The following is a 57,671-nucleotide window of genomic DNA, read 5'->3' as shown; positions in this document are numbered from 1 at the left end:
AGAGCAGCGGGATCGCCAGCGCGTCCCGCCACTGTGCCTGGGTATCCGCCTCGGGGTGAGAAGGTTGAGTCGCTTTCCACGGCCATTTAATCATCAGGTTGCTCGTAAAGTCGTCACTTGAACGTTCAGCGGTATGCTAATGCTGTAAAAATGCCGTAAAAGCGGGCATGATAGCAAGCGTTGTCAGGAGAGATGCCGGAGCGGCTGAACGGACCAGTCTCGAAAACTGGAGTAGGGGCAACTCTACCGGGGGTTCAAATCCCCCTCTCTCCGCCATTATTCAATCACTTACGAAAAAATCTTTCAACGATCCCCATCACAGTTAAAGCGCCCCGGCCCTGCAGGCCGACACGCCTTCCCCTTTGTTCTCGATTATTTCCCGACGCAATCAAACATCATTCGAACGCGCATCCAGATAGGCGGCATATTGATGCTCTGTCGCTTGACGCGCCTGATGACGCCGCTTGGCGACGATCATCGCCACCGTCAGCAGGGCGGGCAGCGCCAGGACGGCGAAAATGGTGCTGAAGCTCCAACCGAGCGCTAGCATTTCAGCCCCGGCCAGCGCGCTTAAGATAGCGCCCAAACGGCCGATGCCGTGCATCCAGCTGGAGCCGGTGGCTCGCGCTTCGGTGGGGTAAAAGCTGGCCGACAACGCGTTCATGCCGGTGTTGGCGCCCCCGATGCAGAACCCGATGGCCATCGCGCAGCCGCCCATCAGGAGGGGGTAACCCATCGCCATCCCCATCAGCAGAGTGAACAGCGCCCCCAACCCATAAATCGACGCCAACGCGCGATGCGGTTCGGATCTGTCCATCAACCACCCGGAAAATAGCGACCCTAATGTCCCGCCCGCCTGAAACAGCGCGGTGATGACCGCCGCTTGCGCGATGTTGAAACCGCTGTCTTTAATCAGCAGCGGCAGCCAACTGCCTAAGGTGTAGTACAGAAACAGCGCGCTAAAATACGCGCCCCACAGCATTAAACTGCCGAAGCGGTACCGTGCGCTCACCACCAGTTTAACCGGATGAGTGCAGACCTGGCCCGGCGGGGGCAGAACGACGGTAGAATGTCGAAAATCGCGATCGGGCGCCAGTTTCGCCAGAATGCGCTGAATGCCGCCCTGATCTGCCCGTTTCGCCACCAGGAAACACACCGATTCGGGTAACGCCGCCATCAGCACGGGCGCGAACAGCAGGGGCAAGATCCCGCCGAGCAGCAGCACGGCATGCCAGCCGAAGCGCGGCATCAGCCAGGACGCGGCGAATCCGCCCAAGGCGGCGCCAAAGGTGAAGCCGCAGAAAACCACGGTAATCAAGAAAGCGCGGCGTCGGGCGGGCGCGAACTCCGCCACCAGGGTGCCGACATTCGGCATGGCGGCGCCGAGCCCCAATCCGGTGAGCAGGCGAAATAACATCATCTGCTCCATATTTTGAGAAAACGCCGTCACCAGCGTCCAAACGCCAAAAAAGAACACGCTGTTGATGATGACGACTTTGCGGCCGAATCTGTCTGACAATGGCCCGGATAGCATCGCGCCCAGCGACAGGCCAATCAGCGCCGCGCTGATCACCAGCCCCAGTTCGCGGTTAGTGATTTGCCAATCCGCCTTAAGCTCTGGCGCAATAAATCCCATGATAACGATATCGAATCCATCCAGAGCAATGATGCAAAAGCCGAGCAGCACGATCATCTTTTGCCATTTGCCTAACGGGCGGTCGTCGATCAGCGCCCGAACATTGATTGCGTTGTTTCCCGACATGGAGGTGCCCCCGGTGCAGTAGTTGAGTGTCATCACTATAAGCAGCCCCTGGGCGGACGTTAAACGGCGATAATCGAAAAAATGTGCGTTTATCGGACAATTGAGCCGGCGGTGAATGACGAGGCAGTGTTAACTTTATGTTATGAAAAGGGATTGCCGTGAGAATGGCGGCGCCGGAGGCCACTGAGAGTGTGAGCGCGATCATTAACCTTTTCAGTAAGATGGAAGAACAGGCGGGCCTTGATGGCCCGCGCGATTAACGCATGGCGGTGAGCCGAACCGGGGCGTTGGCGGCCCCAAAGCCGCGGTAGCCGCCTCGGCGCTCCAGAAGTTCGAAGAAGAAGCGGCCTTTTTCATAGGGCACGGTGTAGACATGCAGCAATTCTCCGCCCTGATCGTCTCGATCGTAGAGCACATTGCCCGCTTGCAGCTGTGAGAGGAAAGCGGGGTCCAGATCGAAACGCGCTCTGAGATCGTGATAGTAGTTATCGGGAATACGCAGCGTTTTTAATCCGCGCGCCTGCGCCGCTTTCACCATGCTGAACAGATCCTCGCAGCCAAAGGCGACGTGCTGCAAGCCTGCGCCCTGATAGGCGGTTAGCGCCTGGGCAATTTGCGTTTCCCGGCTCACCGACATATTCAGCGGCAGCCGGATGGCGTCGTTGGGGCTGCGCAGGACGCGGCTGCGAACCAAACCCAGCGGATCGGGCAATTCCCACTCGTTGTCCTGCACAAAACCCGGCACGCTGCGCAGGAACATGATCCAGTTGCCGCTCGATTCATCCGCCAGCGCAATCGCCAGGTGATCGATGCTCTGCAGCGCGGGCGGCGGCGCGCTGCGATGCGTCAGATGAAAATCGGCGTGATAAATATCGTTCTTGGGATCTTCGTCCGCTTCCACCAGATAAATCAGGCTGCCGTCCGGTGCGCACAGCGCGGGGATTTGCCGCTCGTTGGGGCCGGTTTCTCCTTGCCAGATGGCGTACCCGTAGTCTTGCGCCCGTTGCAGTAAACGCGCTACGCCGCGCACCCGCCACGCCACGGCGCACAGGGAAATGCCGTGCAGGTGATAATAGCCGCTGGCTTGGCTTTCCGGCTGGGCATTCAGAATGACATTCACTTTGCCGTTGCGATAGAGGGCGACGCTTTTGGAGCGGTGCTCGCCGGCGTGAACCAATCCCAGTTGCGTCAGCCATTGGCCCATCGCCAGCCCGTCGTTGTGCGAGACGGCAAATTCGATAAACTCCAGCGCCAGCAAGGGCGGATGCGGCTGCGAATGAAATAAGGAACGTTCCATGAGCGAGGCCATGGCGTTGGGCAGCAGAGGCTGTTTGGCCAACCAGTCATAGGTTTGCTCCTCCAGCCACAACAACGATCGGAAACCGTCCTGGGCCGTGGGGAGTACCGGCGAGGCGCGGAAACCATCGTTAAATATCTCCAGCGACCAGGTGCCGCGATAGCCATGCGCGGAAAGTTGGGTCATGAACTGGGTCAGATTCAGCTCCCCCTGGCCGGGGAAGCAGCGGAAATGGCGACTCCAGGCGAGCACATCCATCTTCAACAGCGGGGCGTCCGCCAGTTGGACAAACACGATTTTTTCGGGCGGCACGTCCTCGAGGCCATCGAGGTTATCGCCGCGCGACAGGATATGAAAACTATCGAGAATGATCCCCAACGCCGGATGATCTACGGCCTTCACGCGCGCCCAGGCGTCGCGCCACATATTCACGTGACGTCCCCAGGCCAGCGCTTCATAACCGACAGTAATATCATACTCGGCGGCCAACTTCGCCAACGCGCGCAAATCGCTCACTTGCGTGGCCATGTCTTCGCTGCTGTCGGGCGAGACATTGCTGCAGAGCAGCATGCGAGAACAGCCCAGTTGCTGCATGACTTCGAACTTGCGCGCCGCGCGTGAAAGGTTCTGCGCCAGCGTTTCGCGCGGGCCTCCTTCGAAGTCCCGAAACGGTTGGAACAGTAAAATTTCCAGGCCCAGTTCGGCGCACAATTCACGGATTTCCGCCGGTGAGCCGGGGTAGTAGACCAGATCGTTATCGAAAATTTCGACGCCATCAAAGCCTGCGGCGGCGATAGCCCGCAGTTTTTCCGGCAGCGAACCCGATACCGAGACCGTCGCGATAGAACGTTTCATCATTGCCTCCAGTTAAGCGGTCATGGATGACCTGAAAGCGACCATTCAGCAGCGAGGCGGACCACCGACGGGAATTGAATCATGTTATGGACCAAATGAAATGTTTCGTCAATTCAGAACATTCCATTACTTTTGGTTATATAAAGCGATCGGTTTTCTCACTTTACTTTTACATATTGCGCTTCCTACACTCTGTCGACATGTACCCTCAAATAATAAGGATACCGGGATGAAAAGTGATTGGATGGCGCGAGAACTGGTGCATCGCGATTACAGTCATCACCCGCCGGCGCTGGCGCCGCTGTATAAAACCAGCGTGCTGCGGTCGCCGCGCAATGCATTAATTTCATTGCAAAACTCGCTGTCTGAACTGACCGCCCCCGTCTTCACGCCAACGGATATCGGCCCGCTGGATCACGATCTGATTCTGAATTACGCCAAAGACGGCTTACCGCTCGGCGAGCGGATCATCGTGCATGGATTTGTGCGGGATGCCTTCGGGGCGCCGGTGCGCAACGCCCTGGTCGAGGTATGGCAGGCCAATGCGGGAGGGCGCTATCGCCACAAGAAAGATCAGTATCTGGCGCCTATCGATCCCAACTTTGGCGGCTGCGGCAGGATGCTGACCGACGACAACGGGTATTACTGTTTTCGTACGATCAAGCCGGGCCCGTATCCCTGGCGCAATCAGGTCAGCGACTGGCGTCCGGCGCATATTCACTTCTCGCTCTCCGGCGAGGCGTTCGCGCAGCGCTTGATCACGCAGATGTATTTCGAAGGCGATCCGTTGCTCGTTCGCTGCCCCATCTTGCAGTCGGTAGGCAGTGACGATGCGATGCGCACGCTGATTGCCGAGCTGGATATGCACGCCGCCGTGCCGCTGGACAGCCTTGCTTACCGCTTCGATCTGGTGCTGCGGGGCCATCGAGCCACGTGGTTTGAGAACCGTACACAGGGAGCCGCGTGATGAAAAAGTATTTGTCTGAAACGGCCTCGCAAACCGCCGGGCCTTATGTGCACATCGGTTTGGCGCCGCATGCCGCCGGCTTTGATATTTTCGAGCGTAATTTCACCCATGTGTTGACGCAACCGGAGACGCGCGGGGAGCGCATCGTGGTGGAAGGGCATGTCTATGACGGCTCCGGCACGCCGGTTCGAGACGCGCTGGTCGAAGTCTGGCAGGCCAATGCCGCCGGGCGATATCAGCACCCCGCCGACGGCCAGTTGGATAAACCCGACGATCCGGCGTTTCGCGGCTGGGGGCGAACCTGTTCGGATTTCACCAGCGGCCTGTGGCAATTCGAGACGATTAAACCGGGGCGCGTGACGGGGCGCGACGGCCGGTTGATGGCGCCCCATCTCAATCTGTGGATAGTGGCCCGCGGCATCAACATCGGGTTGAACACGCGTCTCTACTTTGCCGACGAACAGGCGGCCAATGCCGAAGATCCGGTGTTGAATCTCATCGAGTGGGAAAAACGGCGCAGCACGTTATTGGCGCAAAGGCGGCAGCGCGGGGATCAGACGGTGTACCATTTCGACATCTGGTTACAGGGCGAGAACGAAACCGTTTTTTTTGATATTTGATCCTCTGTTCGCCCTGACAATGAGCTTGCCGCGCCGGCGGCAAGTTAATACTATAAATCATGAACATGACTTCTCGCTTTAGCCAACGCATCCGCCTTCGTCATCTGCACGCCTTTGTCGCTACCGCGCAACAGGGGACGTTGGTGCGCGCCGCACAGCAATTGGGCATCACGCAGCCCGCGCTCTCTAAAACGCTCAACGAACTGGAAAGCCTGGCCGGCGAGCGCCTTTTTTCGCGCAATCGGCAGGGGGCGGAACTGACCGCCGCCGGGGCGCGTTTCCTGCAGGATGCCAGCCGCGTTTTGGATGCGCTGAATGTGTTGGGGCGCACGCTTGCCTCGGACAGCGAGGCGCTGCCGGCGCCGCTGCATATCGGCGCGCTGCCCACCACGCTGGTGAGCCTGGTCGCGCCGGTCGTGGTGGGGTTGCAGCAGCAATCCCCCGGCTGGCGCATGCAGGTTACGACGCTGGCCAACGATGCGCTGATGATGGCGGTGAGATCGGGGCAATTAACGTTAGGCATCGGGCGCATGTCAGACCCTTCCCGCATGGAAGGGCTCAACTTCGAGCTGCTGTATCATGAAACGCTGCGGCTGGTGGTTGCGCCTCATCATCCGCTGTTGCATTCGGATGTCTCGCTGGCGGAGGCGTTGAGCTGGCCATTGGTGCTCTCCCCGCGGGGTACGGTGCCGCGTCAGAATGCGGAGGCGCTCATTGTCAGCCACGGGCTGGCGGTGCCGGAAGGGTGCGTCGAGACGTTGTCGGTTACGCTGGCGCGCTGCCTGACGCTACAGTATGGCTATGTGTGGCTGGTGCCTTACGGCGCGGTGCGTGATGACTTGTTCAGCAATCACCTGCGTGCGCTGCCGTTGCCTACCCAGGGCATGGCCGAGCCGCTGGGCATCATTACCCGGCAAGAGGCGCTCTCGTCCCCTGAGCAGCAGCGCCTGATTGCTGCGCTGCGCCAAAGGGTGCTGGATGTGCCGGTATAACCGCGTCTTCTAGTCGTCCGATCGCCGCCCGGCGTCGTATTCGGCAAAGACGGACTGCGCCAGATGAAAAGCGGCGTTCGAGGCGGGTAAGCCGCAGTAAAGCGCCGCATGCATCAGAACTTCTTTGATCTCTTCACGCGTGACGCCGTTATTGAAGGCGGCCCGGATATGCATTTTCAGCTCAGCTTCGCGATTCAAGGCGATCAGCATCGCGATGGTGATCAGGCTGCGGGTATGGCGCGACAAGCCCGGACGCGTCCATATTTCTCCCCAGGCGTAGCGAGTGATGAAATGCTGAAACTCCTCGTTGAGCGGCGACAGCGCCGCGAGGGTATTATCGACATGCTCATCGCCCAACACCGCTCTGCGCACCGTCAGGCCTTGCTGATAACGTTGCCGCTGCGTGAGCTGCTCATCCAAAAAGGCCCGGAACGCGCGGTTAAATGCCCGCCAGGCTTCGATGCTGGACAGGTGGGCGGCGGGCAGGATGACGCATTGCGCGTCGGGAATGCCTGCCGCCAAGGCTTTTGCATCGTCGACGGTCGTTACCGCATCCTCATGTCCGGCGATAACCAGCGTCGGAACGCGGATGCCTGCCAGCTCGGCGCGTAAATCGGCGGTCGCCAGCGCGTCGCAGCAAGCGGCATAGCCCTCGGGATCGCAGGCGGTGAGCTGTTGCACGACGGTTTGCACCTTGACGGGGGCGGATTGGCAAAATGCCGGGGTGAACCAGCGCGCTGCCGCGCCATCGCTGACGGCGGACATGCCGCACTGGCGCACCCGCGCGGCGCGTTCTCGCCAATGCTCCGTCACCCCGATTTTCGCGGCGCTATTGGCGATCGTCAGCGTCAGCAAGCGATCGGCATGAAAGCGCGCCAGCCATAACCCCGTCAGCCCCCCCATGGAGATGCCGCAGAAATGAACCCGATCAATCGCCAGAGTGTCCAGCAGGGACAGCACCTGTTCACCCAGTCGCGCCAGCGAGCCGGGCCGTTCATCGGGCGCAGAGTCGCCGTGGCCGGCAACGTCGTAGCGCAGAATGCGATAGTGGGCGATGAACGCGTCGCGCTGCGGCTGCCACATTGCCAATGAGGTGCCCAGCGAGTTGCCAAACAGAATAACCGGGGCGTTTTCAGGCCCTTCAAGGACATAATTCAACATGATTGCTCCCTCTCGGCCATCGCCAGGACTTGTTGAATGAAACGCTGCGTGCTGCCGGTGGCATTGGCCGGATCGAGCAAGGTTTCCAGGGTTTCCCGGCTGAGTCGGGAAGAGACTTCCGCATCGGCGCACAGAAGGGTTAACAGGGGTTGCTGGGTGGCCAGGGCTTGCCGGCAGCACCGTTCTATATGATGGTGAGCCTGTTGACGGCCGAGGGTGGGGGCTAAGGCCAGGGTAACCGATTCAGCCATGATCAGCCCCTGCGTCAGCGCCAGATTGCGCCTCATCGCCGCTTCATGCACCTCCAGACCGTTAATGAGATCCAGGCTTTGCGCCAATGCCGCCCCGCTCAGCACCAGGAGCTGCGGCAGGCTTTGCCACTCGGCCTGCCAGCCGCCCAGCGCGCGTTCGTGCTCCTGCACCAGGCCAGCATACAATCCCGACATCAATGCAGGCAGACGGTTGGCCGCGCTGAGGATGGCGGCGCAGAGTACCGGATTGCGCTTATGCGGCATCGTGGAAGAGCCGCCGCGTCCGGGGGCCGACGGCTCGCTGATTTCAGCGACTTCGGTCTGCATCAACAAAGACATGTCGCGCGCCAGCTTGCCGAGCGAGCCCGTCAGGCCGGCATACCAACTCGCCAGCTCCAACAACCGATCGCGTTGGGTATGCCACGGCGTGGCGCTGCGCGGCAGGGCCAGCGCTTGCGCCAGCGCCCGCTCAACGCGCTCACCCTGTTCGCCGAGCGAGGCGAGCGTGCCGGCCGCGCCGCCGAATTGCAACGCGAGCACGCGTGGCCGCATTTCAGCCAGACGAGCCCGATAGCGCAGCAAGGCGTCCAGCGTGCCGGCCAGCTTCAGCCCTAGCGTCGTTGGCAAAGCGTGTTGCAGCCAGGTGCGGCCCACCATTAACGTTGCGCTATGGCGTCGGCATTGCGCCGTCAGCGCCGCAATCAGCTGATTGAGCAGCGCGTCGGTTTTATCGAGCGCGCTGCGCAGTTGCAGCATCAGCCCGCTGTCAATCGCATCCTGACTGGTCGCCCCCCAGTGAACGAAACGCGCCGCTTCCGGTGAGGTTTGCGCCACCAACGCCGTCAATTGTTTTACGAGGGGAATGGCTAAATTGCCCGCCAATCCGGCGGACTGCGTCAGCGCGGCGGCGTCGAGCTTTTCCGCCTGGCAGTGGCTGCGTATGATCCGCGCGGACGCGTCATCGATAATCCCTGCAGACGCCAGGGCCTGCGCCAGACCGGCTTCGAAATCAAGCATGCCCTGCAGCAGCGCCGTGTCGCTGAAGCAGGGCGTTAATGGCGAAGCCATAAACATTGCGCTATAGAGAGACATTCGTTATATCCGTTCCAGAATCAAGGCGACACCTTGCCCGACACCGACGCACATGGTGCACAGGGCAAAACGCCCGCCGGTGCGCCGCAGTTGATAAGCGGCGGTCATGGCCAACCTGCCGCCGGATGCCCCCAGGGGATGCCCCAGCGCGATAGCGCCGCCGTTAGGGTTGACCTGTTCCGCGTCATCCGGCAGTCCCAGGGCGCGCGTCACGGCCAGCGCCTGGGCGGCAAAGGCTTCATTCAACTCGATGACGTCCATTTGCGCCAGGCTCAAACCGGTTTGCGCCAGCACTTTGCGGACTGCGGGAACCGGCCCGTAACCCATGATGCGCGGCTCTACGCCGCAGGCGGACATGCCGACCACACGCGCCAGCGGGGCGAGTCCATACTGCACCGCCGCGCGTTCGCTGGCAATGAGCAGGGCGCTGGCCCCGTCGTTGATGCCCGAGGCGTTGCCGGCGGTGACGCTCCCCTCAGGGCGCACGACGCCTCTCAGGGCGGACAGCGCGGCCAAAGAGGTGCTGCGGGGATGTTCGTCGCGAACCAGGCTGAGCGGCTCGCCTTTGCGTTGCGGAATGCTGACGGCGATCAGTTCCTCATCAAACAGGCCCAGCTCCTGAGCGCGGGCGGTGCGCTGTTGGCTGCGCAATGCAAAGGCGTCTTGATCGGCGCGGCTGACGGCGAAATCGCGAGCCACATTTTCGGCGGTTTCAGGCATGGTTTCGACACCGAACTGCGCGCGCATTTGCGGGTTGATAAAGCGCCATCCCATCGTCGTATCTTCCATTTTCAGCGATCGGCTGAAGGCGCTGTCCGCTTTGCCGGTGACAAAGGGCGCGCGCGACATGCTTTCCACGCCGCCCGCGATGATGACCTCCGCTTCGCCGCATTTAATGGCGCGCGCCGCCATGCCTACCGCGTCCAATCCCGAACCGCACAGGCGATTGAGGGTGGTGCCCGGCACGGTGTGGGGCAATCCGGCCAACAGCAGCGCCATTCGCGCCACGTTGCGGTTGTCTTCACCGGCCTGGTTGGCGCACCCCAGAATAACGTCATCAATGGCGTGGGGATCCAACTGCGGCAGTCGGGCAAGCAGCGCCTTCAGGGGCAGAGCGGCCAAATCGTCGGCGCGCAGCGCGGATAATGCGCCGCCGTAACGGCCGAATGGCGTACGAACGGCATCGCAGATAAAAGCCTGTTGCATGGCGATTTCCTCAAGCGGGGATCAAGTCAGATTGCAGTAAACGTATCGGGGTTAACGCTTGCAGCGCGTCAAAGGTGAGCCCCGGACACAGCTCCAGCACCTGCGGGCCGTCCGGGGTGATATCAATGATTGCCATATCCGAATAAATGCGGCTGACGCAGGCCAATCCGGTCAGCGGGTAGCTGCACTGTTCCACCAGCTTGCATTCGCCGGTCTTGGTCAGATAGTCCATCATCACATAGACTTTGCGCGCGCCGATGGCCAGATCCATGGCGCCGCCCACCGCCGGGATCGCGTCTTCGGCGCCGGTGCTCCAGTTGGCCAGATCGCCGGCAGCCGAGACCTGATACGCCCCCATCACGCAGATATCGAGGTGGCCGCCGCGCATCATGGTAAAAGAGTCGGCGTGATGGAAATAACTGCCGCCGGGCAGCAAGGTCACCCGTTCTTTACCGGCGTTGATGAGTTCCGGATCTTCTTCGCCCGGCGCGGGTGACGGCCCCATGCCGAGCAGGCCGTTTTCGCTGTGCAGAATCACCTCTTTGTCGGCGGGCAGGTAGTTAGCGATGCGGGTCGGCAGCCCAATCCCGAGGTTGACGTAGGCGCCTTCCGGAATATCGCGCGCTACCCGTTGGGCTAATTGGTCGCGGGTTAATTTTTGCATGTTATGACTCCTCAGGCAGAGAGGGAAAAGGTTGCGGGGTGCGCCACCGCCACCAGGCGCTGGACGAAGATGCCCGGCGTTATCACGTTTTCCGGATCCAGTGCGCCAAGCGGCACCAATTCAGCGACCTGCGCTATCGTCGTGGCGGCGGCCATCGCCATCACCGGGCCAAAATTACGCGCCGCTTTGCGGTAAACCAGATTGCCCCAGCGGTCACCCCGATGGGCCTTTATCAAGGCGAAATCCGCCTTTAAGGGCGTTTCAAATACGTAATGCCGTCCGTCGATTTCACGCGTTTCTTTGCCTTGCGCCAGCGGCGTGCCAAAGGCGGTTGGGGTGAAAATGCCGCCCAACCCGCTGCCGGCGGCCTGCATGCGGGCGGCAAGGTTGCCCTGAGGCACCAGTTCCAGTTCGATCGCGCCGCGGCGATAAAGGTCGTCAAAGACCCACGAATCGGCCTGGCGCGGGAAGGAACAAATCATCTTTCGCACACAGCCGGTCTTGAGCAGCGCCGCGAGGCCGCTGTCGCCGTTGCCGGCGTTATTGCTGATTACCGTCAGCTCGCGGGCACCGTGTTCAATCAGCGCATCGATCAGTTCCAGCGGCTGTCCCGCGGGGCCAAAGCCGCCAATCATGATGCTCGCGCCGTCCGGAATGATGGACACGGCGTCTTCCAGGGTGGCCACACTTTTATCGATCATCTGTTGTTCCTTTCATTCGGCGCCCGCCGGGGGAGTGTTTATCGTCAATGGGAAAAGTAGATCGTCCCTTTCAGGCAAACAATACCGATTATCGAAAAAGTGTGCGATTATCGGCTATTCTTTGAGAGGCATTCGCAGGTTGTGATCGTCGGCACACCGATATTTCAGGCAGACAGCGGGGTAACGAGAATGGAAAAAGAACAGGAAATTACGCGCAGCAGCACCGATCCCTGGAAGGGGGATCCCGACTTTATGGCCTCTTTGGCGCGAGGATTGGAGGTCCTGCAGGCTTTTACGCCGCAGCGGCGGCTGATGTCGGTGTCGCAGATTAGCCAGCGTACCGGCATTCCGCGCGCGGCGGTGCGCCGCTGCCTTTACACCCTGAGTAAGCTGGGCTTTGTGTACGCGGAAGACGGCAAGAATTATGAGTTGCGCCCGCGCGTCTTGTCGCTGGGTCACAACTGGCTGGGGGCTTCGCCGTTGGCCAACGCCGCGCAGCCGGTGTTGAGGCAACTCAGCCAGACGCTCAATGAGTCCTGTTCCATGGCCATATTGGACGGCGATGACATTCTTTATATCGCCCGCGCATCAACTTCGCGGATCATGACCATCGATTTGCACGTCGGCAGTCGCTTACCCGCCAGCACGACGTCGATGGGGCGGGTGCTGCTCAGCGGGCTCGCCAGTGAGACGTTGAATGACTATTTGGCGCGATTGACTCAACTGCGTTACACCAGCCATACCCTGGTGAGCGTCAGCGCATTGCGGGAAGAGCTGGCGCGCGTGCGTCAGCAGGGATATGCCATCAACGATCAGGAACTGGAGATTGGTCTGCGTTCACTGGCGGTGCCGCTCACCACGCCGGACGGCCGCATCGCCGCGGCGTTGAACGTCGGCGTGCATGCCGGTCAGGTTTCCGCAGAGCGTTTGCACCAGCACCACCTGCCTTTGTTGCGCTCGGCCGCCGAAGAGATATCGCTGTTGTTGCACGACTCACCTTGAGCGAGCGCGCAGGGGGCGTATGCGCCCGATTTTTCCGCATCTTGCGGCGCGATGCGGTGTTGTATTGTGGGCCGCGGGTAAGGTAATTTGCTGAGGGCATGATGACTGACGCGGGGGCCAACGGACATGAACGAAAGAATCGACTACCACATCGAGAAATACCATTTCGCGCCGCTGGATGAAGCCCCGCGGCTTGCGCGCCAGTGGAGCGAGGTGTTGAACGAGTGTCGCCAGACGCAGGCGGGCGCGGAAGAGCGCCTGCGCATTGCGTTGCTCAACGTGGACTATGTGACCAGTTTCGAATTGCCGTTTCGCTTATTGCTGGTGCGGGCGCCGCAGCTGATTGCCGGCCTGCGTGATGAGCTGTCGATCAGTCAAAAAAATGTGGTGTTCAACGGCAAGCGCTTTGGCTGCGTTTACAGCCTGAAGAGCGATTTAAGCGACGTGCCCGAGGCCTTCCAATACGGTCTGTCGACCCGCATTCACCGAACATCGGCGTCGGGCGTGGACGCGCTGCCTTACCGGGAAATCGCCAAGGCGCTCAAGGCGCCGCGTGAGCGGCTTAAGCTGGCGCTGGAGCAGGGGCTGCGCGTCACGGCGCTGGACGGACTGTTCTGGTTCGGCATACAGCGCATCGCCGCCGAAGTGCGCAGGCTAAGAAAAACCGGCATGACGATCGTGACGGCGGAAACGGAGATTTTCGACACCCTGACCGGCACGACGCGCAAGGTACCGGTTTACCGGCTGGCCGACCGTTAATGGCCGTTATAGATAAAGAGGAGGCTCAGACCAGGAACCTCCTTATTGATAGTTGATAGCGTGGTTTATCGATAGGCTTCATTGCGCGCGATGGCATACTTCCCGCTGCCCAGCAGCAGTATGGCGACCCCACCCATAAAGAACACCAGTTCGTTTTCAATGCCCCAGGCGCCGACGTCGGTGACGGTGAAGACCTTGCCGGTGCCCACCATCAAAAACGCCACCACCAGCGTGAGGGCGTAAACCCCTGCGGCGGGGCGGGTGAACAGCCCCAAAACGATCAGTATCGGCGCCAGGATCTCCCCAACATATACGCCATAGGCGATGAAGGCGGGCAGCCCTTGTTGTTGTAACGCATCGGCGATCCAGCCGACGCCATGCTGAACTTTCGCGACGCCGTGAAACAGCATCAGCCCGCCGAAGGTTAGCCTGAGCGCCAATTTGCCTGCGTCCGGGTGGTCAAAAAAGCGAGTGAATGCCGCATTGAGTGACTTAACCATGGCTTTTTCTCCTGAATAGGAATGATTTTCAATCAATATATCAGTCGGATGAATGCGAAAGCTGTTCTGGATCAGGAAAACGGCGGGCTTGGCGCTAAATCGCCGGACGAGGCCAGCGATGCTGCCTGATTTTTAGGCGGAATAACCTGTGCGCACGGGCCGAACCGGGGATGAGAAAAGTCATCGGCAGGGTTGGCCCGCCGCGTAGCCCATCTCTTTTCTGTATGTGTTGGCTACCTGATTTGCGTTTTCATCAATGATTGTCAAAGGACAGGCAACGTAAAGATTCATAAGGTTTTTTTGCAGCAATGAAAAGGTGCGCGTTTTCGCTTTAATAACCCAATAGAGTTACCTTTATTTTTATTTTGAACCGCTAAATCATTAACGCTTTTTTTCGGCCTTTTTATTGGGAATTATCTTGCTTATTTTGCCTTGCGAAAGTTGATCCTGTGGGACGCACGGCCAGTGGCGGGTTTTATTTTTATAGATTTTCTTATTTTTTGATGACAATTCAATGCCGAAGAGAATGAGTGAGATTGACTGAGGGGGTTATGAGTGGGTGTAAATTTCCATGAACTATTTTTCCTGGCGTAAAAGTAATCGATTCAGCGCTGTTTTAAGTTATTGAATTGTTTGTTTTATGTATATTGATTTGTTATTTTTTTATTAAAAAAATAATATTTTTTCTTGATATTGGGTTTGCCTTTGCTAGTATCAAATTAGTGGTCTTATCAGTTAGGGAAACATTTCTTGTATATGGAACAGATCGCTGGTCTTAACACGGTTACTGTCGTTGCAGCGCTTACGTGGTTATTTCGCGGTTATAGTAAATGATATCTCTAATGCCACTTTAGTCTGCGAGACCCTTTACTGCAGTGGTGCTTTTGCCGCGGTAAGCCGTATGAGAACACACATGAAGGGGAATTGAATCTTAAATTATTCTGATCATTACCCTGAGTTAACTATAAAAGAACGATACTTTATCCACCAGGCTGTTTGTGTACCAATAGGTATTCGGTGCACCACGGCGGAATGTTAATCTGTGCTTTAGCTTTAAAATTAATAATCAAAACTCTCGCCAAATTGTTTATTTTCACACCAGGTTTCGCATGTGTAAGTACTGAGTGCTGGAAATGAAAGTCACACTGCCATCGTCTTCTATTGATCATTGCGTGCTACCCGCTTGCAAGAAACGACTGGCTGTCATGGTTTTATGAAAAAATTTCACTATTTACTGTAGTTATCATTTGCTAATTAAATTATTTGTATCCAGTGGTATTACTGGAATTATCCTACCAAGGATGAAACGTTGTTTTTAGGGCAGTTTTTGATTTTTTTCCTATTCTTAGCTTGCATAATTATCGTTTGCAATTTATTGATTTTAAAAGGAAAAAATAAATATGTAAATGTAAAATAGTTTAAACCGATCACTGCGATTCTATTGATAGGTTCAATCTATTATTATTGTTGTTAATATTAATACATCTAAACAATTTGCGAGCTTGGTGACGACTAACTTACGCTAAAAGGACTCTGGGAAAGACTGGCGAACGTAAAAGCCCGCTTTATTAGGCTTTATGTTTCTAGTGCTGATTGAAAAGGATATCAGGCCATGAATGAAGTCATCTCAACGGAAGTGAATGGCGTCGAATTTGATCCACGATACAGTGAAATTGAATTCACGCTTTCGGAATATGACAGCCAAACCGATCCGCTTAATGCCGTAGACAATGCGCGTGATATCAATTGGCACGCCATTCGCGAGCAGTCTGCCGCGTTGCTGGAACAGTGCTTCGATTTACATGTCGTGCTGTGGTTTATGCGTGCCAATCTTCATATCGACGGTTTTTCGGCCTTCTACCAGGGCATTAAGGATATTGACGCCAAATATGCCGAGGAGGGCGCCACCATTTTCCCTCAGGCGGATATGGAACCCTCATCGGACAGCTTTCATGCGGCCGCATTAGGGTGGCTCGCCACATCGTCCTGTCTGCACGAAATCAAGAACAGCAAGATTTTTCCCGACACGCCGTTAACCACCGACGAGCTGCTGAATATGCGGCTTGACGAGCAGGAAGGCAAAAGCCTGCATTTTTCGGAGGTGGTAAAGGTGCTGGGGCAAGCCGACAGTTATTTTGCCGGCAGAAATCTGCCTTCGCTGAAAGAGCAATTGGCGCTGGAAATCGATGCGCTGGAGCGCGTCGAGAATTACGCCAATCTGCAGGCCGAAGATTATCGTTTGGACTGCCGGCAGGTGCGCGACTATTTGAAACAGTTCAACCGCCAGCTGGCTTCACTGGAACAGCAGGAATTGCCGGCTGAACGGGATGACGCGGAGATTGACTCGCCGGATGCTGACGCGCCTGTCGCCATGCCCGGCAAATATATCCGTTCCCGGCAGGATGTCATCTTGCTGTTGGATCAGGTTTTGGACTATTTCCAAAACTATGAGCCCAGCCATCCGGCCCCCATTCTTATTCGACGTTCACAAAAAATGATCGGTATGGACTTCGCGACGATTGTTGAGGAGCTTTTGCCGGAATCTCTGGCCTCGTTAAATCAATTGTCCGGGAAGTAATTTTTATCACAAAGGAGTTTTCCAATGGCTAAGGACTCAAGCTCTCAGAAATTTATCGGTAAAAATAACGCGCCGCGCGTGCAAATTGAATATGACGTAGAGCTTTACGGTTCACAAAAGAAAGTGGAGTTGCCCTTTGTTACGGGGGTCATGTCCGATCTCTCTGGGCATCGGAAAAAGCCTTTGCTGCCGATCGAAGAGCGGAAATTCCTGACCTTTGATCAGGACAACTTCAACGATCGTATGCGCGCCATCAAGCCTCGTCTGCAATTTTACGTAGAGAACACCCTGAGCGAAGACGATGCGTTGCTGGACGTGGAATTGGAGTTTGAATCGATGGATGACTTCACGCCTGGCGCCATCGCCAAACGGGTTCCGCAGATGCAACGCCTGCTTGAAGCCCGGGAACATCTCACGGAGCTGATCACCTATATGGATGGTAAATCCAGCGCGGAAGAAGTGGTGAAGAATCTGCTGGAGAAACCCGATTTTCTGCATCGTTTGGTGACGGATGCGCGTAAAACGGTCGCGGATGCGGAACAGGATGTGCAGGATTCCGGCAATAAAGGAGATGAGGAATGAGAGCGAGGCAACGACGCTATTCGGCTAAGCAGCAGGCTACGGCAGTCGCTGAAGTTGAAACGCAGGAAACGGAAAATGAGCTTGACGGTTTGCTCAAGCGTTCATTCCGGCCCAGAACGAACGAGGCTTCGGAAGCGGTTCGTCGGGCTATCGGCACGCTGTCCGAATATGCCAATAAAGGCAAGGTCAAGGTCAGTCAGGATGTCGTATTGACCATTGAATCGTTGATTGCCCAGATCGACGAACAGCTTTCGCAACAGATGAACAATATCTTGCACCACAAGGAGTTCCAGAAGCTGGAGTCCGCCTGGCAAGGTCTGAGTTATCTGGTCGATAACACCAACGTCAGCGAAACGCTCAAGATCCGGGTGTTGAACATCAGTCAGGATGAGCTGACGCGCAATTTGCGCCGCTATCGGGGCTCCGCCTGGGATCAAAGCCCGGTGTTCAAACAGATTTACGAACAGGAATATGGTCAGTTCGGCGGCGAGCCGTTCGGTTGCATCATCGGCGATTTTGAATTCGATCACAGCCCGATGAGCGTTACGCTGCTGACCGAGTTGGCGAAAATTTCCGCGGCGTCGCACTGTCCGTTCATTTCCGCCGCGTCGCCGTCGCTGCTGCAGATGAGCAAGTGGAACGAACTGGGCAACCCGCGGGATATCGGCAAGATTTTCACCACGCCGGAATATGCGTCCTGGCGCCGCCTGCGCGAAAGCAACGACTCGCGTTACCTGGTGTTGACGATGCCGCGTTTCCTGTCGCGTTTGCCTTATGGGGCGAAAACCAACCCGATCGAAGAGTTCGCTTTCGAGGAGTCCGTCAGGCCGGATGTGGATGATGATTTTTCCTGGGCCAACTCGGCGTATGCGATGGGCGTCAACATCAACCGCGCGTTCCATGAGTACGGCTGGTGTTCGAAGATTCGCGGCATCGAATCCGGCGGCTCGGTGGAAGAACTGCCCGCCTACGCGTTTCCATCCGATGAGGGCGGATATGAACTGACGTGCCCGACGGAAGTGGCCATTTCCGATCGGCGCGAGCAAGAGCTTTCCGACGCCGGGTTCTTGCCCCTGGTCTATCGCAAGCATTCCGATTTCGCCGCTTTTATCGGTTCTTGCACCATGCACGCGCCGGCGAAATACGAGGATCCCGACGCGACGGCCAACGCCAAGCTGTCTTCGCGCTTGCCTTATATTTTCGCCACGTGCCGATTCGCGCACTATTTGAAATGCATCGTGCGCGACAAAATCGGTTCTTTTCGGTCCAGGGACGATATGCAGCTGTGGCTGAATGACTGGCTGATGAACTACGTCGATGGCGATCCTTCCGTATCGACCGAGGCGACCAAGGCGCGTCGTCCATTAGCCGCCGCCGAGGTGCGCGTTGAGGATGTGGAAGACGATCCGGGTTATTACCGCGCGCATTTCTATTTGCGCCCGCATTACCAGTTGGAAGGCATGACCGTGTCCTTGCGACTTGTATCAAAACTTCCGTCAGCCAAAAAAGATGGGAGCAGATAAGTTACGGCTGGTCATTGGTTTGGATATTGCCGACGTTAATTATTAAATGGCGTTGGTGGGAATTGATATTTCATTGAAATTTAGTGGCGCTGTTTTTTACGCTATTGCTATTTATTAATGGCTAATGGGTTCTCATTGTCGCTATTTCAATGATCGCGTAGGCAATATAACGACTTATCTGAATAGACTTTTCAATTAACGAAGTAGACCTATCAGTCAAGGAGACAAAAAATGAGCACGAAAGCTTTAGTAGACTATTTTTTGAAAATTGAGGGTGTTGATGGTGAATCACCCGACCAAACCTACCCTGGCTGGATTCAGCTGCAAGCCTGGCAATGGGCGGAAGAAAACGCCGGCCGTTGGGGGTTCGGGAGCGGCGGCGGTTCAGGCAAAGTCGAGATGAAAGACTTTGAGTTTCGCATGGTGAGCAATAAGGCTTCGCCGAAACTGTTCCTGATGTGCGCCACCGGCGAGCATATTCCTCAGGCAAAACTTGTTTGCCGTAAATCAGGCCAGGGTCAGCAAGACTTCATTGCCGTGACCTTCAGCAACTGCCTGGTTTCTTCATTCAAGACCGTGGGTAATATGCCGCTGAATTCCACCATCGGTACTGAAATCGATACCGTGCTGCCAACCGACGTTATCAAGCTGAATTTCGCACGTATCGAAGTTGAGTACAAAGAGCAAAACAATGATGGCTCCATGGGTGCGGTAATTAAGACGGGGTATGACCTCAAGCTTAATGCCCGTATCTGATCATTGATGTCACAACACTAATTGCAGGCTGTCTGCCCGCAGCGATTGCGGGCAGACATAAGCCTTATCGCGAGGTGTTAAATGAAAGCGTCATTGCCCATGCTATTCGATAAGCTCAGCGTGAGACATCAAAGCGCCAGCGCCGATAATTGGCGGCGTGTTTTGGTGCGTGATATCGAATTTTTACTGAATGACGCATCGCGCAGCGCTGATTTGAAACTTCATGATTATGCGCACAGCGAAAGTTCGGTATTGAATTATGGCCTGCCGTCGCTGAGCCAACGCATACCGATTAATACCGATCCGTTAACGCTGGCGAGACATATACAAAGAATCATTACTTCGTTTGAGCCGCGTCTGGATCCGAAAACGATTCGTGTGGTGCCTGTAGTGAATGAACGCCAATCGTATGTGCTGGCGATTTTATTCGATATTTATGGCACCTGCTCATTACCGGGTGACGAAATGCTGGTTAATTTGCGCATCGCTCTTGATTATTCCTGTGGCGCCGTACACGTATTTGATTAATAGGGGTGACTATGTTCAGTGAGCGCTTTCTCCAATTATATAATGATGAGCTGCGTTATTTTCGCGAGGCCGGTCGTCAGTTCGCCTCTTCTCATCCCCAGGTCGCCCAGCATTTAGGCATGCATATCGACGGCGTGCTGGATCCTTTCGTTGAGCGTCTGTTGGAGGGCTCCGCGTTCCTTTGCACCCGCATCCAGGAAAAGCTGAACAATGAGCAGCCGGAATTTGCCCTGCAAATGCTCTCACGCCTAGCGCCGCTGTGGTATACGCCGGTTCCCGCGATCGCCACCGTCGCGATTAAGCCCGATCTCTCTTTTCCCCAGTGGCACAGCCAGGTTGACCTGCCGCGCGGGAGCCGCATGACCCTCAACGATATCTCGCTGAACAACAAACCCGCCACGTTCACCACGGCGCGGCATATTAAAGTGCAGCCCGTTGAGATTTCACTGGCGGAATGCGAGATTTTGCCGCCGCACCATTTGCCTGACGGCGCCGCCAGACACATGCAGGATTGCTCGGCCTACGTCAGGATATGCCTGACGACGCACGGCGTGCTTCCCGTCTCGGAGCTGGATCTCGAGCCGCTGCACCTGACGCTGGCGGAAGATACGGTGCGGGCCAATCAACTGCTGGCCGCGTTGCTTAATCGCACCTTGCGCATCGTGTTATGGGCGAAAAGCGACGACCGGCCAATCGTCAAAGTCTTGCAGCCGGACAGCTTGCGCCTGGGCGGCGTCAGCGATGAAGAAGCCTTGTTGCCCACCGTGGTGGGAGAGTTGCCCGGCAACCGGCTGATGCGCGAATACTTCGCCGCGCCAAGCCGCTTCTTCAGCCTGGAGCTGCATGGCGTGCAGGATTTTCTGCGCCAATGTGAACGCGTTCACGAGTTCGAGATCTTGTTCGCGCTGGAGCAACGCCCACTCACTCTGATCGGTCGCGTCAACGCCAGGGATTTTCATCTTTTCGCGACCCCGGTCATCAACCTGTATCGCCGCCATTGCTCGCCGGTGTTGCTGACGGATGAGCGCACGGAGCACCAACTGGTGGTCGATCGTTTGAACACCTCGCTGTATGAGATACACAGCGTAAAACAAGTGAAAGGCATGCTGCCCGACGGCAACCCGGTGATTTTCTCTTCGCTGCAGGCCGACGTGCAGTACGACTGCGAGCGGGAGCCGGCCGGTTATACGCTGCACCGTCGCCGGGAGCCGTCGCCCTCCAAGTACAACAATCCGCACCTGCCCAACGAAGATACTTTCATCGCCATCTCGCCGGGCAAAAGCGGCATCGACATCGACGACATCACGTCGCTCAGCGTCGAGGCGCTGGTATGCGAACGGCATCTGGTGCCGGCGCACCTTCAGCAGCCGCATTTCCAGCTGGAAACGGCGATGCCGATCCACCAGGTGGAGATCGTCCGCTACCCGAGCAACCCGGTCGCGGTGCCGAACATCAGCCAGGCGTGGCAGGCGATCCAGATGCTGGCCTCCAATCCTTTGCGCCATGCGCGCCCCGACGTTCAGGATTGTTCGGCGCTGTTGCGCGACTGGCTGTCGTTGTTCTGCCATCAGGATGACTCCAGCCAGCGCAAGCGCATCGCCAGCATCAAAAACGCCTGGGTGGAGCACCACTTCGAACGCAATCAGGGGCCGGGGCCGCTGGCCTGGATCCGCGGAGCCGAGATCGCCGTCAACTTAAGCGCCAACCATCATGCCGACCACGGCGCCTATCTGTTCGGCAAAATATTGCACCACGCGTTGAGCCAATACGGCGACCTGAACCAAACGTTAAGCATGAAGCTGTTGCTGGATGGGGAAACCCACGCCGACTGGGGGGCGCTCTACTATGGCTGATATGTCGTTGATGCGTGAAACGGCGCTCTCGTTGGAGCCGGCGCCGACGCCGGGGGCGCAAAGCGAAAGCGCGGGCCAGGCCGAAATCCGCGGGCTGTCCAATCGACAGGATTTTTTCGAGCTGCTGCGGCGTATCGAACGCGCGCAGCCGGATGCGCCGCGGCTCGGCGTCTCCAACGATCGCAGCCGCGAAAGGCTCTGCATTACCCAGCCGGCGGATATGGCGTTCGCTTCGCGTGAAATCGCCTCTATCGTGCAGCGCCCTAAGCAAGTGCTGATTCAGGCGCGGCATTTCGGCATGTTCGCCCCCTACGGCCCGCTGCCGATCCATGTGACCGAGCACGCGCGCACCGAAGTCATCGCCAGACGCAACCAGGCGTTCCAACAGTTCGTCGGCATCGTCAGCCAGCGCTTCGCCGTATTGCACTACCGGGCCTGGGCGCAGCTGAAGGCGATGATCGGCCATGAGCATGACGATGACAAAAACCCGTTCTTGCGCCATTTGCGCCAGACGGTGGGCGTCGATACGGCGCTGACGGTGAACCCGCATATCCAGCGCCTGCGCGAGGCGTACCCCGGCACTTATCTGCCCGGTCGCCGCTCGCTGCGGCAGCTCAACAAGATGTTGGCGGCCTATTTCGCCGTTCCCATCACGATTACGCCGCGCTACGCCAAGTGGATCGACGACGGCAAGCAAAGCGGCAGCCAAAAGCTGGGCAAGTTGGGCAGCACGCGCATCGGCAGCCGCTTTTTCGATGCCCAGTACGGCGCGCATATTCAGATCGGCCCGCTGGGGGCCCCGCAGTATCAGCAGTATCAGCGCGGCAGCCGGCGGCTGCAGGCGCTGGTGAGCATCTGTCATGACTTTACGAGCCATCAGCTGATGCTGGATGTCAGCCTGCTGATTGCCACGGAGCCGGGCATGGCGGCGCAGCTGGGCGGCAAGTCGCTGAGTAAAGACAGCTGGCTGAAACCTAAGACAGGGACGTTTAGGCAGCTGGTTTATCAATCAACAACTTAATATAAGGAAATTTAAGGTGTATCAACGAGAACGTCTTTTTTCGCGATTGGGCCACTTTGCCTATCAGTCGTTCGTCGAGGCGACCAAGCTGTGCCGAACCTTCAGGCACGAATACGTGGAGCTGGAACACTGGCTGAAAGTCCTGGTGGACAAGGAGCGCGGCGACTTGCCGATGATCCTGGCGCACTACGCCATCAACAGTCAGCGCATCAGCGATGCGTTGGATCGCATTCTTCATACCTTGCCTAACCGGACGAATGCGGTGGTGGATCTGTCGACGCAACTGGAAACGGTGGTGGAAAGAGGGCTGCTGATGAGCCAGCTCGCCGAAACGCCGTCCGGCGGGGTGCGCACCATTCATATCCTGGTCGGCATTCTGCAGGATCCCACGTTGCAGCGCAGCCTGTACCGGCTGAGCGACGAGTTCAAAAAACTGCCGATCCCGCAGCTGTTCGACGATTATCCGGCGATTCTGGCGGAGTCCGTCGAGCATGAGGAAGAGGAAGAAGAGGTCTACAGCGCCCACGGCGATGCGCCGGAGGCGTCCGAGACGGTCGATATTCTCGATAAATGGTGCGCCGATCTGACCCGCCAGGCGCGCGACGGTGAAATCGACCCGGTGATTGGCCGCGAAGCGGAGCTGCGCCAGGTGATCGACATCTTGCTGCGTCGCCGGCAGAACAACCCGATTTTGGTGGGCGAAGCCGGGGTCGGCAAAACGGCGGTGGCGGAAGCGCTGGCCTGCAAGATAGCCCAGGGGCAGGTGCCGCCGCTGCTGCAGGGCGCCCGGTTGCTGTCTTTGGATCTGGGGCGCATGCAGGCCGGGGCGAGCATGAGGGGCGAATTCGAATCGCGCCTGAAAGCGCTGATCGACGCCATCGCGCATTCGGCGGTGCCGGTGATCCTGTTTTGCGACGAGGCGCATACGCTGGTGGGCGCCGGCGGGCAGGCCGGCACCGGCGACGCCGTCAACCTGTTGAAACCGATGTTGGCCAGGGGGGCGCTGCGCATGGTGGCGGCGACGACCTGGTCGGAATACAAACAGTTCATCGAGCCGGACGCCGCGCTGACGCGCCGTTTCCAGTACGTGTTGGTTTCTGAACCCGACGAAGAGAATGCGGTGAACATGATGCGCGCCATCGCCCCGCATTTTGCGCAGCACCACAGCGTCAAGATCCGTGAGTCGGCGCTGCAGGCGGCGGTGCATTTGTCGCTGCGCCATCTGCCGTCGCGGCAACTGCCGGATAAAGCCATCAGCTTGCTGGACACCGCCTGCGCGCGGGTGGCGCTGAGCCAGCATGCGCTGCCTGAAAAAATCGAGTCGCTCGAGGCCGGGTTGGCGGTGAAGCGCACCGAAATGAACGGCCTGCAGGAGGAAAGCAAATTCGACGATCTGGCGCTCACCCGCATCACTGAATTGCAGCAGACCCTCAGCGACATGGAAGGCGAACTGGATGCGCTGCGTCAGCGGCAGGCGCAGGAGCAACAGGCGGTCACCACCTTGCTCGACGCGGAGCGGCAGTCGCCGGAGCGCTTGCCGCAGCTGGCCTCCGAGCTGGGAGCCTTGCAAGACGGCGGCCTGCCGTTGGTGTATCCGTGGGTGGACGACCGCGTCGTGGCGGAGGTGTTGTCGGATTGGACCGGCATCCCCACCGGCCGCATGCTGCAAAGCGATCTGGACAATGCGCTCAATCTCAACCAACTGCTGAGCCGCCAGATATTCGGCCAGCAGACGGCGATCGATGAAATCGCGCAGGCAGTGCGCATCTCCCGCGCCGGCATTCAGGCGCACGATCGGCCATTGGGCGTTTTCATGCTGTCCGGCCCGAGCGGCGTCGGCAAAACGGAGACCGCGTTTGCGCTGGCGGAGGCGATGTACGGCGGCGCGCATAACCTGATCGTCTTCAATATGAGCGAGTTTCAGGAATCGCATACCGTTTCCACCCTGAAAGGGGCGCCGCCGGGCTATGTCGGCTACGGCAAGGGCGGCAAGTTGACGGAGGCGGTGCGCCGCAAACCTTATTCCATCGTCTTGCTCGACGAATTTGACAAGGCGCATCCCGATATCCACGAGGCGTTTTATCAAGTCTTCGACAAGGGCGTGATGGAAGACGGTGAGGGCCGCATGATCAGCTTCCGCCAGTGTTTCATTTTAATGACGAGCAATATCGGCGCCGGCGAAATAGAAGCGACGCTGGCGGAAACGCCGGATCTGAAAACCGAAGCGCTGCGGCCGATGCTGCACGACGTGCTGGCGCGCTTCTTCCCGGCGGCGCTGTTGGCGCGCATGAACGTCATTCCCTACGTGCCGCTTTCTACCGAAGCGATAACCCATATCGCCACCAAACAGATTTCGCGTTTACAACAGCGTTTGCACAAAGAAGTGGGCGTGTCGCTGGTGCTGGAAGGCGACATTCCAGGCTGGATAGCCAAACGCATCAGCGCCCATCCTTCGCGCGGCAGAGCGGTCGAGTCGCTGCTGCAGCAGGCGATTTTGCCGCCCATCAGCAATGAAGTGCTGCAGCGCAAACGGACGGGACAGGAACTGCAGAATATCCAACTCATGGTCGAGAACGATAGTTTAAGTGTTTATTTCGACTGATTTTTAATTTGCCGCCGGCCCGCAAACGCGGGGCGGGGTTCGATATCGGATCAGAGAGGTTGTTATGCCTTTAATCGAAATTGATAACCCGGTGTTAGCCGAATTAAATGCGTTTCCACTCAGCTTCACCACCAAAGAAGGGTTGTCGAGCAACTCGCAATATACGCTCGAATTCGAATGTGAACAGGCGGACGTTGATTATGAATCTCTGCTGGGTCAAGGGATCAGCATTCAAATAGAAAGGCCGGATTTCGGCGCGCGGCCGTTTTACGCTTACGTGATCGGCGCCTCCGATTCGGGGCAGCATCAGGATAAGTTCGTCTATAAGCTGGAGCTGAGCACCTGGCTGTGGTTTTTGATGCAGAACCGCAACAGCCGCATTTTCCAGGATTTGAACGTGCTCGACATCATCGAGCAAATCTTCTCGCGCTACGGTTTTGCCGACTACCGTCTGGATATTCAAGGCACTTATCCGACGCGTGAATATTGCGTGCAGTTTTCCGAAACGGATTTCGCGTTTATCAGCCGCCTGCTTGAAGACGAAGGCATCTGGTATTACTTCGATCACGCCGAGGATAAACACACGCTGGTGATCACCGACCGGCAGAATTTCGACGATCTGGATTTCGGTTACGCCGTGTTGCCGTTCATGCCGGACAGCGAAGAAAACCGCGCCATCCGCGAAGGGATCCAGCGCATTCAGCGCTCCCGCAAAGTGCGCCCGAATGAAATCGTGCTGCGCGACTTCGACTTCCAGAACCCGCGTAAAAACCTGCAAACCAAGGTGGAAGAGAGCCGCCTCGGCCTGCAGAACACCCCGTTGGAGTGGTACGACTACGCGGCGGGTTATGTGGATACCGAACGCGGTGAAAACCTGGCGCGGCTGCGCCTTGAAGAAATGCAAAGCGACGGCCATCTGCTGTTTGGCGAGAGCAACGCCGTCGGGCTGATGGCCGGCAAGGATTTCTCCTTGATTTTGCACCCGGACGCCAACCGCAACCGCCGCTTCAAGCTGACTCGCTGCGACTATGTGTTCGTGCAAGACGGCCCGGACAGCAGCAGCGACGGCCGCAACGTCACCTGCCGTTTCAATGCGTTGAACGACGACGTGCCGTTCCGCCCGCTGCGCGAAACGCCAAAGCCGCAGATGCCGGGCATCCAGAGCGCCACCGTGGTCGGCGCGCCCAACTCCGAAGTGCATACCGACAAATTTGCGCGCATCCGCGTGCATTTCCACTGGGATCGCTACAAAACCACCGAGGAAGACAGCTCTTGTTGGATCCGCGTGGTGCAGGCCTGGGCCGGGAAAGGCTGGGGCGTGATCGCCATGCCGCGCGTCGGTCAGGAAGTGCTGGTGACCTATGTCGACGGCGATCTCGATCGTCCGATGGTGACCGGGATTGTGTATAACGGCGACAACCCGCCGCCTTATCAGTTGCCTGAATACATCAACTACTCGGGCATGGTGTCGCGTTCGCTGCGCTTCGGCAAGCCGCAGCATGCCAGCCAGTTGACCTTCGATGACAACCGCAACAACGAACGCGTCATGCTGCATGCCGAACGCGATCTGCAAACCACGGTGGAGCGCAACCAGGCCACCGAGGTGGGAATGGACAAGTTCGACATCATCCGCCGCACCTTTACCGACTGGTTCACCAACCACGTCTCTTACAAGGATTACGTCTTCAGCATTACCGGGTTTGACGCCTCGATTAAAGGCGTCAGCGCGTCGATGACCGGCGTCAGCCTCACCGCCACCGGCGTGAGCACCTCGTTTACCGGCGTCAGCACCTCGTTCACCGGCGTGAGCACGTCATTTACCGGCGTGAGCACTTCGTTCACCGGGCTGAGCACCTCGTTCACCGGGCAGAGCACCAGCTGCACCGGCGTATCAAACTCGATGACCGGCGAAAGCAACTCCTTCACCAGCATCAGCAACAGCATGACCGGCGAAAGCAACAGCTACACCACGGTCAGCACCAGCCAGACCGGCAGCAGCATCAGCTTTACCGGCGTCAGCGTCAGCACCACCGGATCGTCGACCAGCACCACCGGCTGCAGCATCAGCACCACCGGATCGTCGACCAGCACCACTGGCTGCAGCATCAGCACCACCGGCAGCAGCGTGAGCACCACCGGCAGCAGCGTCGGCACCACCGGCAGCAGCGTCAGCAGCACCGGCAGCAGCGTCAGCAATACCGGCAGCAGCGTCAGCAATACCGGCAGCAGCACCAGCACGACAGGGGTGTCGATCAGCTATACCGGCGCGTCACTGTCCGAGACCGGCGTCGATTTGAAAAAAGTCGGGATGCAAAGCAAAAACTAACGAGGCGCGGCAATGAGAATCATACGGCCACAGCAATTGGTGGCGATTAAAGGAAGTTACCAGATCGGGACAGACAGCCGGCTCGGCATCAGCGTCGTGGCCGGATGCTACCTGTCCCGGCCTGAGCACTTCGTGAACGAAGCCGAAATCTGGGAGGCGTGGAAGCGCGTGCCGCTCAGCCTGCCGATATTGGATGTTGCCGAGCCGAAGCCGTTCGCCGAATACCTGATCGCCGGCCATGCCGGCATCGGTCAGCCGGTGAAAACGCTGAATGTCAGCGCCGACATCGGCGGGCTGAAGCGCCGTTGGCGGGTCGAGGGCGAGGGACGGCGCGGCGCGATGGAGGTGGAACCCTTCCTCAGCGTGCCGCTGGATCACACCTCCGCCTGGGGCGGCAAAGACAACAAGGAGAACCCGTTTGGCCGCGGCTGCAATGACGGGCTGCGGCCGCTGCTGATGACGCTGTCCGCCGAGGGGACCGCGCAGGAGCGCTCTCCGCTGGCGGCGCCGGCGCCGGTGCCGCACGAGTTTGCGCTGCGCAAGGCGCACATCGATAAGGTGGCGGGCCAGATCGCCGGCAAAGCCTATCTCGAGACGGCATTCCCCGGGCTGCCGGCCAATATCGATCGGCGTTATTTCCAGATGGCGCCGCCGGCGCAGTGGTTGCCGGAAGCGGCGTGGCCGGATCGGGTGCCCTTCGAGCTGCAGGGCGTCGGCGCGCAAAGCGAGGCGATTTGCGGCGAGCTGCCGGCGGTGCGCGGACGGGCGTTCATCCGCCGTCACGATAGCGACAGCCTCGAGGAAATCGAGCTGCAGCGCAAAACGCTGTGGTTCCTGCCCGACAGCGACATCGCTTTGCTCATCTTCACCGGCAATGCGCCGTTGACGCATCTGCTGGACGAGTCCATCGAGTCCGTCATGCTGGCGTTGGATCGCTGCGATGCGCCGCGCTCGTTCGACTATTTCCAACAGGTATTCCGCAAGCGCAGCGACGATGACGCCTCGCCCTTTGAGTTTCTGTTCGATCCGGATCTGATGCCGGCGGAGATGGGATTGAACGTCATCCAGGCGGTGTCGGATCACCCCAGCGATTTGCGTTACGATCCGTCGCCCACCTCTCTGGGCGATTCCGCCGTGTTCTATCAACGCATCCGCGAGGCGATCGCCTTGCACCAGCAACAAGCGGCGGCGGAGCCCGCTTCCGTGACGTTGCCCGATTTGCCGGATCTTCCCGCTGAAGACGGCAATGACGCGTTTTTCCCCGATAGCGCGACCGTGGAAGGGAAGACTTTCACCGGTTTGCGCTGCGAGGCGCTGTCGGGCCGGCATTTTCTGCAGTGCCGCTTTGAGCGCTGCGATTTCTCGCAGGCTTCCCTCGACGGCTGCACCTTCGAAAACTGCGTTTTTGATGCGGTCAATTTGACGCAGGCGGCGCTGCGCCAGATCCGCATGATCTCGTGCACGCTGCAAAAGCCGTTGCTGGCGGAAAGCGTGTGGCAAGAGGCGGTCTTCGAACGGGTGACGCTGGCGGAGCCTCAGGGGCAAGGGCTGCGCGCCGACCACGTGAAGCTGGATAACTGCGTTTTCGAACGGGGCGATTTCACCGCGAGCCGCTTTGAACACGCGGCGATCGGCAACGGCATGTTTAATGGCGCGACGCTGATCCGCGCGCAGTTTCTGCAAGGCGAGCTGGACGCGTGCGTGTTTAACCGCTGCCTCGCCGAAGAGGCGGTTGCGCTGGAGATGACGCTCACCAAAAACTCGTTCCTTGGCGGCAACTGGCGCGGCGTGCGCTTCGAACGCTGCCGCGTCGAGAGCCTGACGGCGGGCATGCAGGCGAACTTTTCCCACGCCGTGTTCAGCGATAGCTGTTTCACCAAAGTGGGATTGAAAGCGGCGCGCATGGAGAGGTGCCAACTGCTGTACAGCGTTTTCACTGAATGCAACTTTGACGAGGCCGATCTGACGGCCTGCGCGATCGCCGGCTGCGATCTGGCCGGCGTGCGGTTTAAAGACAGCCTGTTGACGCACTCACGTTGGCAAAACAGCAGCGCTCAGCAAGGCCTGTTTTATAACGCCGATCTGCGCGATGCGGAATTTGACCAGTGCAATCTGGCGGCGGCGCATCTGGCGATGACCTGGCAGGACGCCGGCACGCGGTTCAGCGGTTGTCTGCTGGAGCGCGCGTGTTGGGTGCCGCGCAGAATCATTCATGGGGACTATGCGCATGAAAACTGAAAGCCGCGTGATTCAACAGGCGCTGCCTGACCGAGAGGCGATCGAACTGGAGGTCGCCCAGGCGGTGGCGCAGACGCCGCCCATGCCGCGGATCTTCAAGAAACGCCGGTTCCACGATCGCGAGCTGAAAGGGTTGACGCTGAGCGACTGCTTTTTCATCGACTGTCATTTCGAACGCGTCACGTTTGAAGGCTGTGATTTGCGGGCGGTGCGCTTTGAGGGCTGCACCCTGCAGCAGGTCAACGTGGTCGGCGGCAGCCTGATGCGCCTGTCGTTCAACGAATGCCGGTTTGAGAACCTGACGCTGCAACAGGGGCTGCTGTGCAATTTGGCGTGCAACGACACCACGCTGCAGGGGTGTTACGTCGGCGATTGTCTGCTGGATGACTGCGGTTTGATCCGGTGCGAGGTCAACGGCGCGGAAATTGAACGCAGCAGCCTGGGGCATCTGGCCGTGCAGTCCAGCACCCTGACCAACCTGATGTTTCACCAGGACGTGATACAGGACGCCAACTGGTACGCCTGCCAGCTCACGCAGTGCCTGTGGCAGGCGTCGACCCTCGAGCGCCACATCATGGGGAGCTGCCGGCTGGAGACGTGCAGCTGGCAGACGATCGCGGGGCAGGCGCGCATCTGGTTCACCTGCCGCCTGTCGGGCTGCACTTTGGCTCAGCTACAGCTGCAGGGCGCCAGTTTTCACCGCAGCGAGCTGGAGGGGTGTTCGTTCGCCGACAGCGATCTGACCTCGGCGATCTTCGCTGAAGCGCAGGCGCTGCGCTGCGATTTCGAGCGCGCGACGCTGATCCTGGCGCAGGGGCAGAAGGCCCGGTTCAGCGAATGTGCGATGGGCGGCGCCAACTGGGGGCGCGCCATCTTGCCGCAAGCGGAATTCAGGGCGTGCGATCTGGCGTTAGCCAATCTTGAGCAGGCCGAACTGCGGGAAGCGAACCTGATCGAACAGCCGTTGACCGCCGCTCAGCAACAGAGCGCTCGCCTGCATGGCGCGCAGCGTCATCGCGCCGAAAACGTGCCGCTTACCGCCGATCCGTTCTTGAGCGCGATCGACGCCTGGTATGCGCATCAACAACCGGGGCCGCGGCAACCGTCGTATCAACGGCCAACAGGAGTAAGCAGATATGTATAAATCCAGAAGAGAGCATCAGAAGGTCTATGCCAACGCCAGGGTGACGCCTTTGCAGTTGGTGCGCAGCGCTCCGCTTCCCGAACAAGGGGGGCGCAAGGTGGTGACGCTGGCGGCCGACGCCAACGGCGGTCTGTATGTCGACGGCATGCGCGCGCATTGTCTGGCGGTCGCCACCAGCTGCCTGGTTCAGCCGCTGGCGGGCGATCGCGTTTGCGTCATCGCCGACGGCGACAAGTTGGTCATCACCGAGATCCTGTCGCGGCAACAGGCGAACGCCGTTATGACGCTGGACAGCCGCTGCGCCAACTTGCGCATCGTGGCGCCGGAGATCGAGCTGCAGGGCGGCAAGCGGCTGACGCTGCGCAGCCCGCACTTCACGCTGCTGACGCGCAGCAGCCGTTGGGTTGCCGAAACGCTGCACCAAATCTCTCAACGCCTGTTTGTGCGCAGCAAGCACGCGAGCCGGCGGGTGGAGGAAACCGACGAGGTGCTGGCCAAGCACATCATTCAGGATGCGCGGCAATCCCTCGTCATCAACAGTGAAATTGGTTCCCTGAAGTCTTCGGCGGTGCTGAAGATCGACGGTGGCCAGATACATATGGGGTAAACCACCATGACTGCAGCCAATACCAACATGGGCGGGATCGGCTTTGCCGGCTGCGACCCGATGATACCGGCGCCGGGCCCGAACACCTCGCCCAACAACACCGGCATACCGAACGTGCCTAACATTTTCATTTCCGGCGGCAATGAACAAAACCTCGGCACCACTCGTGTGGCCACCGCCGATTCGGGCGGAGTGATCGGCGCTGCCTCGGGGACGCATTCGGCCCAGGCGCAGCCGGTGCAGGGATCGGGTAAGTATTTCTCCGGCGGCATGCCGGTCACGCGGCTAGGTGATTCCAGCACGACGAACAACAACAACATGGTCTGCACTCAGGTCGCGCCGAGCCAGACCAAATGTTTCGTTAATGCATAGGAGTTCAGCATGGTGAAAACGCTCCGGGGGATTGCGACAGGGGGACTGTTGGCGGTGGGGATGCTCGGCGGATGCAGCTGGTTTTCTCACGATGAGGCTGCGGATGCGGGGCGTCGGTTGCGGTTTATCGACGTCGAGGTGACCGCCAACGACAACGTGAACCCGAATGCCGCCGGGGAGGCGCAGCCGGTCAAGGTGTGCGTGATAGAAACCAATCGCTCGGGGTGGATGCCTGAGGGAATTGGCGACGGCGCCCCTTGCCGCGAGACGGCGCCGTCGGAAGGGGCGCTGAGCCGGCACCAGAGCATTTTGCAACCGAGGGAGACGTTGCGTTATCGCTTCGAGGTGCCGGCGGGGCAAGAGCGATGGGTCGTCGTCGGGGCGGAGTTTCAGCAAATCAGCGGCGTGTTGCCGCTCGCCGAGCAAAAGTCCCCTGCGCAGGCTGATTCGCAAATGAAGGTGATGGTGGGGATGACGTCACTCAGCATAGTGACTAACGACAAAATGGATGAATGACATGTTACCTAAACAACGCGTCGCCTGGGTAGAAGGCATGTTGATGGAACCGCAGCATTTCCAGCAGCAGGAACGTTTTTTCGAGCACTTGATTGAAGCGCGCTTGCGCAGCGTCGAAACCTTCACCTGGGGGTTCCTGACGCTGGAGATCGACAACGGGCTATTGGAACAGGGCAAGTTTGCGCTGAAGAAAGCCAAGGGCGTTTTCCCCGACGGCACGGCGTTCAGCATGCCTGAGGATATTCCGCTGCCGCCGCCGCTGGTGCTGGGAGAAGGCTGCCAGGGGAAAGTGGTGTGCCTGTCCGTGCTGATGGATATCGCCGGCAACGCCCAGATCGATCTTATCCAGGATGCGCGAAAAAGCAGCCGTTTTCGCACCATGGACGCCGAGGTGCCGGATCGCAACCACGGCGTCAGCCTGGAAGGGACCCCGCGCGTGTGCACGATGCAACTGGGCAGCCTGGTGACGCGGCTAAGCCTGGAGGACGCGGTCAGCAGCGCGGAAAGCGTGCTGCCGGTCGGTTTCGTGCGCGAGCTGACCAGCGATCGTCGGGTGCTGCTGGATGAGCGCGCCTTGCCGCCGATGCTGGATTTCCGCGCCATCGGCTGGCTGCCCGCTTTCACCACCGAATTGCTTGGGCTGATCAGCCAGCGTCTGGAGTCGGTTTTCCGCCCGGACGTGCATATGACGATCGGCGGGCTTTCCGAGCTGCTGGAACTGCTGCTGCTGCAAACCTTGAGCGAGTTCAATTTGCGCATCAGCCAACTGCTGGCCAGCCCGCAGGTACATCCTGAAACCCTGTTCGACACGTTGCTGAGCCTGCTGGGGCGGCTCAGCATCATTCCCGGCGGCGAACGCCTCTGGGATCGGGCCGATTTGGTGTATCTGCACGATGAACCGCACAACTGCTACTTCCAGCTGTTCGCCTCGATTCGCCGCGCGCTGTCGCTGGTGATCGAAGCGCCGGCGGTGGCGTTGCCGTTTATCGATCGCGGCGACAGCATTTATCTGTGCCCGAACGACTCGCAGCTGCGCCTGGAAAAACTGGTGTTCGCCGTCAGCTGCGGTTTGTCCATCGAGCATCTGCGCTCGTATTTCCCCGCGCAGGTCAAACTGGGGCCGGTCGAGAAAATCATTCAGCTGATCGATCTGCAATTACCGGGCGCTCGCTTGCTGCCGATGGCTTCGCCGCCGCGGCACATACCGTATTACCCGAACAGCATCTATTTCGAGGTTGATCATGCCGACCCGATTTATAAGGAAATGATGGCCGGCTCGGCGATGGCGCTCAGCATCGTGGGTGATTTCCCCGACCTGCGTTTTGACGTCTGGGGATTAAGGCAAGGGAGGGTGGGATGAACGAATTCGAGAGAAAAATACGCGAGGCGATGGCGGTAACGCGCAACAACGCGACACCGCGCCTTCCCGCGTCCGGCTCGGTGGGCAAAACGACGGCGGAGATCGCCGCGCTGTCCTTCGGCGCGCGGGCGCTGGCCGCCAAGCTGCGGCCGGGAAGCGCCGGGGTGGCGACGCCCCCCGAACCCAAGCCTTATGAAGCGGAAAGCGTTGCGCCGGAAAGCAGCGAGCCCGCGCCGGGCGAGCGCCCGGCCGAGGCGGCGCCGACCTCGAGCGGGCTGTTCGGCCGCGCCGCGCTGAGCAAGCCCGGCGTGATGATGGGCCATTGGGACAACCCGCTGATCGCCGCCGCTATCCCGGTCCTGCTGCAGGTGGAGCGGGTGCGCGATCAGAAACAGCTGAATCCGGGCGCGGTGCGCGCGCAGATCGTGCGTGAGATCCAACAGTTTCAGCAGACGCTGCTGGCGGATCACATCGCGCCGAGCGATGTGGACAAGCTGGCCTATCTGCTGTGCTCCTACGTGGATGAGTGCTGCATGAGCACGCTCGAATCCGGCGAACTGAATCTCAGCCTGCTGGTGGAGTTTTATCGCGACGCCTGGGGCGGGGAAAAGTGCTTCGAGCACCTGCAGGCCTATCTGGCCGCCTCGCCGCGCAACAAGGAGATCCTGGCGTTTTACGATCTGATCCTGTCGCTGGGCTTCGAAGGGCAATACCACGTAATGGAACGCGGCGCGGTGCTGTTGGCCGACGTGCGCAACCGTCTTGACGGCTATCTGTACAGCCAGAACCCGACGCAGACGCTGGCCGATGCCGAGCCGAGCAACGTGGTGCGCAAGGCGACCCGCATCACGCCGCTGAAGCTGCTGTGCTACGGCCTGGCCATCGCGCTGCTGGCGTACGCCTCGGCCGCCTGGTATCTGCACGATCAGTCCCGCGCGCTGCGCAACGCCATTTTGGCCTGGACGCCGCCGCAGCCGCGCAAAATCAACATCATGGAGACGCTGCCGCAGCCGCTGCCGCAAATCCTCAGCGAAGGGTGGCTGGAGGTGCGCGCCGATCCGCGCGGCTGGCTGTTGATCTTCACCTCCGACGGCGCGTTCGCCACCGGGCAGTCGAAGCTGTCGGAAGAGTTTAAAAAGAAACGCAACATTGAGCGTTTGGGGGAAGCGCTGGCGCCGTGGCCGGGCGATCTGGAGGTCATCGGGCATACCGACAACAAACCGTATCGCAACACCTCCAACAACTCCAACCTGAAACTGTCCGAGGCTCGCGCGCAGACGGTCGCCGACAAGCTGCGCGAATCCTTGGCCAACAGTAAATACAACCGCACCGTGACATCGGTCGGCAAGGGCGATCAGGAGCCGCTGGACGACAACGCGACGGAAGAAGGGCGCCGCCGCAACCGCCGCGTGGACATCCTTTGGAAAATCGGCGAGAGGGAGATGGCTTCACCGTCTGCAACGTTAAATCAGGCAGGGGTAGCCGCCGAGGTCCCCGAGGATAACTAAGACATCCGCCGGCGTAGAGATAATAAGGAAATTATATGATACGTAGATCATTCATATTGGTGATTGCCTTGCTGCTGTGTGCGGTGGTGTGGTGGATTGGGCCGTTGATCGCCATCGGCACCTATCGGCCGCTGCTGTCGGTCTGGGTCAGGGGCATCATCATCGCGCTGATCCTGTGCTGGGCGCTGTGGCCGTTCGTGGCGACGTTCTTATCCTGGGTGTTCCGCCACGCGCGAGCGCCGGCCCCGGCCAAACGCAAGACCGCCCAGCGAGACCGCGTGACCTCGCGCTTTTACGACGCCTTGCGCACCTTGCAGTACGTCGGCACGGCGAAGCAGCGCACCCCTTGGCAGCGCTTCAAATACCGCCTGACGCGCCGTTATGTCAGCGAAAAGCCGTGGTTTCTGGTCGTCGGGCCGCCGGGCAGCGGCAAAACCTCGCTGATCGGCGAAAGCGGCGAACGCTTCTTGCTGGCCGAGCACTATGGCCTGCAGCAGACGGTGGACGTCGGGCCGACCCAGGATTGCAACTGGTGGCTGGCGGAGAATTCGGTGTATGTCGACACCTCCGGCGAATGGCTGCAGTTGAACGGCCTGGGGGAAGAGGGCGCCAGGGCGCGCGACACTCTGTTCAAACTGATCCGCCGCCATCGCCGCCATCCGGGCATCGACGGCATCATGCTGTGTCTGGATGCGCGTTGGTTGCTGCACGCCTCGCTGACGGAGAGAAAGTCGGTCGCCGACGCGCTGCGCGTGCGCCTGCTGGAGATGGCCTCGTGGTTCCGCAGCGAGCTGCCGGTCTATCTCACCATCAGCCACCTCGATCAACTGGTCGGCGGCGAGACCTTCCTGTCCATGCTGGGCGACGATCTGTTGCAAAAAGGCATGGGTTTCAGCCTGAACCGCGCCGAACAGGGAGAAACCCCCTTCGAGCAGTATGAAACCCTCTACCGGGAGATGGTGGCGCGCGTCAGCCATCACGTGCTCGAACTGTTGCACGATGCGCCGGACGGCCAAAACCGCCAACAGCTGCTGTTCTTCACTGAATCGCTGGGGTCGCTGGGCAACCCGCTGTATTCCCTGTTAGAGCAGATCTTCCCGCAAACGCCGGTGGGCTACGCCTGCCATCTGCAGCAGGTGTGGCTGGGCAGCACCATCGCCTTGCCGCCGCAGGGGGCGATCTACAACGCGGAAGCGGCGGATATCTATGAAGCTCGCCCGACCGGGCGCATTTATCACCCGGAGCTGGATTATGCCCGGCAAGAACGCGGGGTGATGCAGCAGTCTTCGCACGCCAGGCCGCTCGGCAGCCGCATGAGCTCCCTGGGCCGCTATGTGTTGGTGCTCATTCTGTTGGCGGTCTCGTTTAACCTGCTGGCGATGCGTTACCTGTGGGAGAGCGATTACATCTCCTACATTGCGGCGCGCTTCGATGAGACAAAGCGCATCGTGCGCGAAATTCCGGTGACTAACCGCGTCAGCGACGATGTCATTTCCGCCTATGAGCAGCTGGGGTACATGAACGCGCAATTGGGCGGCGAAGTGTCGCCGGTGCCGAATCCCTATTTCGAGCACAAGCTGATCAACAGCGCGGCGCAAAAAACCTACCAACGCCATTTGCTGCAGATCTTCTGGCCGGCGGTGGAAAACTATATCGCGGACGAACTCAAGAATGACGTCTCGGCGTCCAACAAGGACGTCTACGGCACCCTGAAAGTGTACCTGATGATGGGCGAACCTTCGCACCGCTCCGCCGAAGCCTTGGTCGACTGGTTCATGGCGCGCTGGGAAACCTTTATGCCGCAGGGTTACACCGACATGAACAAAGGCATCTTTGCTTACCATCTGCGGGAGATGTTCTCTTTGCCGGACGCGCCGGTCATGAAGATGAACGGCGATCTGCTGCGCCTGGCGCGGGTGAAAGCGATGAACATTCCGATGCAGGTGCGGGTGGTGCGCCGCATCGAAGAGAAACCGTTGCCGGCGGCGATCAACGATATTTCGTTAGCCGACGCCGCCGGGCCGAACGTCTCCTTGATGCTGCGCCGCAAGAGCCAGGCGACGGTCACCGATACCGCCGTGCCGGGGTTCTATACCCGCGCCAGCTATCGCGACGTTTTCCTGGCGCAGCTCGATGACGCCGCCAAGGACATGATCGAAGAAGAGTCCTGGGTGCTGCGCGACAGCGCGGAAGGGAAAAACGCGGTGAACTCGCTGGCCTCGGCGCAGAAGCTGGCCGACGAGGCGAGGAAGCTTTACCTCATCGAGTATGCCGACAAATGGGATGCTTTCATGCGCGACGTGCGCGCCCGGCCGGTCAACGGGCTTGAGGATGCGGCGATCCTGGCGCGTCAACTGTCCGACCCTTCTTCCCCGCTGGCTAATCTGGTGCGCTTCGCCGCGCGCGAAACCAGCATGACCGGCACCAACCAGGGCGATGCGGCAAGCTGGTTCGATCGCCAGCGCAATCGCATCGAGCAGCAGCGGCGCGACATCCTCGGCGAGATTTCCGGCGAGCGCGCGCGTTTTCGTCTCACGCCGGAACGCGCGGTGGAAGATCGCTTCGAGCTGCTGCGCCGTCTGGGCTATCAGCTGTTACAGACCACCAACGCCAGCAACGATCCGCTGAGCCGCAGTTTCGAAGCGCTGTACAGCCAGTTGACCACCTTGTCCACCTCGCTGCGCGGCGGCCAGGTGGTGCCCGCCGGAGGCACGCTGAAGCGTCTGCAGTTGGATGCGGCGCGCCAGCCGGAACCGGTGCGCAGCGTGATGATGGATCTGTTGCAGGTCGGGGACAGCCAGACTATTCAGCAGAGCCAAAAGAACCTGAGCAAAGGCGCTTCGTCGCTGGCCTCCGGCTTGTGCAAGAGCAGCATCAGCGGGCGTTATCCGTTCTCGCGCAACGCCAGAGCGGAGGTCGGCATCGAGGACTTCTCGCGCATGTTTGGCCAAAGCGGCGCGATGCAGCAGTTCTTCGATGAGAACCTGGCCCCTTATGTGGACGTCAACGCGCAGAAATGGAATGCCAAACCGGGTTCAGAGGGGATCGTCAATGCCAGCACGCTGGGCGCGTTTGAAAATGCCCGCCTGATCCGCGATACCTTCTTCACCGCCGGCGACAAGCTGTCCTTCTCCATGTTCATCAGGCCGTTGTCCCTGACGCCGACCATTACGGAGGCGACCCTGGATATCGATGGGCAGGTGATTAACTACAGCCATGGCTTCAGCCAGCCTACCCGTATCGATTGGCCGGGCCCGAAAGGCGGCAGCTATGTTCGACTCACCTTCCGCACTGGCACCGGCCAGATCCAGGTCGCCAGTTTCGACGGGCCCTGGGCCTTGTTCCGGATGTTCGACGCCAGCAATCCCGTGCCGCTCGCCAGCGACAGGCGAGAGCTGACGATGTCGATGTCGTCGGTGGTGGGCGTGCTCAAACTGGAATTGCGCTCGACGATGAAAGATTTCCCACTTTGGTCACGGGCGTTGCGAGGATTCTCGTGCCCGAAAGCGATGTAAACACAACCGTAAAGAGGTGATAAACATGTTAGATCCAGCCAAAATTTTAGAAACCATGAAGGCCGGCGGCAATTTGGGCACCAATTCCCAATCGTCGCTGAGTCAACCGTTTATGCAAGGCGTCAGCAATATTCAAATGTCGGGGCCGGATGCGGCCAAGTCGGTCATGAGTAATGTGACAAAATCTTGCGATGATATGTTCGGCAATATGAAGGGCATTTTTAATGGTCTGCAATCGAATGTGAACGCACACCAAAAAATGCAAACGAGCGAGCAGCCGAAAGATTTTAATGTTTCCATGGACGATCTTCGTCCGGCGATTGCGAAAGGGTTCCCGCACGAAATGGCGGACTTCTTTTCCAAAGTGCCGAAACTGTAATCAAAAACTCGATGGATAAAATACCGGGAGGCGGAAATGCCTCCTGGTATTCACAAGGAGTGTTGCGATGATCTATGACTGGATGCTCAAAAACGCCAATAAACGCATGGGTTTTTTTATCATGGTGATACCCAGCCTGTTTTTTTGGATATTGGTTTTTCTGACCTTATCTATTTTTTGATTCTTTGATGTAAAAAAAAGCACCCGCGAAGGTGCTTAAAATGAAGCGAATTAAAAAATAGGAAGGGATGATTATGAGTTGTTATTACAGTTTAGAGATGATCTGCAATCCGCTGGAAATCAGCGCATCGACGGCCAGACCAATACCTTTACCGATGGTGCCGACAACGGTTTTGGCATCCGGGTTAACACCGGCAATCGCGGAAATGGTATCAATACCTGTACCTACCGCACTGCCAATCAGTGTGCCTACGTCACCAAAAAAACCAGCACCGTTAACTTGTTCAATTTCTACTGCGGATAGTTCTTTCATGATTGAAACTCCTTTTTCAGTTAGCCCTTTACTTCAGGCAATTTCATTATTGCAAATCAGGTCATTTTTTCAATAAAACTCGTGCTGTTTTTTTATACTATTGTGTTTTTTGTTAGATTGATTTTGCATCGTTAGATTATATATTGCCGAAGCCTGGGTTTTTATATCTTACTCGCCTTGAACGGCGGCGGTTTTATGAGGTTATTATTTTAAATCGGAATGATATATACCAGAAGGGAGACCTTATGAAGGTATTGACGACGCCGGAAAGACCTTTCCGGTATGATGAGCTTGCGGATAAAATCATCCGGGAGGCCAGGAGCCGCTTGGGCTGCGCCGTTCTGCGGTTTTTAGACTGCATGATCCTGGGTTATGGCCCGCCGGTGATAGTCTTTGATATCTATAATAATCACGGTAAGTTGCAAACGTTCAAAGTCATTCTTCCTCTTGGGAGCGACAAGCAGCTAAAAAAAGATCACCTCGGGTTGGTTTCCTGCCTAGAGGCTAAAAAATTGATGAGGATAAAAAAAATATAAATCATCCCGCTCGTCAACGATGCCGCGTTATCTTTCTGCGCTGCGCATCACTCCTGAAAAATCTTTACTCCTACCAGGCATTTCTTGCGCGGGCGGCCGATGGGTTCGCCTTCTTCTTTTTTGTTGCCGTCGATATGAAAGGGCGGGAATCACTTACTGCCATAAAGTGTAGCTTTTTTTTATGCAATTTTTTTACAATAAAATGAATATGGTTATACTCTGTTTAATAGGGTCTGCGATGACCCCGCCGCCTCGTGCGAAAAAAGCATTATCCTGCCTTTATCATAAGTAAATTCCTAATGCATAAACGGATTCTCTTAACAATCAATGTCGCGCAATGTTATGTTCTATATTATGTGTTTTTTCGATATTTATCTGGATATATTGCGCTCTTGGAGTAAAATTAACGTATCAGAGAAAAATCTTAGCACCGTGATGCTGATGGCAATGATGCCTTATAAATATATCTTACGATAACAATTTCCCTTGCGAAGCGCGGCCGCTTACCGCGTCTTGCTTTTGTATGCTCTCCAGGGCAGATGATTTATATAACCCTATATATAAAATGCACTTTTGCGAGGCAAGGTCTTTTTTGCTTCGCCTATAACGCTTTTTTATTAAAAAGCACGTTAAAACAAAAAATAATCACAGCAATGATATTGCAGTAAGGAGAGTGAGCAAGCGTAGTCAAAAGGGAGGTTTGTTAATGGAGCGCGTCAATATCGCTATTGTGGATAAAAATCAATTCTTCAAGCTGGGGTTGAGTCTTGCCTTGCAAGAAGGTTTTCTCACGAATGGCATTAAGGCCAAGATCACGGGAGAAGAACGTGCCAACATCATATTCAGGGCGCCGGACAAGCGGGTGTCCATAAATTTTTGTCATACCCAGCTTTTGCAGGGCAACTTTTCTTCTATTCCGCTCTATTTTTCAATATTGGAGCATAAAAAGACATTCCCTAAAATTCATTGCAATTTGGAAGCCGGAAGTATTACGCGCAAAGACAGCGTGGCGGCGATCGTGGACAAGGTCATGTTCTGCTATCGCAAGAAAAATAGTTTGGTTTCAAGCTATTGCCCGCGTTGTCGTACCCAGTTGACCTTTAGCGAGGGGAAAGTGTGCCGTTTAATCCATCTGGGCTATTCACAAAACCAAACGGCGATGTTGCTCGGCATCAGCCCGAAAACGGTGAGTATTCATAAACGTTCGGCCATGAGAAAACTGAACATCGATAATAATATTGAATTCTTGCGCTGGTTAAAAATGCACAGCGACTCTTGTTAATCAGGGAAAGGAAGCGAACGGTCCGGCGCCGTATTATCAGCGGCGCTGAGCGGTCATCTTTTATTGATTTCCGCCCGGCATGGAATCGGTTTTATAGGGAGATAAAACATGGCTGTCTTTGTGAGAGAAGCGGTTTCTCATAATCATTTCAAATTATTGCAGGAGCTTTATGGCAGAGATTTGGGCGGGGAGCGTTTCCTGCACTGGAAGCATTTGCTCGATCCGCATTGTGGGGCGCCGATGGAAAAAACGGGCATATTTTACAAGGATCAAGAACGTTATCTCGGGATGTTTGTGTCCAGCTTTTATCCCTTTAAAATCAATGAGTTGTCTTTTGATGTCAATATGCTTGGCGATCTTGGGATCCACCGTCAGGTCAAATCTTCCACCGTCTTGAAAGATTTTTTCCTGCAGGCCAGGCGTTCGGATGTGGCGGCGGATATCTGCTTTTCCGATGACAGGAAGATCAGGGTTTATGAAAAGATTTTTAGAAAGTATTTAACGACCAATACGCAAATTTATCCCTTCGTCGAATTAACCTTAAAGCCTGATAAGTTTATGGCCTTTCGTTTTACCGAGGGCGACCAAGCGCGGCAGGCCAGCTTTATCAATAATCTGGGGCGAGAAAAAGATCATCGCGCATTTGAATATATTGAAAAACATCCTCTGTATCATAAAATTCATTATATTAATAAAGGCAATCTCTACGCTGTGATTGGCTGTTCCAGTGAGTGTGCCGAACTTTTGGATATTTCCAATCCTTCCAGGGAGTGTTTTTCCTGGGCCATCGGCGTTTGTCGGCACCTGCATAGCCGTTGCAAAGTGATGATCCCTATTGGTTTTTACAAGTCGATTTGCGCTCAGGCGGCGGAGGTCATTGCAGAAAAGCGCATCAACATGCTGATCGGTTATTACTCAGAAAAGATAAGCGAGCTGATGCCGAAAGAGGTTTGGGTATGCCGCATGGATCGCCGTTAAGCAGGGCACGTGTATTCTAAATGGAGTGTTTGTCATGGAAGAGATTCCTGTATCACCCTATTCAAAAGTTTTTATCGATGAATATGACCGCCATCCAGAGGGCTGTAATTACAACGTATTGGTGCTGCAGCGTATTGAGGGCGCGCTGGATCCCATCAGATTACAAGCTGCGCTGAATGCGCTGGTGCAAGATCATGTCCTGCTGAACAGCCATATTCATGAACGGAATGGCGAACTGTATTGGCGTCGCAATGACGCAATCCATCCTTTGCAGCATTACACGGACCGCACGCTGCTGACCCAAGTGATTCGCCAGCCCTTCGACATTTACCGCGGGCCGCTTTATCGTTGGGCGCTTTTCGCCGAGGGGCCGGGGCGCTATACCCTGGCGCTGGTGGGCCATCATCTGGTGATCGACGGCGCGTCTTCCGACGAGTTTTTCTCATTGGTGAGCCAGTACTATGGTCAACAGCGGCTATCGACCCGCCTCGAGGCGGCCGAGATTGCCGCCATCAACCGGCAGCTGCAGCGCGAGGTGGAACAACTGGCCGCCGATGGAGCGCTGGCCCACTGGCGGGCCGAAGCGGCAAATTTGGGCGCGATAGACGTGCCCTTTGAGAAAAGCGGCGCCGTGCGAAACGATGAGGCGGCCGAGCTGCGTTTCCAGGTGCCCAAAGCGCAATGGAAAGCGCTGAAGCAGAGCGCGGGAATACGGCGAATGAATGACTTTCTGGCGTTGCTGGTGCTGTGGGGCATCTTGATGGCGCGCAGCGGCAATCAGGAAACGGTCTATATCAGCTATCCGGTGTCGATAAAAAAGGGGCAAAGATTTGCGCTTGGCGGGCATGTCAACACCAGCGTGATGCCCCTCGCGCTGCGTGACGGCGAAGGCTTCGCCGCCGTTTATCAACGCGCGCTGGCGTTTATTACCGCCGCGGCGCCGCACTCGCGCCAACGGTTTAACCAACTGCCCACGCAACAGGTGGTGCAGGCGCTGGGTATCCGCGCGATGCCGATTTCCTTTGCCCAAACCAACCTGCGCGATGCGGCATTGGCGCTGGCCGATTGCGCCACTTCGCCGTTGTTTGAAGCCAACCACGATATGGCCAGCGCGTCGCTTTCCCTGGAATATGAGGATCGGGCCGACAGCGATGCCTTGCAGTTCCGGCTGCGTTTTCGTCAGGACATGTTTGACGAAGATGACATGCGCGACTGCGCGGAACATTTCATGCGTTTGATGCAAGCGGCGATGCGCGCGCCTGACGCGCCTTTACGCCACCTCGCCTTTTATCCCGCCGCCGACATGCCGCCAGATGACGACGCGGTCCCTGCGTTGCCGAGAGAAACCCTCAGCGCCCGGTTTGAGGCGATCGCGCTGCGTTATCCGGATAAGATTGCGCTGGAGTTTGAGGGGCTGCATGTCAGCTACCGTGAGCTGAACGGCATGGCGAATAGCCTGGCGCGCGAAATTACGTTCCGCTACCAAGCGCTGACCGGGGTCGCCCCTCAGGCGGACACGCTGATTGCGCTGTACAGCGAGAAAAGCCTGGAAATGGTGGTGGCGCTGCTGGCGGTGCTCAAAACCGGTGCGGCCTATGTGCCGCTCTCCTGCAATTATCCTCAGGCGCGCATTCGGCATATTCTCGAAGAAACGCGCGCGCCGGTGCTCATCGCCGGGGAAAGCCTGCAGTCGGCCGCCGAGGCGCTGGCGGCGATGATGCCGCACGCCGTGTCCGTCCTCACGCTGGGCGATCTGAACCGCCTGCCGCACGAGCGGCAGAATCTGCCGGCCATCACCGGCGCCGACCGGCTCGGCGCGGTGATCTATACCTCGGGATCGACGGGGATCCCGAAAGGCGTGATGCTCGAGCAACACGCGATGTGCGGGTTGGCGACCGCATCCGGCATCGCTGTCACGCCCGATGACGTGTTGCTCTTCCTCTCGAGCCCGGCGTTCGATGCGGCGACGTTCGAGGTGTGGGGCGCATTGCTCAACGGCGCCAAATTGGTCGTCGTGCGCGACACGGAGGATATCGCCGGCGATGTGCCGCAGCTGGAGGCCTTGCTGCGTCGGCAGCAGGTATCGATTCTGTGGGCGACGCGCAGCCTGTTCGATCATCTTTACCTCAGTCACCCCGACCTGTTCGCCGGGCTGCGCTGTCTGCTGGTGGGCGGGGAGGCGCTGACCGCCACGCTTATGCAGCGCCTGGTGCGGCAAGCCAACCGCCCGCAGCAGGTCATCAATGGCTATGGCCCGACGGAATGCACCACGTTCACCACGATGTACGCCATCGCGGCGGACGAAACCCGCAGCAGCATCCCGATTGGGCGAGCCATACCGGGGCGCGAACTTCATGTGCTGGATCGCTGGCTGCAGCCGTTGCCGCCAGGGCTGGCCGGCGAGCTGTATATCGGCGGAGACGCGCTGGCGCGCGGCTATCTCAACCAGCCGCAGCAGACGCAAGAGCGTTTCATTACGCTGAACGGGCGACGCTTGTATAAAAGCGGCGATCGGGTGCGAGAGTTGCGCGACGGCAATCTGGAGTATCTCGGCAGAAACGATTGCCAGGTAAAAATCCGCGGTTTCAGAATTGAACTCAGCGAAATAGAAAATACGATCAATGCGCTGGAGGGCGTCGAGAAATGCGTCGTGGTGGATGTCGTCCATCGCGATAGCAAGCGCCTTGCCGCGTATGTGCTGATGGCGCGGGGCGAGCCGCTGGATCCTGCCGATTTGCGCGCCCGGCTGGAGCGGATCCTGCCGGATTACATGGTGCCGTCCAGCTATGTTGCGCTCGACGAGATACCGCTGACGGTGAACGGCAAGCTGGATCGCACGGCGCTGCCCGCTCCGCAATTCGCGCAAAGCGAGCGATATGCCGCGCCGCAGAATGCGCTGGAGGCGTTGATTTGCGCCCTGTGGGCGGAGATCCTCGGCGTTGAACGGGTTGGGGTGGATGACGACTTCTTTCGTCTGGGCGGCGATTCGATCCAAAGCATCGTGTTCACCAGCGAATTGAGCAAGTCGGGCTATCACAGCAACTCGCGTGCGGTGTTCGAAACCCGGAATGCGCGGGCACTGGCCAAGCGCATCTTGCAGCAACGGGACGCGATTGCGCCGCTCAATGAACAGGGCGAGCTGCAGGGCGAATTCGAATTGTTGCCGATTCAGCGCTGGTACAACGAGCAGCCGCCGCAACATCGCGCCTTCTTCAACCAGACTTTTTTGGTGCGGGTGCCGCCGATGTCCGCCGAGCGCGTGGCCGATCTGGTGAACGGGCTGGCGTCGCGCCATGACATGCTGCGCGCGCGGTTTAGCGCCGACGATGCCGGCGCGCTGGTCGCGCAGCGCTATCTGTCGGTGGCCGACGGCGGCCCTTCATGGGGATACTATGACCTGGCGCTTTGTCGCCAAAGCCGCGCCGAACTTCTGCATCAATGGCAATCGGGGTTTGATCCGGTAGAAGGGCCGCTGTGCCGCTTCGTCTACATTTTCGACAGCAGCGCGCCCGGCTACGCGTTGATGTTCTGCGCATTCCATCATCTGATCATCGACGTGGTGTCCTGGCGCATCATCGTCAGAGACATGCGACGGTTGCATCAGGGCGAATCGCTGTCGGCGAAAGGCACCAGCTACCGGCAGTGGGGCGAGACGTTAAGGCACTACGCGGCGAGCCGGCATGACCAATGCGCTTACTGGTTGGCGATGATCGCCGGGCAACCCGATTACGCCACGCTCAGCGAGGGGGCGCAGAGTCCGGCGTTTTGCCGCTTAGAGTGCGACGCGGCGTTGACGACGCTGTTGATGGACACCTGTCATCAGGCCTACCGTACCTCGACCCGCGAGGTGTTGCTGGCGGCGCTGGCGCCGGTGCTGCAGGCCTGGCATGGCCGTGCGGACAGTTACCTGACGCTCGAACACCATGGCCGCGATATCAATGACGATAAGATCCAGCTCGACGACACTGTCGGCTGGTTCACCGCCTTACTGCCTTTGCGCCTCACCGCGCATCAGAGCCCAAAACACACGCTGCGCGCCATCAAGGACACATTAAGAAAGATGCCGGATCACGGCATCGGCTATTCGGCGCTGAAATACGGTTCAGCGTCGGACGACGAAGCGATAGCCTGTCTGCGGCGCCACCGCTTGCCGGCCATTTCATTCAACTATCTCGGCGTCTTTAACGAACAGACTGACGACGCCCTGTGGGCCTTGATCGACCAAACGGCGGATCTGGAAAACGGCGCGCTGCCGGCGAGCGACAATGTGCTGGATCTGGTGCTCTACGTGCACGGCGACCGGCTGAGCATCGTGATGTCGGGCTTATTGCCGCAGGCGACGCTGGCCCGGCTCGGTTCGCACTATAGGGCGAGCGTGTCGGCGCTGGTCGAACACTGTTGCCACGAGGCGAGCCAGGGCGTTCGCCTCGCCAGCCCGGGGGACTTCCCCCATGCCGACGTCAGCCTCGCCGAGTTGGACCACTGGCAGCAACGTCATCGCATCGCCGCCGTTTTCGAGGCTACGGTCACGCAGCGGGAACTGATGTATTTCAACCGGCTTAACCACGAGTATCAGATCGATCAGGCCGTTTATGAGGTGGCCGGCCCGCTGCAGCCGGAGGTGTTGAACCAGGCCTGGTCGCTGGCGCTGCAGCGCTTTGAAATGCTGCGCGCCGGGTTTGGCGATCAAACCCGCCGTGGGCGGCCCAACGTCTTCATCTGCGAGACGCTGCAGGCGCCGATCGCGATCGAGGATTGGACCGATGCGCCGCCGTCCTCGCTGGAAGAAAGGATGGAGGCGCTGTTGGCCCGGGAACGAGAAACCTCGTTTGAGCTGGATGCGCCGCCGTTGATCCGCTGGCGCCTGATCAAGTTGAACGCCGATGAGCACTATTTGGTGCAGACCTTTAACCATATCTTGTTCGACGGTTGGTCCCTCGGCGTTCTGTTCGAACACTGGTTCAACGACTACCTCACCTTGCTGGAAGGGGGCGCGCCGGCGCTGGAAATTAACCGATTTGAGCCGTTCGCCGCTTATGTGCGCGCGCACGGCGACGATCCCGAAGCGCAGGCGTTCTGGACGGACTATTTGCGCGGAGCGCCGGTCAACCAACGTTTGCCGTTGAGCGCTGCGCCGGATGCCGCGCCGCAGGGGCGACGCATGCGGCAATATGGCGCGGAATTCACCGCGGAACAGGTGGCAAGCCTCACCGCGTTTTGCCGGCGCCAGGGGATCACGGTCAATCAACTGACGCAGCTGGCCTGGATGCTGGCGCTGGCCGAAGCGCTGGCCTGTGACGATATCGCGATCGGTACGACCATGAGCGAGCGCCCGGCGGATATTGAGCAGGTGCAGACGCTGTTTGGCCTGTGTGTCGCCAGCCCGGTGCTGCGCCTGCAGGCGATTCGCCGCCGGCCCATTTATGCGTTGCTGGCCGATATCGCGGATTCCCAGACGCTGAGGCAGAAGTACGCCTTTTCCGAACTGAACCGCTACGACGAACAATGGGTGCCCACTTCGCCGTTCGGCAGCCTGTTTGTGTTTGAAAACATGCCGCAACCGCAGAAGGATCCGCGCTTGCCGTTTACGTTCCGGGTGACGGATATCGTCAGCGGCAGCAACCACCAGACGGTGCTGTGCTTGTTCCCCGAAGCGGAACGGCTCGCCATTTCACTGTTTTATGATTCTCACGAGATAGCTCAGGAGAGCATCGTTGCGGTAGGACGCCGTTTTCAGGCCATTGCGCTCGCGATCGCCCACCTTCCGCCCGACAGCGAAATCCGCGCCGAAGACGGGATTATCCTGGCGGAGGAGGCGTGATATGTGGCTTGCTATCGACGGCAAAATAAAATACCGGGCGATCGTGAGCGATCTTGACGGAACCTTGCTGGATCCTGCCGGGAATCTGTCTGATCTGACGGTGGAAACGCTCAATATCCTGCATGCCCGCGGGCTGGAAATCGTCATCGCGACAGGCCGTTGCGATGCGGATGCGCGCGGGATTGTGGATGGCTTGGGGTTCTCGCCGGCGATCGTCTCCTGCAATGGCGCGATGGTCAATATCGAGGGGCGGCCGGTGGCGGATAAACGCTATTTCCTGCCTCGCGACAGCCAAATGATGTTGATGGATTACCTCTTCGCCTGTCCGCTCCACGTGACGTTGTTCACCCAGGAAGGATGGATGATGGCCGAAGAGAATCCGCATTTTGCCGACTATATCAAAACCTCGGGCGTCGCTTGCCGCTATGTCGAGCCGGAGGCGATGAAACGGCAACCGATCCTGAAAGTGCTGCTGCAGGGTGAAGCGGCGCTGATCGAGCGGTTTTACGACGAGGTCAGTCAGGCTTTCGGAAAAACGCTGTCCATCTGTAAGTCCTCTGCGGAAACGATAGACATCATGGATAAGCATATTTCCAAGGCCAGAAGCGTGGCCGACTATCTGAGCGCCAAACAGATAGCGATGCGCGATTGCCTCTCTTTCGGCGATGCGATGAACGATTTGGACATGCTGCGCTGGGCCGGAACGGGGGTGGTGATGGGCAATGCCATGGGCGAATTGAAGCGCGCGCTGCCGTTTAACCCGATTGCGCTGCCCAACAGCCGCAATGGCGTCGCCGATTATCTCTGCCGTGAGTTCGGCCTGTTCTGACATTGTCACCGCCGCGCGGGTGAACGCATTGGCAACAGGGTCTTTCGTGGGCAGTTAACAAGGAGGTGAACAAACAGTGAGGGTTTCATTTTTTCATTACTAAACATGTCGATAAATACAAAGGAGACAGTATGAAAGAACTGACTGAAGCAGAAGTCATGGCGGTTTCCGGCGCAGGCATCGCTTCCGATGCCGGCAAAATCCTGGGCAATGGCATTGGCGCCATCGTAGATGCCGGTACCGGTCTATTCGGGATCCACGCGGATGCGGCGGGCGCCGGCGCCAAACTCGGTGAGGGTATTGGCGCCGTCATCGATGCCGGGATTAGCGCCTTCTCGCAGCTGTTTGGCCGTAAATCGTCATAAGCCCGGCCCTTAATGAAAAGTGCCCGCAAGGGCACTTTTACCTCGCTCATGTCGGGAGCCGGAAGAACGGCAAAGGGAGAGTTCATGGCGAATAAAATCATCTTGATCATGGTCATCAATCTGTTCGTGGCGGTGGCGTTGGCGGTGTTTAACTTTATTTATATCCAAAAGAAGGTGGATATACGCGCCCCCAATGACGCCACGCCCTTTCAGGTGACCGAGAAAGCGCAGGGCAGGATCGTCTCCATGCAGCAGACCTCGGTATTTCTGAACAACAATCCTGTGGTGGCGTTTACCTTGGAAATCAACGCCAGGCGCAGACAGTTTACGATCGCTGACCATCGGGAGGTCGTGCTGTATATCGCCATGAGCCGTTATGAGGAAAACGGCGTTTACAGCCTATTGCTGGGCGAGAACGACAGAGACGTGGCGTTCGAAAAGGACAGCTTTGGCTATCCGATACGCTGTCATCAGGTGCTCTAGGCGCGCGGAAGGTTTCCTGCCGCCAGGCGGCGTAAAAGGGATTTGCCACGGACAAAGGGGGGAGGAAAAAATGCTGAAACGCATCGGATACATCGCGCTGATTTGCCTGGCCTTAATCGGCGGGCGGCAGGCCATGGCGGCAGAGGAAGATCGCTGCTTTGCGGACGAACATCCCGCCTTGCACACCGTTATTCCTTGTTATAACAATCAGTTGGCCATATTGCCTCTGTCATATTCGTTAAAGGGCGTGGATAACGGCCATGACGTGTCGATACGCCATTATCGGTTGATGTCGCAATCCTGGTCGCCGCAAGACGCCATCCGGCCGACGCAATGGTGGCACGATGTGGATATTTATATCCCCAACGGGGCGCTTGCCCGTAAAGCGTTGGTGCTGATGAGCGATGACTGCGCTTGCGCCGCCGCCGGGGCGAGCGGGCCAGGCAAGCAAAATGCGGCATTTTCCGTCGCTACGCCGGCGGCCTTGGCGGCGGAAAGTCACACCATCGTGATTGTCGTCAACCGGCTGCCTTATCCGTACCTGGAATATCAAAATGAGGGGCGGCGTCGTGCGGGGGAGGACAGCCAGGCCCGAGGCTGGCGATTGTTCCTGGACGATGCGGATGAATACTTGATGATGCCGCTGGCGATCCCCATGACGGCGGCCTTGTCGCAAACCATGACGCTGGCGCAGCGCGAATTGAGCCGATGGGGGATAGATCAATTCATCGTGGCGGGCGCGGCGAGCGGCGCAACCGCGGCGTGGCTGGCGTCATTGTCGGATGAGCGCATCGATGCCGTCGTCGCCATGTTCCCGGATGGGGTCGCGGCGCGGCAGGTCTTGAAGCATACCTATCGTACGTATGGCGGCCGTTGGCCGTTGGCGTTTCATCCTTATTACCAACTCGGCATCGATCGGCGCATAGAGACGCCGGCGTTCGACAAACTGATGCAAATAGCGGATCCCACCGCTTATCCGCCGCCGACGGCGGGAGAGCGGCCAGCGGCGGCGAAATATGTCATCATCGCCAGCGGCGACGAACGTTATCCGCCGGACAGCACGCGATTCTATTTCAGCGCCTCACCGGGAGAGGCTTCGCTGCGCGTGATTGCCGACGGGGATCGCGCGGCAAGCCGGCCGGCCGCCGAACGCGCCATACTGGCGATGATCAAGCGCCGCCAGCGCGATATCGCGTTGCCGACGATCGAGGTGCAAGGCAGCGCCGCGGATGCTGCGGTGCGCACGCTGCGTTTTTCCGAACCGCCGGCCACCGTGCGGCGTTGGAGCGCGCACAACCGCACGGCCCGAGATTTTCGTTATTCGTGCGGCGTACGCTTTACCCCGGAGCCGTTGGCCGCAGCGGAGGCCGATCGCGGCGAGTTTCGTCTGGCCGCCCCGGCGCAAGGCTGGGAGGCCACCTTTATCGAGGCGGTGTTCAACGATGGGTTTATCGCGACCACGCCGGTCTTTATCACGCCTGACGATAACTATCCGTCCGCCGTTCCCGCGGGCGATGGCCTGGCGTGTGAAACCCTACCCGGCAGAGGGCTGGGGGAAGATTATCGCCATGACGATTAATTAGCGGCGCCGAAAAACAATAAGGCGGCAATGCGTTATTCTGCGCGACAGAGCGCATTGTTGCCTTGTTTTCGAAATAGTGAACGGCGTCAGACAGAATATTTCTGCGTAACGCCATTTTCTCGTTGTCACATGACCGCGCCGGTTTCACGAACGGCGAATGTTTTATTCTCCCTCCTGTTCGATAAACCGTTATCGCCATGCTTTTCCTATTCCTCTGCTCCTCTCGCTGCCGCCGCGTCGTGATGCCTTTCGTAATATAACTGTCATTTATTTCAGGGCGAGTTTTATCGCCCGGCTTTCATTTTACGGCGATGTCGCCCGATTTTCCGGCTGAGGGGGAAATGAGGAGGATCTGGCGAAAGCGCCTTCGAATAGCGCGAGAATAAATTCCCTGGCGGCCAGATGATTGAATCAAGAAACGCCGATTTGGCGGTTTTTTCAAAATAAAATTAAGAATGATGCTAATTCTATTTGGGGTAATTATCTTTTCTCATCTTTACATTGATTTTATGTATTGCTAAAGGGGGAAAGCTAAGCATAATTAACTGTGAAAGGAGCGGAGCTCCTATTCTCCCTGTCCGGGTTCTCCGTGGCGGGGATATTTTGAAGTCTGTCTAATCAAAAGGAGAAGTACCCATGATGGAAAAAAAAGTGATTATGTTGGCATTTGTCGCGGCAGCGTGTTCAAGCGCTTTACCTGCTCTGGCAGCAGATGGTCAGGTTAATTTTACCGGGAATATTGTCGATGCTGCGTGCAAGGTCACGAATGACTTGAGTAATCCATTAAATGTTGTTTTGGGTGATGTGGCCCGAACGGCATTTGCGGGTGGCAAGGGATCAACGTCCAGCGCGACAAAATTCACGCTGGAAGTCACCGATTGTCCGGATACGGTAAAAAGCGCCACCGTTAAGTTCGACGGCGCGGCCGATAACGGCGACAGCAACGTATTGCAGCTGACCCAGGAAACGGATGTCGCTACCGGCGTCGGTATCCAACTGTCTGATATTTCTAACAGTGTTCTGCCGCTTTACACGGCGTCGACGGCTTATCCGTTGGCTTCCGGCAGCGGCGTGAAAAATAACCTCGATTTTACCGCCCGCTATATTTCCACGCAGGCAGATGTTACCGCCGGTAAAGCTAATAGCGTCGCCACCTTTACGCTGAATTATAACTGATAATATTTTCTTGCCCGCTGGTTCACAGCGGGCTGTATTGCCTCGGAGATAATATTATGCGTTTTAATCGCTACGGCGCCTTAGCGGCTTTCATTATTTTATTGTTTGCGTCTACGGTTCACGCCGGCGTGGTGATTGGCGGGACGCGGGTGATATTCAACGGCGAAAAAAAAGAAGCGTCAATCAGCGTGGAGAATCCGGATAAAGAACCGTATTTGATTCAGTCCTGGCTGGAGAATCAACAAAGCGGGGTGGATAAAATCGCGTTTATCGTTACGCCGCCTTTATTTCGGCTGGACGGCAACCAGGAAAATATGCTGCGCATCGTGAAAGTGGGCGATGGCTTACCGAAAGATAAAGAAAGCTTGTATTGGATGAATATTAAATCCATTCCTTCAACAACCCAGGCGGGTAAATCGAATACGCTGCAAATAGCGGTCAAGACCCGCATTAAATTGATTTATCGGCCGGCGCCGCTGCTCCGCCAGGTGCCCGAAGAAGTGACGCAGCAGCTGAAATGGCAGCGTGTCGGTTCAGAATTAAAACTCACCAACCCAACGCCTTATTATATGAACTTTCATTATGTTCGCATCGGGGGGCGGGAAATGAAAGAGGTGGCGTATATCGCGCCGATGAGCAGCGAAATGTTTGCATTGCCCGTGGCGGGCGCAACGTCGGTAAGCTGGAAATTAATTAATGATTATGGCGGCACAGGGAAAGAACATCAGTCAGGTATTTAATCTGTAAGGGAAGGCAGACAGAGGGATAAAACATTTCAATAATGGAGCTAATGAATGATAACTCAAAAGCGTATATTAGCGAAGCGGGATGCTTGGCTGAAACGCATAGCCTTATTCACGGCAACAACGGCGGTATGCGGCAACATGGCTAATCCCGCCTTCTCTCGTGACTATTTTAATCCGGCGTTGCTGGAAACCGGGCGCTCAGGTCAGCAGCACGTCGATCTGTCGATTTTTGAAAATGGCCAGCAGGTTCCCGGCACGTATCGGGTCGATATTTGGGTGAACGACATGCTGCTGGAAACGCGCGAGGTGTCGTTCGCTCTGCGGGCCGGCAGCGACGAGAAGGCCGATCTGCAGCCTTGTCTGACGCGGGAAGATCTGAAACGGCTTGGGGTGAAAGTTGAGCTGTTTCCCGGTTTGGCCGGTGCCGATCGCTGCGCGAATTTGGCCGCGATCCCGCAGGCCTCGGCGCAATTTCAATTTAACCGCCAACGCCTGATGCTGAGTATCCCCCAGGCGGCGTTGGAAAATAAGGTGCGCGGATACGTTCCGCCGGAACAATGGGATGAAGGCCTGCCGGCGATGCTGCTGAACTATGGCTTCACCGGCAGCAACAGCAAGGGGCGCGATCGATTCACCCAGAGCGCAAGCAGTTATTACCTTAACCTGCGGCCGGGCTTCAACCTGGGCGCCTGGCGAGTGCGGAACTACACCACCTGGAGCTACAACAGCGCCGGCGGCGGGCGAGCGTCGGAGGATCGTTGGGACTCCGTCTATACCTACGCCCAGCGCAATATCATCCGCCTGAAAAGCTTGCTGACGCTCGGCGAAAGCAGCAGCCCGTCCGATGTGTTTGACAGCGTATCGTTTCGCGGCGCGCAGCTGGCTTCCGATGACGACATGTTGCCGGAAAGCCTGCGCGGTTATGCGCCGGTGGTGCGCGGCATCGCGCGCAGCAATGCGCAAGTGGTCATTCGCCAAAACGGCTATGTCATCTACCAGAGTTACGTTGCGCCGGGCGCGTTTGAAATTTCGGACATGTACCCGACCGGCGGCAGCGGCGATTTGGAGGTGACTATCAAGGAGGCGGACGGCAGCGAACAGCACCTGACCGTTCCCTTCGCCAGCCTGCCGGTGCTGCAACGCGAAGGGCGGCTGAAATATGCGCTGACCTCGGGGCAATACCGCACTTACGATCACAGCGTGGATAAAAAGATCTTCTCGCAGGCCAGCCTGATTTATGGCTTGCCCGCCGGTTTCACCCTGTATGGCGGCGGCCAATTCGCCGGGCCGTATCAATCGCTGGCATTGGGTCTGGGCAAGAACCTGGGCGAGTTCGGCGCTCTGTCGGCCGACGTCACCCAGGCGTGGGCAAAGCAGGAGCATCAACCGAAAAGCGATGGTCAGTCATGGCGCGTGCGGTACAGCAAAAATATCGTCGAGACGGGGACGAACTTCGCCATCGCCGGCTACCGCTATTCGACCAGCGGCTACTATGGGCTGCAGGAAGTGCTGGACACCTATCGCAGCGGCAACCGTTACGCCCCGATAGACCGCCGCAAAAATCGCGGCGAAATCACGCTGAACCAGAATTTATGGGAAGGGGCGGGGTCGCTTTCACTCAGCGCGGTCTCCGAAGACTATTGGGGCTCCGAGCGCAATATGCAGTCGCTGAGCGCGGGTTACAACAATAGCTGGAATGGCATCAGCTACGGTTTTAACTACAGCTACAGCCGGAATTCACAGGCTATTTACGGCGATTCGAACCGCGGGCGCATTTACGATCGCGATCAGATCTTCGCTTTCAACATCAGCGTGCCATTAGAGAAATGGCTGAGCAACACCTACGCCACCTACAACCTCAACACCAGCAAAAAAGGCAATACCAGCCATACGGCGGGCCTCAACGGCACGGCGCTGGCCGGCGGCAACCTCAGCTGGAGCGTACAGGAAGGGTATGGCAGCCAGGGCCAGGGCAACAGCGGCAACGCCAACGCCGACTGGCGCGCGACGTACGGCGAACTCACGGCGGGCTATGCCTACGATCGCAGTCAACAGCGCGTCAACTACGGGGTGAAGGGCGGGGTGATCGCCCATGAAGACGGTGTGACCTTCGGTCAACCGTTCGGCGAAACCGTCGCCCTGGTACAGGCGGCCGGCGCGAGCGATGTGGCGGTCGGCAATCAGGTCGGGGTGAAAACCGACTGGCGCGGCTACGCGATCGTTCCTTACGCCACGCCTTATCGCAACAATTCGATTCGCCTCGATGTCGACAGCTTGCCGGATGATGTCGATCTCGAGTTGACGAACCAGTCGGTCACGCCGACTCGCGGCGCGGTGAGCCGGGCGAATTTCAAAGCCAACGTCGGCAGACGGATTTTGATGAAGGTGACGGACTCGCAGGGGGCACCTCTGCCGCTGGGCGCCAGCCTGCGTCTTGCCGAGGGGGCGACTCAGCCGTTCCTGGTCGGCGGCGACGGCGTGGTTTATCTGACCGGCATGGCGGAAAAGGGTCTGCTCATCGCGCAGTGGGGCCGGAATGGCGAGAACCAATGCCGCATCCGTTACCAGTTGCCGGCGGAGCCGCCGTCAGCGGGTCTCCAAACCCTAAACGGCGTTTGCCAATAGATCTCGCTCTATTTCCATCATGACTTTTAAGTGAGAGTGAAAATGAACGTTTTTCTCAGGATATTCGGTTACGGCGCCCTGGTGTGGCTGGCGACGCTCACGACGGCGGTTTATGCCGGCACCTGTACCACCAACGCGAAAACCGCCCGTATGGGGTTGCTGACGCTGGCCGTGGATCCGCGCATTGAAGTCGGCGAGCAGTTGGCTGTTCGAACCGAGAACAGCATTAACGGCACGACGTTTTCTTTTCTTTGTTCCGGTTCGGTCGCCTATCGCTCCATGTCGCCGCTGACGCCGAGCGCGCTGCCCGGCGTATTTGAAACGGGCATCGAGGGCGTGGGGGTGACGATTTCAGACTTATGGCAGAGCAATAAGAACGTGCCCGTCAACACGGCGATTTCGCCCAACTTGCTGACGCCGTGGATCAATCGAAACGATGTTCGGCTGACGTTTATTAAAACCGGCCCGATCAAAACCGGCGGCGATATGGGCGGGAAAATTATCGCCAGATATTATCTGGATTCGACCTCCATTTTGGATATCAGTATTTCCGGCATGAAGGTCATTCAGAAAAGTTGCCTGGTTGATTTGAACTATAAAAATCAAACGGTAAATCTGGGCAGCCCTAAACGCAGCGAGTTTAACGGCGTCGGCAGCACGGCGGCGTCTTCCGAACGCAATTTTTCCGTGGTTCTGCAATGTCAGGAGGACAATATTCCGGTTCAGGTCACGTTCGAGGCGGCCGGAAATTCGCCAGGCGTGGGAATGATTGATATCGCCGACGGCGCCGATGCGGCGAAGGGCGTCGCCGTGGAAGTGTTGGATGAGAACCGTAATCCATTAACGTTTTCCAGACCGATCAATTACCACACCGCGGCTGAAAAAGAGATCAGGATCCCCTTGATGGCGCGCTATAAGCAAACGGGAGCCATTAGCCCCGGACAGGCCGACGCGGTGATGACATTCACCATTACGCAGAATTAAAGAGACCCCTATTAAAAATATAATGTCGTCTGTTCGCGCGACATTATTGGTGGCATCAGGCGCTGCAGGCCGATGCCAATGCAATGACAACACGCATGTATGGCAGTGTTTGTCCGTTTAAATATGGAGATTAACCAATGAAAGAACTGTCTGTTATCGAAATGAATGAAGTGTCAGGCGCTTATTCCTGGGATATGAGCAATGGACTGTCGGGGCTGATTGGCAGCGCCGTCTCCAATGCCGCGGAAGCCGTTTCATCCATCGCTCTGGGCGCCTCCGTGGGCAGTATGGCGGGCGCCGTCATCGGCGGTAAGCACGGTGGCGACGGCGGCGGCCTGCTGGGCGTCGGCTCGATTGGCCAGGGCGTCGGTATGGTCGCCGGCGGCATCCTGGGCGGCGTAGCCAGCGGCGTGGCCGCAGCCGTTATTGGCTGGGACACCACGCTGGAATACTCCAAAAAAGGCCTCGATGGGCTGATTAACGGCACCATCAGCTAAATCCATACGCGGTCCAAAGCCGCAGCGTTCTCGCTGC

General features: G+C 57.9%; 46 protein-coding genes and 1 tRNA gene (1 of these 47 running past the window's edge). 37 read left to right on the top strand and 10 right to left on the bottom strand.

Translation table 11 applies throughout. The annotated features are described in order from the left end of the window. Positions 1 to 94, bottom strand: partial view of a DgsA anti-repressor MtfA gene (gene mtfA / locus ACUTQY_RS03400; RefSeq protein WP_046687397.1) — the start only. Its footprint begins 707 nt before the window's first position; only the first 94 of its 801 coding nucleotides appear in the window; its start codon is at positions 92 to 94; the stop codon falls past the left edge of the window. A 92-nt stretch (positions 95 to 186) separates the two neighbouring features. Between mtfA and ACUTQY_RS03395 the strand changes: the two genes are divergently transcribed. Further along, a tRNA-Ser gene (locus tag ACUTQY_RS03395) sits at positions 187 to 276 on the top strand. A 112-nt stretch (positions 277 to 388) separates the two neighbouring features. On the opposite strand, the gene ACUTQY_RS03390 is transcribed toward ACUTQY_RS03395, so the two are convergent. Together ACUTQY_RS03390 and ACUTQY_RS03385 are read right to left on the bottom strand one after the other, a co-directional pair. Beyond that, on the bottom strand, positions 389 to 1,762 hold the full coding sequence (locus ACUTQY_RS03390) for an MFS transporter (RefSeq protein ID WP_046687396.1): 1,374 nt from the start codon (positions 1,760 to 1,762) through the stop codon (positions 389 to 391). Between the two features lie 256 nt (positions 1,763 to 2,018). After that, positions 2,019 to 3,914, bottom strand: coding sequence for a bifunctional sugar phosphate isomerase/epimerase/4-hydroxyphenylpyruvate dioxygenase family protein (locus ACUTQY_RS03385; RefSeq protein WP_046687395.1), 1,896 nt, complete (start codon positions 3,912 to 3,914; stop codon positions 2,019 to 2,021). Positions 3,915 to 4,143: 229 nt separating this feature from the next. Between ACUTQY_RS03385 and pcaH the strand changes: the two genes are divergently transcribed. The 3 genes from pcaH to ACUTQY_RS03370 are packed head-to-tail and all read left to right on the top strand — an operon-like array spanning position 4,144 to position 6,493. Further along, entirely contained in the window at positions 4,144 to 4,881 is a 738-nt protein-coding gene (pcaH, locus tag ACUTQY_RS03380) for a protocatechuate 3,4-dioxygenase subunit beta (protein WP_046687394.1), read from the top strand. Next, entirely contained in the window at positions 4,881 to 5,501 is a 621-nt protein-coding gene (pcaG, locus tag ACUTQY_RS03375) for a protocatechuate 3,4-dioxygenase subunit alpha (protein ID WP_016927159.1), read from the top strand. The genes pcaH and pcaG overlap by 1 nt, the downstream gene beginning before the upstream one ends. Before the next feature lie 59 nt (positions 5,502 to 5,560). Beyond that, entirely contained in the window at positions 5,561 to 6,493 is a 933-nt protein-coding gene (locus ACUTQY_RS03370) for a LysR substrate-binding domain-containing protein (RefSeq protein WP_046687393.1), read from the top strand. Between the two features lie 9 nt (positions 6,494 to 6,502). Here the strand turns inward: ACUTQY_RS03370 and pcaDC are convergent, their stop codons facing one another. From pcaDC to ACUTQY_RS03345, 5 genes are read right to left on the bottom strand one after another with little or no spacing between them, the layout of a single operon-like run. After that, entirely contained in the window at positions 6,503 to 7,657 is a 1,155-nt protein-coding gene (gene pcaDC, locus ACUTQY_RS03365) for a bifunctional 3-oxoadipate enol-lactonase/4-carboxymuconolactone decarboxylase PcaDC (protein ID WP_046688510.1), read from the bottom strand. Then, positions 7,648 to 8,997, bottom strand: a complete 1,350-nt coding sequence (locus ACUTQY_RS03360; RefSeq protein WP_033651812.1) for a 3-carboxy-cis,cis-muconate cycloisomerase — start codon at positions 8,995 to 8,997, stop codon at positions 7,648 to 7,650. Before ACUTQY_RS03360 ends, pcaDC begins: the two co-directional genes overlap by 10 nt. 3 nt (positions 8,998 to 9,000) lie before the next feature. Further along, entirely contained in the window at positions 9,001 to 10,203 is a 1,203-nt protein-coding gene (gene pcaF, locus ACUTQY_RS03355; protein WP_046687391.1) for a 3-oxoadipyl-CoA thiolase, read from the bottom strand. 10 nt (positions 10,204 to 10,213) lie between these two features. Then, positions 10,214 to 10,867 carry a 3-oxoacid CoA-transferase subunit B gene (locus ACUTQY_RS03350; protein ID WP_046687390.1) on the bottom strand — a complete coding sequence of 218 codons (654 nt, stop codon included), beginning with the start codon at positions 10,865 to 10,867 and terminating at the stop codon, positions 10,214 to 10,216. A gap of 11 nt (positions 10,868 to 10,878) precedes the next feature. Continuing rightward, a complete protein-coding gene (locus tag ACUTQY_RS03345) occupies positions 10,879 to 11,568 on the bottom strand; it encodes a 3-oxoacid CoA-transferase subunit A (protein WP_033651809.1) in 690 nt (229 codons plus the stop codon). A 189-nt stretch (positions 11,569 to 11,757) separates the two neighbouring features. On the opposite strand from ACUTQY_RS03345, the gene ACUTQY_RS03340 reads away from it, so the two are divergent. Then, complete coding sequence (locus ACUTQY_RS03340) at positions 11,758 to 12,570, top strand: IclR family transcriptional regulator domain-containing protein (RefSeq protein WP_033643667.1); 813 nt, start codon at positions 11,758 to 11,760, stop codon at positions 12,568 to 12,570. Positions 12,571 to 12,696: 126 nt separating this feature from the next. Then, positions 12,697 to 13,329, top strand: a complete 633-nt coding sequence (locus tag ACUTQY_RS03335) for a helix-turn-helix domain-containing protein (protein WP_033643666.1) — start codon at positions 12,697 to 12,699, stop codon at positions 13,327 to 13,329. A gap of 65 nt (positions 13,330 to 13,394) precedes the next feature. On the opposite strand, the gene ACUTQY_RS03330 is transcribed toward ACUTQY_RS03335, so the two are convergent. After that, complete coding sequence (locus ACUTQY_RS03330) at positions 13,395 to 13,829, bottom strand: DoxX family protein (protein WP_033643665.1); 435 nt, start codon at positions 13,827 to 13,829, stop codon at positions 13,395 to 13,397. Positions 13,830 to 15,441: 1,612 nt separating this feature from the next. On the opposite strand from ACUTQY_RS03330, the gene ACUTQY_RS03325 reads away from it, so the two are divergent. The 18 genes from ACUTQY_RS03325 to ACUTQY_RS03240 all read left to right on the top strand — a co-directional run bounded on the left by ACUTQY_RS03325 (position 15,442) and on the right by ACUTQY_RS03240 (position 39,237). After that, a complete protein-coding gene (locus tag ACUTQY_RS03325; protein ID WP_033643664.1) occupies positions 15,442 to 16,407 on the top strand; it encodes a type VI secretion system protein TssA in 966 nt (321 codons plus the stop codon). Between the two features lie 24 nt (positions 16,408 to 16,431). Next, positions 16,432 to 16,989: a type VI secretion system contractile sheath small subunit gene (gene tssB, locus ACUTQY_RS03320; RefSeq protein ID WP_033643663.1), complete on the top strand. Its 558-nt coding sequence runs from the start codon at positions 16,432 to 16,434 to the stop codon at positions 16,987 to 16,989. Continuing rightward, the gene (gene tssC, locus ACUTQY_RS03315) at positions 16,986 to 18,512 is read left to right on the top strand and encodes a type VI secretion system contractile sheath large subunit (protein ID WP_033643662.1); all 1,527 of its coding nucleotides are present in this window, start codon (positions 16,986 to 16,988) and stop codon (positions 18,510 to 18,512) included. The genes tssB and tssC overlap by 4 nt, the downstream gene beginning before the upstream one ends. 231 nt (positions 18,513 to 18,743) lie before the next feature. Next, positions 18,744 to 19,268: an Hcp family type VI secretion system effector gene (locus tag ACUTQY_RS03310; protein ID WP_004935369.1), complete on the top strand. Its 525-nt coding sequence runs from the start codon at positions 18,744 to 18,746 to the stop codon at positions 19,266 to 19,268. Between the two features lie 81 nt (positions 19,269 to 19,349). Then, positions 19,350 to 19,796, top strand: coding sequence for a type VI secretion system baseplate subunit TssE (locus tag ACUTQY_RS03305; RefSeq protein WP_015378391.1), 447 nt, complete (start codon positions 19,350 to 19,352; stop codon positions 19,794 to 19,796). Positions 19,797 to 19,807: 11 nt separating this feature from the next. Continuing rightward, positions 19,808 to 21,649: a type VI secretion system baseplate subunit TssF gene (gene tssF, locus ACUTQY_RS03300; protein WP_033643661.1), complete on the top strand. Its 1,842-nt coding sequence runs from the start codon at positions 19,808 to 19,810 to the stop codon at positions 21,647 to 21,649. Beyond that, entirely contained in the window at positions 21,642 to 22,670 is a 1,029-nt protein-coding gene (tssG, locus tag ACUTQY_RS03295) for a type VI secretion system baseplate subunit TssG (protein WP_046687388.1), read from the top strand. The genes tssF and tssG overlap by 8 nt, the downstream gene beginning before the upstream one ends. A 16-nt stretch (positions 22,671 to 22,686) precedes the next feature. Then, entirely contained in the window at positions 22,687 to 25,272 is a 2,586-nt protein-coding gene (gene tssH / locus ACUTQY_RS03290; RefSeq protein ID WP_033643660.1) for a type VI secretion system ATPase TssH, read from the top strand. Between the two features lie 64 nt (positions 25,273 to 25,336). Further along, positions 25,337 to 27,598: a type VI secretion system tip protein VgrG gene (vgrG, locus tag ACUTQY_RS03285; RefSeq protein WP_342188161.1), complete on the top strand. Its 2,262-nt coding sequence runs from the start codon at positions 25,337 to 25,339 to the stop codon at positions 27,596 to 27,598. Positions 27,599 to 27,610: 12 nt separating this feature from the next. Beyond that, positions 27,611 to 29,836, top strand: coding sequence for a DUF2169 family type VI secretion system accessory protein (locus tag ACUTQY_RS03280; RefSeq protein WP_046687387.1), 2,226 nt, complete (start codon positions 27,611 to 27,613; stop codon positions 29,834 to 29,836). Next, a complete protein-coding gene (locus ACUTQY_RS03275; protein WP_228287357.1) occupies positions 29,826 to 30,980 on the top strand; it encodes a pentapeptide repeat-containing protein in 1,155 nt (384 codons plus the stop codon). The genes ACUTQY_RS03280 and ACUTQY_RS03275 overlap by 11 nt, the downstream gene beginning before the upstream one ends. Further along, on the top strand, positions 30,973 to 31,587 hold the full coding sequence (locus ACUTQY_RS03270; RefSeq protein WP_033643657.1) for a DUF3540 domain-containing protein: 615 nt from the start codon (positions 30,973 to 30,975) through the stop codon (positions 31,585 to 31,587). The genes ACUTQY_RS03275 and ACUTQY_RS03270 overlap by 8 nt, the downstream gene beginning before the upstream one ends. A gap of 6 nt (positions 31,588 to 31,593) precedes the next feature. After that, positions 31,594 to 31,959, top strand: a complete 366-nt coding sequence (locus ACUTQY_RS03265; RefSeq protein WP_033643656.1) for a PAAR-like domain-containing protein — start codon at positions 31,594 to 31,596, stop codon at positions 31,957 to 31,959. A gap of 9 nt (positions 31,960 to 31,968) precedes the next feature. Continuing rightward, entirely contained in the window at positions 31,969 to 32,475 is a 507-nt protein-coding gene (locus tag ACUTQY_RS03260) for a type VI secretion lipoprotein TssJ (RefSeq protein ID WP_033643655.1), read from the top strand. Between the two features lies 1 nt (position 32,476). Further along, on the top strand, positions 32,477 to 33,835 hold the full coding sequence (tssK, locus tag ACUTQY_RS03255; protein ID WP_021505816.1) for a type VI secretion system baseplate subunit TssK: 1,359 nt from the start codon (positions 32,477 to 32,479) through the stop codon (positions 33,833 to 33,835). Then, positions 33,832 to 35,343, top strand: a complete 1,512-nt coding sequence (gene icmH, locus ACUTQY_RS03250) for a type IVB secretion system protein IcmH/DotU (protein WP_033643654.1) — start codon at positions 33,832 to 33,834, stop codon at positions 35,341 to 35,343. Before tssK ends, icmH begins: the two co-directional genes overlap by 4 nt. 35 nt (positions 35,344 to 35,378) lie before the next feature. Next, positions 35,379 to 38,858: a type VI secretion system membrane subunit TssM gene (gene tssM, locus ACUTQY_RS03245; RefSeq protein WP_046687386.1), complete on the top strand. Its 3,480-nt coding sequence runs from the start codon at positions 35,379 to 35,381 to the stop codon at positions 38,856 to 38,858. A 25-nt stretch (positions 38,859 to 38,883) separates the two neighbouring features. Beyond that, entirely contained in the window at positions 38,884 to 39,237 is a 354-nt protein-coding gene (locus ACUTQY_RS03240; RefSeq protein WP_033632662.1) for a DUF6277 family protein, read from the top strand. Between the two features lie 265 nt (positions 39,238 to 39,502). Here ACUTQY_RS03240 and ACUTQY_RS03235 read toward each other — a convergent pair whose 3' ends face one another. Beyond that, a complete protein-coding gene (locus ACUTQY_RS03235; RefSeq protein WP_004935320.1) occupies positions 39,503 to 39,730 on the bottom strand; it encodes a hypothetical protein in 228 nt (75 codons plus the stop codon). A gap of 245 nt (positions 39,731 to 39,975) precedes the next feature. Between ACUTQY_RS03235 and ACUTQY_RS03230 the strand changes: the two genes are divergently transcribed. The 13 genes from ACUTQY_RS03230 to ACUTQY_RS03170 all read left to right on the top strand — a co-directional run bounded on the left by ACUTQY_RS03230 (position 39,976) and on the right by ACUTQY_RS03170 (position 57,634). Continuing rightward, the gene (locus tag ACUTQY_RS03230) at positions 39,976 to 40,266 is read left to right on the top strand and encodes a hypothetical protein (protein ID WP_004935318.1); all 291 of its coding nucleotides are present in this window, start codon (positions 39,976 to 39,978) and stop codon (positions 40,264 to 40,266) included. Positions 40,267 to 40,972: 706 nt separating this feature from the next. Further along, entirely contained in the window at positions 40,973 to 41,548 is a 576-nt protein-coding gene (locus tag ACUTQY_RS03225; protein WP_004935315.1) for a helix-turn-helix transcriptional regulator, read from the top strand. Positions 41,549 to 41,656: 108 nt separating this feature from the next. Next, positions 41,657 to 42,526, top strand: coding sequence for a hypothetical protein (locus ACUTQY_RS03220; protein WP_046687385.1), 870 nt, complete (start codon positions 41,657 to 41,659; stop codon positions 42,524 to 42,526). 34 nt (positions 42,527 to 42,560) lie between these two features. Further along, positions 42,561 to 48,347 carry a non-ribosomal peptide synthetase gene (locus ACUTQY_RS03215; protein ID WP_046687384.1) on the top strand — a complete coding sequence of 1,929 codons (5,787 nt, stop codon included), beginning with the start codon at positions 42,561 to 42,563 and terminating at the stop codon, positions 48,345 to 48,347. 1 nt (position 48,348) lies between these two features. Beyond that, a complete protein-coding gene (locus ACUTQY_RS03210) occupies positions 48,349 to 49,176 on the top strand; it encodes a Cof-type HAD-IIB family hydrolase (protein ID WP_033643650.1) in 828 nt (275 codons plus the stop codon). A 131-nt stretch (positions 49,177 to 49,307) separates the two neighbouring features. Further along, entirely contained in the window at positions 49,308 to 49,541 is a 234-nt protein-coding gene (locus ACUTQY_RS03205) for a hypothetical protein (RefSeq protein ID WP_004935304.1), read from the top strand. An 84-nt stretch (positions 49,542 to 49,625) separates the two neighbouring features. Next, the gene (locus ACUTQY_RS03200; protein WP_046687383.1) at positions 49,626 to 50,024 is read left to right on the top strand and encodes a hypothetical protein; all 399 of its coding nucleotides are present in this window, start codon (positions 49,626 to 49,628) and stop codon (positions 50,022 to 50,024) included. Between the two features lie 70 nt (positions 50,025 to 50,094). Beyond that, a complete protein-coding gene (locus ACUTQY_RS03195; RefSeq protein ID WP_046687382.1) occupies positions 50,095 to 51,603 on the top strand; it encodes a PhoPQ-activated protein PqaA family protein in 1,509 nt (502 codons plus the stop codon). 639 nt (positions 51,604 to 52,242) lie between these two features. Then, a complete protein-coding gene (locus ACUTQY_RS03190; RefSeq protein WP_004935293.1) occupies positions 52,243 to 52,782 on the top strand; it encodes a fimbrial protein in 540 nt (179 codons plus the stop codon). A 56-nt stretch (positions 52,783 to 52,838) separates the two neighbouring features. Next, positions 52,839 to 53,522: a fimbrial biogenesis chaperone gene (locus ACUTQY_RS03185; RefSeq protein WP_033643647.1), complete on the top strand. Its 684-nt coding sequence runs from the start codon at positions 52,839 to 52,841 to the stop codon at positions 53,520 to 53,522. 54 nt (positions 53,523 to 53,576) lie between these two features. After that, on the top strand, positions 53,577 to 56,153 hold the full coding sequence (locus tag ACUTQY_RS03180; protein ID WP_033643646.1) for a fimbria/pilus outer membrane usher protein: 2,577 nt from the start codon (positions 53,577 to 53,579) through the stop codon (positions 56,151 to 56,153). 42 nt (positions 56,154 to 56,195) lie between these two features. After that, positions 56,196 to 57,137 (top strand): fimbrial protein, encoded by a 942-nt coding sequence (locus ACUTQY_RS03175; RefSeq protein ID WP_033643645.1) that lies wholly within the window; start codon positions 56,196 to 56,198, stop codon positions 57,135 to 57,137. Positions 57,138 to 57,274: 137 nt separating this feature from the next. Then, complete coding sequence (locus tag ACUTQY_RS03170; protein WP_004935280.1) at positions 57,275 to 57,634, top strand: hypothetical protein; 360 nt, start codon at positions 57,275 to 57,277, stop codon at positions 57,632 to 57,634. Positions 57,635 to 57,671 lie beyond the last annotated feature (37 nt).

The organism is Serratia sp. TSA_130.1 (assembly GCF_052691795.1).
The sequence above is the reverse complement of the archived record's forward strand: the minus strand, read 5'-3'. Positions and strand labels throughout refer to the sequence as shown.

Coding starts and splice junctions, on each gene's coding strand:
- ACUTQY_RS03305 (WP_015378391.1), top strand. CDS start 19,350: ATGAAAGCGTCATTGCCCATGCTATTCGATAAGCTCAGCGTGAGACAT.
- tssM (WP_046687386.1), top strand. CDS start 35,379: ATGATACGTAGATCATTCATATTGGTGATTGCCTTGCTGCTGTGTGCG.
- ACUTQY_RS03330 (WP_033643665.1), bottom strand. CDS start 13,829: ATGGTTAAGTCACTCAATGCGGCATTCACTCGCTTTTTTGACCACCCG.
- ACUTQY_RS03345 (WP_033651809.1), bottom strand. CDS start 11,568: ATGATCGATAAAAGTGTGGCCACCCTGGAAGACGCCGTGTCCATCATT.
- pcaH (WP_046687394.1), top strand. CDS start 4,144: ATGAAAAGTGATTGGATGGCGCGAGAACTGGTGCATCGCGATTACAGT.
- ACUTQY_RS03200 (WP_046687383.1), top strand. CDS start 49,626: ATGGCGAATAAAATCATCTTGATCATGGTCATCAATCTGTTCGTGGCG.
- ACUTQY_RS03205 (WP_004935304.1), top strand. CDS start 49,308: ATGAAAGAACTGACTGAAGCAGAAGTCATGGCGGTTTCCGGCGCAGGC.
- tssK (WP_021505816.1), top strand. CDS start 32,477: ATGTTACCTAAACAACGCGTCGCCTGGGTAGAAGGCATGTTGATGGAA.
- icmH (WP_033643654.1), top strand. CDS start 33,832: ATGAACGAATTCGAGAGAAAAATACGCGAGGCGATGGCGGTAACGCGC.
- ACUTQY_RS03310 (WP_004935369.1), top strand. CDS start 18,744: ATGAGCACGAAAGCTTTAGTAGACTATTTTTTGAAAATTGAGGGTGTT.
- ACUTQY_RS03325 (WP_033643664.1), top strand. CDS start 15,442: ATGAATGAAGTCATCTCAACGGAAGTGAATGGCGTCGAATTTGATCCA.
- ACUTQY_RS03280 (WP_046687387.1), top strand. CDS start 27,611: ATGAGAATCATACGGCCACAGCAATTGGTGGCGATTAAAGGAAGTTAC.
- ACUTQY_RS03270 (WP_033643657.1), top strand. CDS start 30,973: ATGTATAAATCCAGAAGAGAGCATCAGAAGGTCTATGCCAACGCCAGG.
- ACUTQY_RS03195 (WP_046687382.1), top strand. CDS start 50,095: ATGCTGAAACGCATCGGATACATCGCGCTGATTTGCCTGGCCTTAATC.
- ACUTQY_RS03190 (WP_004935293.1), top strand. CDS start 52,243: ATGATGGAAAAAAAAGTGATTATGTTGGCATTTGTCGCGGCAGCGTGT.
- ACUTQY_RS03185 (WP_033643647.1), top strand. CDS start 52,839: ATGCGTTTTAATCGCTACGGCGCCTTAGCGGCTTTCATTATTTTATTG.
- ACUTQY_RS03175 (WP_033643645.1), top strand. CDS start 56,196: ATGAACGTTTTTCTCAGGATATTCGGTTACGGCGCCCTGGTGTGGCTG.
- ACUTQY_RS03170 (WP_004935280.1), top strand. CDS start 57,275: ATGAAAGAACTGTCTGTTATCGAAATGAATGAAGTGTCAGGCGCTTAT.
- ACUTQY_RS03235 (WP_004935320.1), bottom strand. CDS start 39,730: ATGAAAGAACTATCCGCAGTAGAAATTGAACAAGTTAACGGTGCTGGT.
- ACUTQY_RS03370 (WP_046687393.1), top strand. CDS start 5,561: ATGAACATGACTTCTCGCTTTAGCCAACGCATCCGCCTTCGTCATCTG.
- tssC (WP_033643662.1), top strand. CDS start 16,986: ATGAGAGCGAGGCAACGACGCTATTCGGCTAAGCAGCAGGCTACGGCA.
- ACUTQY_RS03230 (WP_004935318.1), top strand. CDS start 39,976: ATGAAGGTATTGACGACGCCGGAAAGACCTTTCCGGTATGATGAGCTT.
- ACUTQY_RS03390 (WP_046687396.1), bottom strand. CDS start 1,762: ATGTCGGGAAACAACGCAATCAATGTTCGGGCGCTGATCGACGACCGC.
- tssB (WP_033643663.1), top strand. CDS start 16,432: ATGGCTAAGGACTCAAGCTCTCAGAAATTTATCGGTAAAAATAACGCG.
- ACUTQY_RS03275 (WP_228287357.1), top strand. CDS start 29,826: ATGAAAACTGAAAGCCGCGTGATTCAACAGGCGCTGCCTGACCGAGAG.
- ACUTQY_RS03350 (WP_046687390.1), bottom strand. CDS start 10,867: ATGCAAAAATTAACCCGCGACCAATTAGCCCAACGGGTAGCGCGCGAT.
- pcaF (WP_046687391.1), bottom strand. CDS start 10,203: ATGCAACAGGCTTTTATCTGCGATGCCGTTCGTACGCCATTCGGCCGT.
- ACUTQY_RS03360 (WP_033651812.1), bottom strand. CDS start 8,997: ATGTCTCTCTATAGCGCAATGTTTATGGCTTCGCCATTAACGCCCTGC.
- ACUTQY_RS03180 (WP_033643646.1), top strand. CDS start 53,577: ATGATAACTCAAAAGCGTATATTAGCGAAGCGGGATGCTTGGCTGAAA.
- ACUTQY_RS03220 (WP_046687385.1), top strand. CDS start 41,657: ATGGCTGTCTTTGTGAGAGAAGCGGTTTCTCATAATCATTTCAAATTA.
- ACUTQY_RS03335 (WP_033643666.1), top strand. CDS start 12,697: ATGAACGAAAGAATCGACTACCACATCGAGAAATACCATTTCGCGCCG.
- ACUTQY_RS03215 (WP_046687384.1), top strand. CDS start 42,561: ATGGAAGAGATTCCTGTATCACCCTATTCAAAAGTTTTTATCGATGAA.
- pcaG (WP_016927159.1), top strand. CDS start 4,881: ATGAAAAAGTATTTGTCTGAAACGGCCTCGCAAACCGCCGGGCCTTAT.
- vgrG (WP_342188161.1), top strand. CDS start 25,337: ATGCCTTTAATCGAAATTGATAACCCGGTGTTAGCCGAATTAAATGCG.
- ACUTQY_RS03240 (WP_033632662.1), top strand. CDS start 38,884: ATGTTAGATCCAGCCAAAATTTTAGAAACCATGAAGGCCGGCGGCAAT.
- ACUTQY_RS03210 (WP_033643650.1), top strand. CDS start 48,349: ATGTGGCTTGCTATCGACGGCAAAATAAAATACCGGGCGATCGTGAGC.
- ACUTQY_RS03340 (WP_033643667.1), top strand. CDS start 11,758: ATGGAAAAAGAACAGGAAATTACGCGCAGCAGCACCGATCCCTGGAAG.
- tssG (WP_046687388.1), top strand. CDS start 21,642: ATGGCTGATATGTCGTTGATGCGTGAAACGGCGCTCTCGTTGGAGCCG.
- ACUTQY_RS03225 (WP_004935315.1), top strand. CDS start 40,973: ATGGAGCGCGTCAATATCGCTATTGTGGATAAAAATCAATTCTTCAAG.
- ACUTQY_RS03385 (WP_046687395.1), bottom strand. CDS start 3,914: ATGAAACGTTCTATCGCGACGGTCTCGGTATCGGGTTCGCTGCCGGAA.
- tssF (WP_033643661.1), top strand. CDS start 19,808: ATGTTCAGTGAGCGCTTTCTCCAATTATATAATGATGAGCTGCGTTAT.
- ACUTQY_RS03265 (WP_033643656.1), top strand. CDS start 31,594: ATGACTGCAGCCAATACCAACATGGGCGGGATCGGCTTTGCCGGCTGC.
- ACUTQY_RS03260 (WP_033643655.1), top strand. CDS start 31,969: ATGGTGAAAACGCTCCGGGGGATTGCGACAGGGGGACTGTTGGCGGTG.